The organism is Chitinophaga skermanii (genome assembly GCF_003259335.1).
Classification (GTDB): Bacteria; Bacteroidota; Bacteroidia; order Chitinophagales; family Chitinophagaceae; genus Chitinophaga; species Chitinophaga skermanii.
On record NZ_QLLL01000005.1, the window covers coordinates 1 to 57,671 of the forward strand.

Annotated in this window: 52 protein-coding genes (1 of these 52 running past the window's edge); 30 read left to right on the forward strand and 22 right to left on the reverse strand. The window is 41.4% G+C overall.

Features of this window, described 5'->3' with window-relative positions; all coding sequences use genetic code 11:
- Positions 1-52 precede the first annotated feature (52 nt).
- A complete protein-coding gene (locus LX64_RS13280; protein WP_111598167.1) occupies positions 53-394 on the forward strand; it encodes a transposase in 342 nt (113 codons plus the stop codon).
- Positions 391-1,266: an IS3 family transposase gene (locus LX64_RS13285; protein ID WP_111598168.1), complete on the forward strand. Its 876-nt coding sequence runs from the start codon at positions 391-393 to the stop codon at positions 1,264-1,266. The genes LX64_RS13280 and LX64_RS13285 overlap by 4 nt, the downstream gene beginning before the upstream one ends.
- Before the next feature lie 417 nt (positions 1,267-1,683).
- Here LX64_RS13285 and LX64_RS13290 read toward each other — a convergent pair whose 3' ends face one another.
- The 4 genes from LX64_RS13290 to kbl all read right to left on the reverse strand — a co-directional run bounded on the left by LX64_RS13290 (position 1,684) and on the right by kbl (position 5,900).
- Positions 1,684-2,502, reverse strand: a complete 819-nt coding sequence (locus tag LX64_RS13290) for a tetratricopeptide repeat protein (protein ID WP_211324815.1) — start codon at positions 2,500-2,502, stop codon at positions 1,684-1,686.
- Positions 2,499-3,524 (reverse strand): VWA domain-containing protein, encoded by a 1,026-nt coding sequence (locus LX64_RS13295; RefSeq protein ID WP_245952651.1) that lies wholly within the window; start codon positions 3,522-3,524, stop codon positions 2,499-2,501. Before LX64_RS13295 ends, LX64_RS13290 begins: the two co-directional genes overlap by 4 nt.
- A 180-nt stretch (positions 3,525-3,704) precedes the next feature.
- Complete coding sequence (gene blaOXA, locus LX64_RS13300) at positions 3,705-4,508, reverse strand: class D beta-lactamase (RefSeq protein ID WP_111598170.1); 804 nt, start codon at positions 4,506-4,508, stop codon at positions 3,705-3,707.
- 201 nt (positions 4,509-4,709) lie between these two features.
- A complete protein-coding gene (gene kbl, locus LX64_RS13305; protein ID WP_111598618.1) occupies positions 4,710-5,900 on the reverse strand; it encodes a glycine C-acetyltransferase in 1,191 nt (396 codons plus the stop codon).
- Between the two features lie 156 nt (positions 5,901-6,056).
- Here kbl and LX64_RS13310 point away from each other — a divergent pair, with 156 nt between their 5' ends.
- The 8 genes from LX64_RS13310 to LX64_RS13345 all read left to right on the forward strand — a co-directional run bounded on the left by LX64_RS13310 (position 6,057) and on the right by LX64_RS13345 (position 13,878).
- Positions 6,057-6,266, forward strand: coding sequence for a hypothetical protein (locus tag LX64_RS13310; protein WP_111598171.1), 210 nt, complete (start codon positions 6,057-6,059; stop codon positions 6,264-6,266).
- Between the two features lie 124 nt (positions 6,267-6,390).
- Positions 6,391-6,876 carry an RNA polymerase sigma factor gene (locus LX64_RS13315; RefSeq protein ID WP_111598172.1) on the forward strand — a complete coding sequence of 162 codons (486 nt, stop codon included), beginning with the start codon at positions 6,391-6,393 and terminating at the stop codon, positions 6,874-6,876.
- A 54-nt stretch (positions 6,877-6,930) separates the two neighbouring features.
- Positions 6,931-8,022: an anti-sigma factor family protein gene (locus LX64_RS13320; RefSeq protein ID WP_111598173.1), complete on the forward strand. Its 1,092-nt coding sequence runs from the start codon at positions 6,931-6,933 to the stop codon at positions 8,020-8,022.
- 41 nt (positions 8,023-8,063) lie between these two features.
- Entirely contained in the window at positions 8,064-8,993 is a 930-nt protein-coding gene (locus LX64_RS13325) for an outer membrane beta-barrel protein (protein ID WP_111598174.1), read from the forward strand.
- A 105-nt stretch (positions 8,994-9,098) separates the two neighbouring features.
- Positions 9,099-9,458: a hypothetical protein gene (locus LX64_RS13330; protein ID WP_148707312.1), complete on the forward strand. Its 360-nt coding sequence runs from the start codon at positions 9,099-9,101 to the stop codon at positions 9,456-9,458.
- Between the two features lie 150 nt (positions 9,459-9,608).
- Positions 9,609-12,542: a M16 family metallopeptidase gene (locus tag LX64_RS13335; RefSeq protein WP_111598176.1), complete on the forward strand. Its 2,934-nt coding sequence runs from the start codon at positions 9,609-9,611 to the stop codon at positions 12,540-12,542.
- Positions 12,543-12,674: 132 nt separating this feature from the next.
- Entirely contained in the window at positions 12,675-13,235 is a 561-nt protein-coding gene (locus LX64_RS13340; RefSeq protein WP_111598177.1) for a L,D-transpeptidase family protein, read from the forward strand.
- Positions 13,236-13,398: 163 nt separating this feature from the next.
- Complete coding sequence (locus tag LX64_RS13345) at positions 13,399-13,878, forward strand: hypothetical protein (RefSeq protein ID WP_111598178.1); 480 nt, start codon at positions 13,399-13,401, stop codon at positions 13,876-13,878.
- Between the two features lie 140 nt (positions 13,879-14,018).
- Here LX64_RS13345 and acs read toward each other — a convergent pair whose 3' ends face one another.
- The 5 genes from acs to LX64_RS13370 all read right to left on the reverse strand — a co-directional run bounded on the left by acs (position 14,019) and on the right by LX64_RS13370 (position 20,500).
- Positions 14,019-15,932, reverse strand: coding sequence for an acetate--CoA ligase (gene acs / locus LX64_RS13350; RefSeq protein ID WP_111598179.1), 1,914 nt, complete (start codon positions 15,930-15,932; stop codon positions 14,019-14,021).
- A 160-nt stretch (positions 15,933-16,092) separates the two neighbouring features.
- Entirely contained in the window at positions 16,093-17,253 is a 1,161-nt protein-coding gene (locus LX64_RS13355; RefSeq protein WP_111598180.1) for a tetratricopeptide repeat protein, read from the reverse strand.
- Positions 17,254-17,333: 80 nt separating this feature from the next.
- Positions 17,334-19,802 carry a mechanosensitive ion channel family protein gene (locus tag LX64_RS13360; RefSeq protein WP_111598181.1) on the reverse strand — a complete coding sequence of 823 codons (2,469 nt, stop codon included), beginning with the start codon at positions 19,800-19,802 and terminating at the stop codon, positions 17,334-17,336.
- Between the two features lie 130 nt (positions 19,803-19,932).
- Positions 19,933-20,193 (reverse strand): hypothetical protein, encoded by a 261-nt coding sequence (locus tag LX64_RS13365; protein ID WP_111598182.1) that lies wholly within the window; start codon positions 20,191-20,193, stop codon positions 19,933-19,935.
- Between the two features lie 64 nt (positions 20,194-20,257).
- On the reverse strand, positions 20,258-20,500 hold the full coding sequence (locus LX64_RS13370; protein ID WP_111598183.1) for a hypothetical protein: 243 nt from the start codon (positions 20,498-20,500) through the stop codon (positions 20,258-20,260).
- A gap of 125 nt (positions 20,501-20,625) precedes the next feature.
- Between LX64_RS13370 and LX64_RS13375 the strand changes: the two genes are divergently transcribed.
- The 3 genes from LX64_RS13375 to carB all read left to right on the forward strand — a co-directional run bounded on the left by LX64_RS13375 (position 20,626) and on the right by carB (position 24,941).
- A complete protein-coding gene (locus tag LX64_RS13375; protein ID WP_111598184.1) occupies positions 20,626-21,201 on the forward strand; it encodes a helix-turn-helix transcriptional regulator in 576 nt (191 codons plus the stop codon).
- A gap of 130 nt (positions 21,202-21,331) precedes the next feature.
- Positions 21,332-21,787: a hypothetical protein gene (locus LX64_RS13380; protein WP_148707315.1), complete on the forward strand. Its 456-nt coding sequence runs from the start codon at positions 21,332-21,334 to the stop codon at positions 21,785-21,787.
- Positions 21,788-22,124: 337 nt separating this feature from the next.
- Positions 22,125-24,941, forward strand: coding sequence for a carbamoyl-phosphate synthase large subunit (carB, locus tag LX64_RS13385; RefSeq protein ID WP_111598186.1), 2,817 nt, complete (start codon positions 22,125-22,127; stop codon positions 24,939-24,941).
- 55 nt (positions 24,942-24,996) lie between these two features.
- Here the strand turns inward: carB and LX64_RS13390 are convergent, their stop codons facing one another.
- Positions 24,997-25,413 carry a hypothetical protein gene (locus LX64_RS13390; RefSeq protein ID WP_148707316.1) on the reverse strand — a complete coding sequence of 139 codons (417 nt, stop codon included), beginning with the start codon at positions 25,411-25,413 and terminating at the stop codon, positions 24,997-24,999.
- Positions 25,414-25,618: 205 nt separating this feature from the next.
- Here LX64_RS13390 and LX64_RS13395 point away from each other — a divergent pair, with 205 nt between their 5' ends.
- From LX64_RS13395 to LX64_RS13410, 4 genes are all read left to right on the forward strand, one after another.
- The gene (locus tag LX64_RS13395) at positions 25,619-27,580 is read left to right on the forward strand and encodes a ComEC/Rec2 family competence protein (protein ID WP_245952700.1); all 1,962 of its coding nucleotides are present in this window, start codon (positions 25,619-25,621) and stop codon (positions 27,578-27,580) included.
- A gap of 14 nt (positions 27,581-27,594) precedes the next feature.
- On the forward strand, positions 27,595-29,112 hold the full coding sequence (gene purH / locus LX64_RS13400; RefSeq protein ID WP_111598189.1) for a bifunctional phosphoribosylaminoimidazolecarboxamide formyltransferase/IMP cyclohydrolase: 1,518 nt from the start codon (positions 27,595-27,597) through the stop codon (positions 29,110-29,112).
- A 135-nt stretch (positions 29,113-29,247) separates the two neighbouring features.
- On the forward strand, positions 29,248-29,832 hold the full coding sequence (locus tag LX64_RS13405) for an RNA polymerase sigma factor (protein WP_111598190.1): 585 nt from the start codon (positions 29,248-29,250) through the stop codon (positions 29,830-29,832).
- On the forward strand, positions 29,819-31,474 hold the full coding sequence (locus tag LX64_RS13410) for a hypothetical protein (protein WP_111598191.1): 1,656 nt from the start codon (positions 29,819-29,821) through the stop codon (positions 31,472-31,474). Before LX64_RS13405 ends, LX64_RS13410 begins: the two co-directional genes overlap by 14 nt.
- Before the next feature lie 33 nt (positions 31,475-31,507).
- Here the strand turns inward: LX64_RS13410 and LX64_RS13415 are convergent, their stop codons facing one another.
- From LX64_RS13415 to mutY, 6 genes are all read right to left on the reverse strand, one after another.
- A complete protein-coding gene (locus LX64_RS13415; RefSeq protein ID WP_111598192.1) occupies positions 31,508-32,884 on the reverse strand; it encodes a LutB/LldF family L-lactate oxidation iron-sulfur protein in 1,377 nt (458 codons plus the stop codon).
- Between the two features lie 182 nt (positions 32,885-33,066).
- Positions 33,067-33,642, reverse strand: coding sequence for a DUF3109 family protein (locus LX64_RS13420; RefSeq protein WP_111598193.1), 576 nt, complete (start codon positions 33,640-33,642; stop codon positions 33,067-33,069).
- Between the two features lie 66 nt (positions 33,643-33,708).
- A complete protein-coding gene (gene gldD, locus LX64_RS13425; protein ID WP_245952653.1) occupies positions 33,709-34,305 on the reverse strand; it encodes a gliding motility lipoprotein GldD in 597 nt (198 codons plus the stop codon).
- A 6-nt stretch (positions 34,306-34,311) separates the two neighbouring features.
- Positions 34,312-35,619 carry a gliding motility-associated protein GldE gene (gldE, locus tag LX64_RS13430; protein ID WP_245952655.1) on the reverse strand — a complete coding sequence of 436 codons (1,308 nt, stop codon included), beginning with the start codon at positions 35,617-35,619 and terminating at the stop codon, positions 34,312-34,314.
- Positions 35,620-35,826: 207 nt separating this feature from the next.
- Positions 35,827-36,288 (reverse strand): single-stranded DNA-binding protein, encoded by a 462-nt coding sequence (locus tag LX64_RS13435; protein WP_111598195.1) that lies wholly within the window; start codon positions 36,286-36,288, stop codon positions 35,827-35,829.
- A gap of 203 nt (positions 36,289-36,491) precedes the next feature.
- Positions 36,492-37,562 carry an A/G-specific adenine glycosylase gene (gene mutY, locus LX64_RS13440; protein WP_111598196.1) on the reverse strand — a complete coding sequence of 357 codons (1,071 nt, stop codon included), beginning with the start codon at positions 37,560-37,562 and terminating at the stop codon, positions 36,492-36,494.
- 222 nt (positions 37,563-37,784) lie between these two features.
- Between mutY and LX64_RS13445 the strand changes: the two genes are divergently transcribed.
- The 4 genes from LX64_RS13445 to LX64_RS13460 all read left to right on the forward strand — a co-directional run bounded on the left by LX64_RS13445 (position 37,785) and on the right by LX64_RS13460 (position 42,791).
- Positions 37,785-38,072, forward strand: a complete 288-nt coding sequence (locus LX64_RS13445; protein ID WP_029464490.1) for an HU family DNA-binding protein — start codon at positions 37,785-37,787, stop codon at positions 38,070-38,072.
- 24 nt (positions 38,073-38,096) lie between these two features.
- On the forward strand, positions 38,097-38,948 hold the full coding sequence (locus LX64_RS13450; protein ID WP_111598197.1) for a tetratricopeptide repeat protein: 852 nt from the start codon (positions 38,097-38,099) through the stop codon (positions 38,946-38,948).
- Between the two features lie 447 nt (positions 38,949-39,395).
- Positions 39,396-40,946, forward strand: a complete 1,551-nt coding sequence (locus LX64_RS13455; RefSeq protein ID WP_111598198.1) for an Rne/Rng family ribonuclease — start codon at positions 39,396-39,398, stop codon at positions 40,944-40,946.
- 174 nt (positions 40,947-41,120) lie between these two features.
- Complete coding sequence (locus LX64_RS13460; protein WP_111598199.1) at positions 41,121-42,791, forward strand: L,D-transpeptidase family protein; 1,671 nt, start codon at positions 41,121-41,123, stop codon at positions 42,789-42,791.
- Here LX64_RS13460 and LX64_RS13465 read toward each other — a convergent pair.
- Positions 42,781-43,599, reverse strand: coding sequence for a CPBP family intramembrane glutamic endopeptidase (locus LX64_RS13465; RefSeq protein WP_158538616.1), 819 nt, complete (start codon positions 43,597-43,599; stop codon positions 42,781-42,783). The two genes, LX64_RS13460 and LX64_RS13465, sit on opposite strands and share 11 nt — an antisense overlap.
- A gap of 178 nt (positions 43,600-43,777) precedes the next feature.
- Here LX64_RS13465 and LX64_RS13470 point away from each other — a divergent pair, with 178 nt between their 5' ends.
- From LX64_RS13470 to LX64_RS13500, 7 genes are all read left to right on the forward strand, one after another.
- Positions 43,778-44,158 carry a RidA family protein gene (locus LX64_RS13470; RefSeq protein WP_111598201.1) on the forward strand — a complete coding sequence of 127 codons (381 nt, stop codon included), beginning with the start codon at positions 43,778-43,780 and terminating at the stop codon, positions 44,156-44,158.
- A gap of 64 nt (positions 44,159-44,222) precedes the next feature.
- Positions 44,223-44,897: a 3-hydroxyacyl-CoA dehydrogenase family protein gene (locus tag LX64_RS13475; protein ID WP_111598202.1), complete on the forward strand. Its 675-nt coding sequence runs from the start codon at positions 44,223-44,225 to the stop codon at positions 44,895-44,897.
- Between the two features lie 4 nt (positions 44,898-44,901).
- On the forward strand, positions 44,902-45,582 hold the full coding sequence (gene tsaB / locus LX64_RS13480) for a tRNA (adenosine(37)-N6)-threonylcarbamoyltransferase complex dimerization subunit type 1 TsaB (RefSeq protein WP_158538617.1): 681 nt from the start codon (positions 44,902-44,904) through the stop codon (positions 45,580-45,582).
- A gap of 267 nt (positions 45,583-45,849) precedes the next feature.
- Entirely contained in the window at positions 45,850-46,209 is a 360-nt protein-coding gene (locus tag LX64_RS13485; protein WP_098193203.1) for an ArsR/SmtB family transcription factor, read from the forward strand.
- A gap of 160 nt (positions 46,210-46,369) precedes the next feature.
- A complete protein-coding gene (locus LX64_RS13490; RefSeq protein ID WP_111598204.1) occupies positions 46,370-47,773 on the forward strand; it encodes an MBL fold metallo-hydrolase in 1,404 nt (467 codons plus the stop codon).
- A 234-nt stretch (positions 47,774-48,007) separates the two neighbouring features.
- Positions 48,008-48,508: a BON domain-containing protein gene (locus tag LX64_RS13495; RefSeq protein WP_111598205.1), complete on the forward strand. Its 501-nt coding sequence runs from the start codon at positions 48,008-48,010 to the stop codon at positions 48,506-48,508.
- A 64-nt stretch (positions 48,509-48,572) separates the two neighbouring features.
- Positions 48,573-48,956 carry a LysM peptidoglycan-binding domain-containing protein gene (locus LX64_RS13500; RefSeq protein ID WP_111598206.1) on the forward strand — a complete coding sequence of 128 codons (384 nt, stop codon included), beginning with the start codon at positions 48,573-48,575 and terminating at the stop codon, positions 48,954-48,956.
- Positions 48,957-48,996: 40 nt separating this feature from the next.
- Here LX64_RS13500 and LX64_RS13505 read toward each other — a convergent pair whose 3' ends face one another.
- From LX64_RS13505 to LX64_RS13525, 5 genes are all read right to left on the reverse strand, one after another.
- A complete protein-coding gene (locus LX64_RS13505; RefSeq protein WP_111598207.1) occupies positions 48,997-49,884 on the reverse strand; it encodes a lysophospholipid acyltransferase family protein in 888 nt (295 codons plus the stop codon).
- Positions 49,885-49,914: 30 nt separating this feature from the next.
- Positions 49,915-51,513 (reverse strand): L-aspartate oxidase, encoded by a 1,599-nt coding sequence (nadB, locus tag LX64_RS13510; RefSeq protein WP_111598208.1) that lies wholly within the window; start codon positions 51,511-51,513, stop codon positions 49,915-49,917.
- A gap of 794 nt (positions 51,514-52,307) precedes the next feature.
- A complete protein-coding gene (locus tag LX64_RS13515) occupies positions 52,308-52,991 on the reverse strand; it encodes a lysoplasmalogenase (protein ID WP_148707317.1) in 684 nt (227 codons plus the stop codon).
- A gap of 39 nt (positions 52,992-53,030) precedes the next feature.
- Positions 53,031-54,368 carry a sensor histidine kinase gene (locus LX64_RS13520; protein ID WP_111598210.1) on the reverse strand — a complete coding sequence of 446 codons (1,338 nt, stop codon included), beginning with the start codon at positions 54,366-54,368 and terminating at the stop codon, positions 53,031-53,033.
- Between the two features lie 21 nt (positions 54,369-54,389).
- Positions 54,390-55,751, reverse strand: coding sequence for a sigma-54-dependent transcriptional regulator (locus LX64_RS13525; RefSeq protein WP_111598211.1), 1,362 nt, complete (start codon positions 55,749-55,751; stop codon positions 54,390-54,392).
- A gap of 289 nt (positions 55,752-56,040) precedes the next feature.
- Between LX64_RS13525 and LX64_RS13530 the strand changes: the two genes are divergently transcribed.
- On the forward strand, positions 56,041-57,288 hold the full coding sequence (locus LX64_RS13530) for an efflux RND transporter periplasmic adaptor subunit (protein WP_111598212.1): 1,248 nt from the start codon (positions 56,041-56,043) through the stop codon (positions 57,286-57,288).
- 71 nt (positions 57,289-57,359) lie between these two features.
- Positions 57,360-57,671, forward strand: partial view of an ABC transporter ATP-binding protein gene (locus LX64_RS13535; protein ID WP_111598213.1) — the 5' end (the start) only. The gene runs 378 nt beyond the window's last position; 312 of the gene's 690 nt are visible here — the first part of the coding sequence; the start codon lies at positions 57,360-57,362; its stop codon lies beyond the right edge, outside the window.

Here is a 57,671-nt window from a genome sequence, read left to right on the forward strand (position 1 = left end):
TGTCGGTTCCTAAAACGACTTTACATATAGTTAGCCTAAATTTGAGATAATTATGAAAAAGAAACATGGTCGTAGCGCCTTCCTTTACGAGGAGTCCTTCAAAATTATGATCGCCCGTGAGTACCTCACAGGTTCACTGAGTATGTCCGAACTAGCTAGGAAGCATGGTTTAAAAAGTGCATCTGTTGTGCAAACGATGGTAGAATGGTTTAGAAAGAATGAAGCTTCTACATCATCTAGTGTTCAGGCTTCTACCGCTAATAGTGAAGTGGAAGAGCAATTGAAGGATGCCCAACTTCGTATTACAGCCTTAGAAATGTTGATCAAAAATGCAGAAAAGGAGCTGGGCGTTGATATCGTAAAAAAGCTTGGCATCAAACAGCCACCCAAATGAAAGCGATAATGCGGGAAGTCCCCTTGTCAAAAATCTGTGGTTTGTTTGGTAAAACAAGGCAAGCATGGTATGATATTAAACAACGTGATAGCAGTAGTAGTTGGCAAAAAGCAGTCGTATTAGACTTGGTGCAAGCCGTCAAGAAAATGGTTCCAAAAAGTGGTACTATTAAGCTTTACAAGGAGCTAAAGCCCACCTTTGTGTCTCAAAACATAAAACTAGGAAGGGATGGTCTACACGCATTATTGGCCGATCACGGGTTATTGGTAAAACGTCACAAAAAGAGGGTATATACGACGCAGTCTAGTCATCATTACCGTAAATGGCCTAGCTTAATCCAAGGAATGGTACCTAGTCGACCAGAACAGTTATGGGTAAGTGATATTACTTACTTGTCTACTAAAAATGGTTTTATACACTTGTCATTAATAACAGACGCTTATTCAAGGAAAATTGTGGGTTACGAGTTAAGCCCCAATTTAAAAGCTGACGGCTGTATTGCAGCCTTAAAAAGGGCCTTAAAGGCAAGGGCTTTACCTGCCGAATCCCTCATTCATCATTCTGATCGCGGTGTGCAATATTGCTGTAACGATTACGTAAGCGTGCTGCAAAAAAACGGTGTTAAAATCAGCATGACCCAGACGGGGAGCCCATATGAAAATGCATTAGCCGAACGTGTAAATGGTATTTTGAAACAGGAATTTGAACTAAACCAACAATTTCCTTCTTTCCAAGCAGCCGTAAAGCAGGTAAATAGCGCCATTTACCGCTACAACCAGTATAGACGGCACTTTGGATGCGATTTACAAACACCAGCTACGAAGCATAATGCTGGTATTCAAGCTGTTTGTCAAGTAAAATCAGTAATTTGACAAACCCTGTCAAGTTCATTTAGTAATATCGCTAGCTAAGTGTCAAGTTATTTTAGTACAAGACAAAGTAAACCCTATGTAACCTCCAAGTACTTTCCATGTAAATCCCATGTAAATCCATGTAAGTTAGTCGTAGTTCATCGCATTCTCACCAGTGTTTTCCTATAGCGCCCCTATCTTCTCCCTAGTAAAAGCCTATCCTTACCCTATCCTAAGCCTATCTCGACCCTATCCCAAGCCTATCTTAAGCCTATCCCAGGCCAATTTCCACTATTGTATATCAATATGTTAGCTCTATATTTCGTTTATCCGCTATTCATTAGTTATTTATTATCAAAGCCCCCAGCGATTTTGGACCTAAAATGAAAAAGGACGCCCCAGGTGAAGCGTCCTTTTTAAAAAGTAAGAATATGTTGATTACCAATCTTTTTCAACAGCTACCGGCCTACCTTTCACTTTTTTCATTTTGTCCTGCAGTTTCTTTTCCTCTTGGGCTAAAGCTTGTAGCAATTGCTGGGCTTCTTTCTCGTTTAGCTTGCTAGGCTGCGGTTCTGGTTTCTGTTGATCTTGTTGGTCTTTATCTTTGTCTTGTTTGTCTTTGTTTTGATCCTTGTTCTGATCTTTCTTGTCTTTGTTATCCTTGTCTTTATTGTCCTTGTTGTCCTTGTCTTTATTGTCCTTGTTGTCTTTGTCCTTATCCTTGTCTTTGTCTTTTTGATCTTTGTTTTGATCCTTATCCTGGTCTTTTTTGTCTTTATCCTTGTCTTTGTTCTGTTGTTGTTGCTGTTGCTTCAATTTCTCTTGTGCGTAAGCCAGGTTGTAGCGGGCTTCTTCGTCTTTGGGGTTCTTCTTCAAAGCGTCTTTATAGGCTTTGATGCTTTCTTCCCATTTCTGGTCACTCATGAAGGTATTACCAATGTTGTAATTGGCATTCGCCTGTACGCCTTTATTATTGCTGAGCTTTGCTACGTTGGTATATTGATTACGTGCATCTTCGAAGCGCTTTTGCTCGTACATACTGTTGCCTAGGTTGAAAGTCGCAGTAGGGCTGCGGGCATCTTTATCCAAGGCTTTTTTATAGCTGGCTTCGGCATCGGCAAACTGTTGTTGTTTGTATTGCTTATTTCCTTCGCGGATGAATTTACTGGTTGTTTGAGCGGATGCGATGCCGGCGCCACCCAACAACCAACAGGCTACTAATAAGCCCTTTTTCAGGTTGAATGTTGTAGTCGTCATGCTGTTGTTGTTTGTTTACGTGGGAACAGTTTGAAGTTCTTCACGTTGGGTACAAAAAATTCAATCAAGATCAATAATAAACAAATACCAATGAAGTACTGGAAGTAGCTGTTGTAATCGGAGAACATGCTGTCGCCGAATTCTTTCTGCTCCATACTGTCGATGCGGTTAGATAATGCATTCACGATCTCGTCGGTGTTGTTTTCTAAATGCAAGTACACGCCTTTACCGGTGTTAGCGATTTTTTGGAGTGCTTCTTCATTCAACTTGGAAATCACCACGTTACCTTTCGCATCTTTCTTATTACCACCATTTTCATCGGGTAGGGGCGAACCTGTTACGGAACCGATACCTACAGTATTGATCATTACACCTTGATCTAAGGCATTTTTAGCTTGCGCCATTGCGCCTTCATCATGATCTTCACCATCACTAATGATAATGAGTGCTTTATGTTTCCTTTCTTTTTTATTGAAAGCGTCGTTACTTACTTTAATGGCTTCGCCGATAGCGGTACCCTGTGTAGGTATCATATCGGGCGTAACCGTACCGAGGTACATGCGTGCCGCAGAATAATCCACAGTTAGTGGCATTTGTAAATAGGCATTCCCAGCGAAAACAACGAAACCTACACGGTCGTTATCTAGCTTTTCCATCAATTTTGTAATCAATTGCTTGGCACGGGTTAACCTATCGGGTGCTACGTCGGTGGCTAGCATACTCTTACTTACGTCGAGGGCAATCACCACATCAACGCCTTTTCTAGTAATTTTTTCTTTGCGGGTACCTTTCTGGATATTCGCCAACCCAATTACGCCAATGGCAAAGGCCAAGGCTAACAACACAAATTTGATGTTGAAAAAGCGGCGGGAATAGTTGGTAAACATCCTCGTAACGGTAACAGGATCGCCCATTTTGCGGATAGAACGGCGTTTCCACCATAATGCCGAAATAAATGCGCCTACAATAAAAATGAGCAATACCAATGCCCATAAGTATTCTATATGTTGAAATCGTAGCATGATATAATCGCAGAGCCAGCCTTTTTAACAAGACATGGTTAGTTTCAAAAATAATTTTTTTACGACGGAATTCAAGTGTTGCACCGCTTTATTTATGAGTTTTTTAACGAATAAGTGCAAAAAAAAGTCGGCCTTCATCCAAGAAGACCGACTTTCTCAATTATTTTATGCTGCAATAGCTTACATCTTTCCTTCAAAATACCCCTCTTGCTTCAAAATATCACGGGTAATTTTCTGGCGGATATTTATCATATCGAAGTTAGGATCTTCCGATTCCAAGTTCAATACAAAGAAAGTAGGGCGGTTATTCTCTTCAATCCAGCCTACCATCCAGCCAATATTACGTTTACCTACGATGCCCCACCCGGTTTTATAGCTCAGTTTATATTTATGGTTGCTTTCCATCAACATCACATCACGCACATACTGCATAGATGTTTTGTGAAAGGGCAATTGGTCGAAATACAATTTCTTCATAAAACCCAGTTGCTCATCAGGCGAAATCTGTAACGAATTATCCAACCAGAAAGAATCTACTTTGCTGATTTTCTTATTGCCATAACCTACAGAATCAATCCAAAACTGCATAGTATCCTTGCCAATTCTGCGCGCTACTTCTTGGAAATAAGGCACTGCCGATACTCTAAATGCTTGGCGCATCGATAAATCCTGGTTCCATTCTGGGTTCGTATGGGTAACACCATCCCATTTAATTACCATGCCCGTATCGGTAATCGCACCCGTTTGCATGCCTACCAACGAGTTGAAAATCTTAAAAGTAGAGGCCGGTAAGAAACGTTCTTTGGCGCGTTCTATATTATACACTTTAAAAGAACCCTGGGCATTGTCGAAAAGCATAAAACAACCTTCAGCTTTCGCTTCGGCGAAGTATTTTTCCCAACTCGGCTCATTTTTCACATTGTTTGGCGAGCAAGCGCTCATTACCAACCCAGCTAACAAGAATATCCAACCAAATCGTTTCATCGGCAATTTTTTTTAAGATGATCCGCAAAAATAAGGCATCAACGATGCATTTGTAGCCCTGGATAAAAGTTTGACAATCACCTGGGCGTGATTTTATACGTGAACCCTTACTCGTGGCGGCTTCATTCGTATAAAAAAAGACAGCCGCCCCTAGCAAGTAGGGACGGCTGCTTGTTATGCGATCCGTAAAACGGATGATAATTATCCTTTTATAACACCCAACTCTTTACCCACTTTAATAAATGCGTTGATCGCTTTATCTAAGTGTTCTTGTTCATGGGCGGCGCTCAATTGTACACGGATACGCGCTTGACCTTTCGGTACTACTGGGAAGAAGAACCCAATCACGTAAATACCTTCTTGTAACAATTTATCTGCAAACTGTTGGCTCAACACAGCGTCATATAACATAACCGGTACAATCGGGTGATCGCCAGGTTTGATGTCGAAGCCGGCTTCCGTCATTTTTGAACGGAAATATTTCGTGTTGTATTCCAATTTATCGCGTAAAGCCGTTGTTTCGCTCAACATATCCAATACCGCGATAGAAGCACCTACGATGCTTGGCGCTACGGAGTTAGAGAATAAGTATGGGCGGCTACGTTGACGTAAAATATCGATCACCTCTTTCGGGCCAGATGTGAAACCACCAGAAGCACCACCAAGGGCTTTACCAAGTGTGCCCGTAATAATGTCGATACGACCCATTACGTTCCTGTATTCGTGTGTACCACGACCGGTTTTACCCAAGAAGCCAGTAGAATGGCTTTCGTCGATCATCACAATCGCGTCGTATTTATCGGCTAAATCGCAGATTTTATCGAGTTGCGCGATAGTACCGTCCATACTGAATGAGCCATCGGTAACTATAATGCGGCTGCGGAGGTGTTGAGATTCTTTCAGCTTCGCTTCGAGATCTTCCATATTGTTGTGTTCGTAGCGGTAGCGCTGTGCTTTACAGAGGCGAACACCGTCGATAATAGAAGCGTGGTTTAAAGCATCGGAGATAATAGCATCTTGTTCGTTGAACAACGGTTCGAAAACGCCGCCGTTAGCATCGAAAGCTGCTACATAGAGAATTGTATCTTCTGTACCGAGGAATTTAGAGATTTTTTGTTCTAGTTCGCGGTGAATATCTTGGGTACCGCAAATGAAACGAACGGAACTCATACCATAACCATGGGTATCGATTGCGTGTTTAGCGGCGTCGATTACTTTTGGGCTGGAAGAAAGACCTAAGTAGTTATTAGCACAGAAATTGATAACGGTGTTACCGTTCACTTGGATTTCGGCGCCTTGTTCGGAAGTGATAATGCGTTCTTTCTTAAATAAGCCGGCCTCTTGGATTTCGGCAACTTCTTGTTGTAAACGATCGGTGAATTTCTTATTCATGTGAGCATAAATTTTAATGCTTGTAGATATACCAGTGCAAAAGTAAGCAGTTAAAAGTACAGCAGAATTCGATGTGGACATTTTAAGGTCCTATAATCGAAAAAACTTTTGACTTGGGTGTAACATTCCCCACATGCTGTACGTCATATTATTATCATGCAAAAGCAGGCAATGAACCAGCGCGGGAGCAATTTTACCCGCTTAATCCTGTTCCTAGCGATACTTTCTGTGCTAGGAATGGTGTGGTTCTGCCTCATCATCAGTCGATTAGCACCTCTTCAAGAGAGCAAATCAGAAAAGAATACACGCCATGTTATGGAAAAGTTGCAATGGACGAGGATTTTGTTCTATGTAGAAGGTATATAACGGGCACAGCGGACCTTAGCCGCTCTATGAGTATCTCTTATATATGAGAAAATGTGAGATAGGAGTGTGTGGTGAGAATTAGAAATTATGTCGGAACTTTAGCACTTTAAAAGCCGCTGCCCGGATGACGGAAAAGGAGTATAACAAGTGTGTGGATTTGTATGCAGATAGTCTCTTCCGCTTTATCGTGAAAAACTTAGAGCATAGTGAAGACGCGAGAGATGTGGTACAGAACGCATTTGAAATATTATGGAAACATTGTGATGATGTGCCTTCTGAGAAGGCTAAGTCATACCTATTCACTGTTGCGTACCATAACATGATTGATCATGTACGTAAAGTGAAGCGGATTTCCTTGGTAGACGAGTTTAAAGATGATGCTAAAATATCGGATCAGCGCGTGCACAATGCCAAGCAAGTACTAGAATCGGCGATGACCCGCCTTTCGGATGTACAACGCTCCCTGGTAATGCTGAAAGATTACGAAGGCTATAGCTATGAAGAAATCGGGGAAATCATGCATTTGTCTCCCTCCCAAGTAAAGGTATACTTGCACCGTGCTAGAACACATTTGAAAGAATACCTGGGTAAAATGGATAACGTTATTTAATCATTTGTATTTTTAAAGCCGATCATATTCCCATAAGGGATTAAAATATATAACATGTCAGTAGACATTAACATATCAAACTACGAGCAGTACTTACTCTGCTATATCGACGGGGAATTGAACCCCGAAGAAATAGCCGCGTTGGAGCTTTTCTTGGAAAAGTACCCCGACTTGCGTCAAGAACTGGCACAGCTGGAAGCCGTTAAGTTGCTGCCGGAAGAGGAGATCGTGTTTGACAATAAGGCAATGCTCTACCGTGGTGCCCAAGGCGTTCATCAACACAATTACCAATCGTACATGCTAAGCAAGGTGGATGGGGAGTTGTCGAAAGCAGGGGAAGCCGAGTTAGCAGCATTTTTACAAAACAACCCGGCTTACCAAGGTGAAATGGCGGCCTTCATGGCTACAAAGTTGCAACCCGATACTAGTATTGGGTTTGGAGATAAGTCGGTATTATATAAACACCGCCAAAAAGTGCAGCCGATTTGGTTGCGTAGAACGGCGTGGTATGCTGCTGCGGCAGTAATAGCCGGTATTATGGTGTGGCAATTGCCCGGGATGATGGAGGATAGAAGTGTTACACCGGCACAAACAACAACTACTACAGCTACAAACGAGCAAAATACAACGAACGCGGAAACCGTGGAGCCAAGTAATACGCCCGCCGTTAGCCCTCAAAGCAATGATATAGCCATTGCATCGAATGATGCCATGAACACTACAACACAACAAGCAAGCATGGCAAACCATGCAGCACATGTGCAAGTCGACAACACAACATCAGCAGCGTCTGAACAAACAGTGGCCGCGAAAGCAGCATTTATTGAACCGGTAAATGTTAGCACTTCATCAGCGCCAACAACAGTGAACAGTAACATAGCGGCGGTGAATAATACCATCGCCTTACATAAAGAAGAAACGGCAACAAGTACGGCGAAAATCGACCCTGAAATTGCCATCGCTTCCAGTCAAACAGGGCAGGAAAACGAAGCAAGTAGGTTTGGAGCGACAACAGCAACAATGGCCACACCGCCACCGCCACCACCAGGTGAATTGATCATGTCGATCAGTTCCAGTGGCGAAGGGAAGCTGTTGGACAAAGTAACCAACGTAGCACGTTTCTTCGGTAAAAAGAAAAGAAACTAGGGTGGGCACCCCTGTAATAAAATTAAACAGGACGAAATTTTATGAAGTGTAAAATTTTACTCGTGTTGTTAGGCTTGATGTTATCGTACGTGGCGGAAGCCCAAGTAACATCGGATACTATACAGATTCGGAGTTTAATCATCGTAAGAAACAAGGATACGCGTAATAGGAATACATTTAAGATGTATAACGATACGGCGTATATGAGAAATAAACTCAAGAAAAATCTACATACACGCTTTTTCGTATTCGATATCGGTTTCAATAACTACATCGATCGCAGCCAATACGGTAGCGCGATGGTAGCTGCTCGTTACCCATATAATAATTATGGCTTACAAGGAAGTATTGCTACAACTAACGATCAAACGTACTACAAATACGATTATACCGGGGTAGGCTTGAACACTTTCGCACCAAGAGCAGGCAGCGAACCGCTGACGCCAAGCGAATTCAAGTTAATTACAGGGAAATCGATAAATGTGAATGTGTGGTTGATGATGCAGCGATTGAACCTGCGCAAGCATAAATTGAACTTGATTTATGCATTGGGTTTGGAGATGAATAATTACCGCTACGCAAGAAACATCAGCTACAAACCAGGTTATCCAACACAAATCGTACGCGATACAATCGATTTCAGTAAAAATAAATTGTACACAGGCTACCTTTCAGTGCCGTTAATGTTGAACTATAATTCGAACCCAGCTAGGCCATCCCGCGCATTTGAAGCGAGTTTCGGCGTAATGGGCGGTTACTTGGTAAAGGCTCGTACCAAGCAAGTAAGCGAAGAATATGGGAAAGTGAAACAGAACGATGAGTTCAATTTAAATAAGTGGCGTTTAGCGTTAACGAGTGAAATTGGATATGGACCGGTGAAATTATATGGTAATTTCTCGCTAACACCGCTACACGACTACGGATTAGAGCAATATCCATTCTCGATAGGGTTTAGGTTTAACGGTTTCTAATCCTATGTAAAATTATAATACCTTATTTTTGTGTCGCTTTTTATGGAGAATTGATGAATTAGGCATCCTTCTTGTCCATAAGAACGAAACCAAATAACAATATCCATGAAATCACTATTCGCTTTATTAGCCGTATCCTGTTTAATCGCTGTGATGCATGCCAACAAGGACAAAATCATCGGTATTCAAGCGTCTGATCCAATGACGAAGTTGGCGCCTTATAAATCGAATAATACAACATTACCTTCTCCATCAACAGAAGAAGAAATGGTAATGGTACCGGATAGTGTTTACCAAGCAAGCCGCTTAGACCCCGCTAGGTATACTGGACATTACCATGTACTGTATGTACAAACGGCAAAAAATCCGAATACTTTAACACGTTCACAAGTATTTCAATTAAAACGTGAAGAGAAATTGGCTTCTATTACAGAACCAGGGAAGGATTTGAGCCAAAGAAATTAATACGAATCAGCTTTCTTTTTGTAAATGCCCGCATCGTGGGCTTTTGCCGTTTATCCCTAATTCAAGCGATTTTTTCCTCTCCGTTTCCTGAAAATTGAGGCCTTCAAGTTATATTTGGAAAATTCTATTTTCAAAAAACCAACAAGAAGTATGAGAGTCCTCAAACTATTCTTACTCCTCGTAGTGGCCGGGAATGCGACTTTCGCACAAAGCAAATACGAATGGAAGGAAGGAAATGCCGGTGGTTATACGTATAAGTATGTAACCAACGACCCAATGCAGGCCCGCTTTTACACATTGAAAAATGGCCTGACGGTTATTTTAAGTGTCAACAAGAAAGAGCCCCGAATTCAAACCCTCATCGGCGTAAGAGCCGGTAGCACTAGCGATCCTGCTGATCACACTGGTTTAGCTCACTACCTAGAGCACCTTTTATTCAAAGGCACCGATAAATACGGCTCACTCGATTGGGCAAAGGAAAAACCTTACCTCGATCAAATCGAAGGCTTGTACGATGTGTACAACCAAACTACCGATGTGGCTAAAAGAAAAGCTATCTACCGTCAAATCGATAGCGTATCTGGTATCGCTGCGAAGTATGCAATCGCAAACGAATACGATAAAATGATGACGGCAATGGGTGCGCAAGGAACAAATGCGCATACCTCGAATGAAGAAACAGTGTACGAAGAAGATATTCCTTCTAACGCGGTAGATAAGTTCCTAACTTTACAAGCAGAACGCTTCCGCAACCCACAATTCCGTATTTTCCATACAGAACTTGAAGCGGTATACGAAGAAAAAAACCGTGGCCTAGATAATGATAACAACAAAATGTACGAAACCCTTTTCGCCGCTTTGTTCCCTACACATAACTACGGTCAACAAACTACTATCGGTACGATCGAACACCTTAAAAATCCTTCCCTCAAAGCTATCCGCAAATTCTACGATACATACTATGTACCTAATAATATGTCGATCGTAATGGCAGGTGACTTCGACCCGGATTATGTTATTAAAAAGATCGATGAGAAATTCAGCTACATGCAACCTAAACCTGTAACTGAATATACTGCTGCTCCAGAAAAAGCCATCACAGCTCCTATCGTAAAAGAAGTGATTGGTCCAGACGCAGAAAGTGTAAATATCGCTTTCCGTTTACCGGGTGCAGAAGATACTAAAACCCGCTTACTCATCGCTGCTTTGGCACAAGTATTAACCAATGGTAGCGCCGGTTTGATGGACTTAAACTTGAACAAACAACAGAAGTTGCTGAGCGCTAGCGCAGGCGATTACGGTTTGAAAGATTATACTGTATTGTTCCTTGCTGGTAAAGCAAAAGAAGGTCAAACCCTCGAAGATGTCCGCGATTTGTTATTGGGCCAGTTAGAGATCTTGAAAAAAGGTCAGTTCGACGAAACCCTTATCAAAGCCATCGTAAACAACTACAAACTCGCCGAAATCCAAGGATTGGAAAGCAATAACAACCGTGCTACTTCTATCATGGATAACTACATCAAAAGTGCCGGTAAAACTTGGGCAGCAGATGTAGCGTATATCGACGACCTTAGCAAAATCTCGAAACAACAAATTGTTGACTTTGCTAACAAAAACTTGAATAACAACTACGTAATTGTTTACAAACGTAAAGGTGAAGATAAGAGCACAGAGAAAGTAGAGAAACCACCCATTACACCTGTAGAAGTAAACCGTGATGCACAATCAGCCTTCTTGAAATCTATTTTTGAAATGCCGGCAACACCTGTGAAGCCACAGTGGTTGGATTTCAACAAGGATATTCAAAAAGGTAAAGTAGGTGCAGCCGATGTATTGTACGTACAGAATAAAGAAAATGGCTTGTTCCGTTTGTACTACAAATTCGATATGGGTTCTTGGAACAATAAATTGTTGCCATTAGCTGCTACATATTTGAGTTTCTTAGGTACAGATAAAATGTCTGCTGAAGAAATCACGAAACAATTCTACAACATCGCTTGTAGCTTTAAAGTGTCTGCAGGTTCTGATGAATCATCGATCGTTATTTCGGGCTTGAACGAAAACTTCGATCAAGCAGTGAAATTATTCGAAGATTTAATCCGCAACTGTAAAGTAGATGAGAATGCATTCGCAGCATTGAAAAGCAGGATCAACAAATCTCGTACTGATGCTAAGTTGAACAAAGGTCAAATCATGAACGCACTTACTTACTACGGTATGTACGGTGCAAAAAATCCTTTCAATAACACCTTATCTAAAGCTGATTTAGAGAGCTTGAAAGCACAAACATTGGTAGATCTTTTACATAGCTTACCGAACTTCAAACCAACCATCATCTACTACGGTCCGAAACCATTAGCAACTTTAACGGCTGATGTAAAACGCTTGCACCCAATGCCGGCTACTTTTGCAACGCCACCTGCTGCTACTAAATTCGAACAAGTACACAATACAAAAGGAAATGTATTGTTCACAGATTATAACATGGTACAATCAGAAGTTAGATGGGTATATAACGATACGAAGTATGATCCAAAAGAAACAGCTATCGTAGAATTGTTCAACGCATACTTCGGCGGTGGTATGGGATCGATCGTATTCCAAACTATTCGTGAATCGAAAGCATTGGCTTATTCAACTTACGCGTACTACAGCTCTCCAAACAAAAAAGAATTGTCGTACACCACCATGGCATACGTAGGTAGCCAAGCAGATAAAATGAACGAAGCCATTGCTGGTATGAATGAATTGTTAACAGACATTCCTCGTTCCGACAAAGCTTTAATCACTGCGAAAGCAAGCATGAAGCAAGATATTGAAACGCAAAGAGTAACGCAAGATGGTATTATCGCGAACTACTTGAATGCGAAAAAATTGGGATTGGATTACGACTTGCGTAAAGACGTATATAATGCCATAGATAATATGAACTTCGAACAAGTGAAAGCATTCCACGCTAAACACATCGCCGGTAAGCCATACACTTATTGTGTATTAGCATCTGATAAACGTGTTAGTGAAGAAGACTTGAAAAAATACGGTGACGTGAAAAAATTATCACTCGAAGAATTATTCGGGTACTAATATTTTTTTCAATACATATAAAAACATCCCGCTTCTGCAAGATAGAGGCGGGATGTTTCTTTTTAGAAGAAACGATATATTTGCATGCAATAAAACCTTATACCCTAACGTTAATATCCTATTGAAATTCCTATGAAGCAGTGGTTACATTATTGTTGGCTACTTCTATTATTACCATTATGTAGCTTTATTTCCGAAGAAGACTTATACCGCGTAAAACTAAATCCCGCTAATATCGATGCCGACAAGGTTTTCCTGTTGATCGATAAAAGCGATTATCGAATGTATGTATATGAAGACGTTACGTTGATTAAGATTTACAAGGTTGTATTTGGTAATGATGATATGGGCGACAAGCGCATAGAAGGCGACCGGAAAACACCGGAAGGTACTTTCCGTATTTTATCTAAACGGTATGATAATCGTTGGAACAGATTTTTGTTGTTAGATTATCCGAATGAAAGTTCGTACAGCAAATTTCAAAACAGGCAAGCCCGTGGAGAAATTTCGCAAGCCGCTACTATCGGGAATGGCATTGGTATTCATGGTGTAGAAAAAACATCTGGTATAACAGATGTGTATGTTGAAAAACGGATTAATTGGACACTTGGATGTATCAGCATGAAAACAGAAGATGTGAATGAATTATACGAAGTTTTAAAAGTTGGTACGCCAGTTGTTATAAGATATTAAACTGCATAACCTATGCACGTGTCATAAATGCCCAAGGCCTTCATAGCCTGGGCATTTATATTTTTAGGTAGAAAAGAAATCCAATTCTTCGTTTACCACGTACATGAAATTATAATCTCATAGCATGCACATGCGCTTTTACCATTGGTTGTTCCTTTTGTGCATGGCAGTAGTATTAGGATGTAATAAGGTGGAAGATGAGGAAATAGCCTTGCGAAGTGAAACCTTCAATTACACTTTTAATAACGGCGCCATGGGGAGCGGTACTGCGTATAACGGCACACACGATAGAAGCTTATCGGCTCAAATAAAAATAGAAGAACTACAAGACGGGCGAACGAGTTTTTCGGCCATATTAAATGGAACAATACCAGGCGCAGTATACAAAGTACATATACACGATTATCAATCACCGGTAGCACCAAGTTTTTTACCGTATAAAACAACTCCAAATATTTCAATACTAGCTACCGACGTGGTAGGGAATGGAGCTACGGCTGTATCCGGTGGTATATCAACCATGGGTTATGATCAATTTATCAATGCCTACAAAGGAATATTAATTGTGCACGACCCGGCTGTTTTCAGTGTAACTAGTATGTCTACTTTCTTGGTATTTGGAAAGATTGGGATGAAGTACTAATGTTTTCTCATAGCATATGATTGATCCGTATAGGTTAATATGGTTTGATAAAATAAGATACGTGGTCAATCAAACTCCTGTTTTCAACGAAAAAAGGTGCCGAGATAATCGGCACCTTTTGTTTTTTATGATAAGTAATATTACAATCTTCCACGCTTGATTTCATCTACAACACCCGGGTCGAGTAAAGTAGATGTATCTCCTAGGTTGTCCATTTCGTTTTCCGCTATTTTGCGGAGGATACGGCGCATAATTTTGCCGGAACGTGTTTTTGGTAAGCCGCTCACGAATTGAATCCTATCGGGCTTCGCAATCGGACCAATAATCCTCGATACCGTTTGCATAATGTCTTTACGCGTTAACTCAGGATCTTTCGATAAGTTCTCTAAAATCACGTACGCATAAATACCTTGACCTTTAATATCGTGCGGGTATCCCACAACAGCGCTTTCTACAACACCTGCGTGCATATTGATGGCGTTTTCAACCTCGGCTGTTCCAATACGGTGACCACTTACGTTCAATACATCATCTACACGGCCGGTAATGCGATAGAAACCTTCTTCATCCCGCAAACAACCGTCGCCCGTGAAGTATAAGTTTTCATACGTAGCAAAGTAGTTCGTGCGGCAGCGTTCATGATCGCCGTATGTTGTGCGCAACATACCTGGCCAAGGGAACTTGATACACAAGTTGCCACTTACTCCATTACCCTCGATTTCCTTACCTTGTTCATCGACCAAAACAGGTTGAATACCTGGCATAGGAAGGGTTGCATAACCTGGTTTTTCCGGCGTTACACCTGCTAGGGTAGTAATCATAATACCGCCCGTTTCTGTTTGCCACCAGGTATCGGCAATCGGTGCACGCCCTTTACCGATATTATCTTTATACCAATGCCATGCTTCTTCGTTGATGGGTTCACCTACAGAACCCAATTTAGTTAAAGAAGAAAGGTCTTTATGATTTACAGGACCTAAGCCGAAGCCCATTAAGCTACGAATAGCTGTAGGAGCAGTGTATAGTGTATTTACACGGTATTTATCTACGATATCCCAGAAACGACCAGCATCTGGATAAGTAGGTACACCTTCGAACATAAGGGTAGTAGCGCCAGCACTCAAAGGGCCGTAAACGATGTAGCTGTGACCGGTAATCCAACCGATGTCGGCAGTACAGAAGAATACTTCGCCTTGTTTGTATTGGAATGTATTAACGAACGTATAGTTAGCATATACCATGTAACCGCCACAGGTGTGTACCACACCTTTAGGTTTGCCGGTTGAGCCGGATGTATACAGAATGAATAATTCGTCTTCGGCGTCCATCTCTTCTGCAGGGCAAGGCGGGTTGCCTTGTGTTTCTACAGCCTTGATTTCATCTTCCCACCATACATCTCTGCCTTTTAGCATACTAACTGGCGTACGAGTACGTGTGCAAACGATTACTTTTTTCACCGTAGGGCAGGCCATTAAAGCATCGTCAATCACTGCTTTTAATGGAATATCTTTTGCACCACGGAATGCGCCGTCGCAAGTGATCACCAAGCTGCATTGAGCATCTTGTATACGATCTGCAATCGATTGGGCACTAAAACCGCCGAATACCACTGAGTGAATAGCGCCAATTCTCGCACATGCTAATACGGCGATCGCTAACTCTGGAATCATACCCATGTAAATACATACACGGTCGCCCTTTTTAACGCCATTGTTTTTTAATACGTTCGCGAATTGACATACTTTATTGTACAAATCGCGGTATGTAATAACACGGTGACGTTCTTCCGGATCGTTAGGTTCCCAGATAATAGCAGGCTGATTCCCCAAAGTGCCGAGGTGCCTATCTAAACAGTTTTCTGTAATGTTCACTTTAGCTCCTAGGAACCACTTCACACTAGGATCTTTAAAATTCCATTCTAAAACGCGGTCCCATTTACGGCGCCAGTAAAAATGATCTGCTACGTTAGCCCAAAAACCTTCTGGATCGGTTACGCTATGCTGCCAGGCTTGTTTATATTCTTCGTAGCTCTTGAGTTGGTATGGATAAGACATGACTCTTCCCGTTGTTTAATAAATTTTGTGATTTTGTATCAGTTAACGTTGTGACACTAAATTTAATAAACATTCTGCAAGAATTTTAGCAAGAAATGTTAAATAAAAAGCATGTCCCACGGGGGAACATGCCTTTTGGATTGAACTGTTTGTTTGTTTTCTAGTTGATTTGTTTCAGTCTTTCTTTGACATACGCTTCAACAGCAGCATCTTTATTTCCGTTGTTTTCAGCTTCCTTTAAATACTTTGTGTAGAAGCGTTTTGCCGTTTGCGGCTGGCTCAATTTTGCATCGTAAATCGTTGCAATTTGGTACATCGGAACGGGACTTCTTACTAAGTAATAGGCAGTGTCGAATTGCTGGATCGCTGTTTTGAATTTTTTCATCGCGTTGAAATTGTCGCCCATGGCAGCGTAATAGTCGCTAAGAGCCGAGTTTTTCGTTAGCTCGATACATTTCGCCAGCAACTCGTTGCTGTTATCAAATTCCTTTTTAGCAGAATAAGATAGCGCAGCGTAGTACATGACGGTCGGAGAGGCAGCATTAAAAGCGTTTAAAAATTCATATGTTCTGATGGCAGAATTGTAGTCTTTTTTGATGTAGTAAGCCACAGTAACGTAAGTCATTGAGTTGGCTGATACAATGTGGCTGCGAACGAGCAATTCTCCGAGGGCGATTACTTTATCGTAGTTATTTTGATTATAAGCGCTACGGATGCTAGGATTGATAATGCTCAACTGGGAAGAATCGCGTAACAAGTATTTGTCGAGAATGCTATCAGCAGAAGAGTAGTTCTTTTGTTCGAGGTAAATTTCTGCCAAGCGGGCTACCACCTTCACATCGTTTGGGTTTAGGCCATATGAAATTTGTAAGTATTTAAAGGCAGAATCTGACTTTTGTGCGTTTGTACAAGCAAAGCTAAGATTCCTGTAATAGGTGGCGTTATTGGGTACCAGGTCGATCAGCTGTAAATAATACTCAATTGCCTTAGGATACAACTCTTTCGCTGATTGGATAGAAGCTAGGTATTGTAGAGCAGTGATATTTTTTGGATCGATGGTAAGGATTTCGCGGTAATGTTGTTCGGCCTCGAGTGTTTGGCCGTTTAGGTAATAGGCGTAGGCAAGAAGTCCCAGCTCTTTGGGATCGTTGCGTTGGGCACGTTCATTTAAGTATGCAATGGCTTGGTCGTACTGTTGTAATTGTAAGTACTCCATCACAATTGTTTTGTCGATTGCTGATGAAGATTGTGCTGTAGCGGGTTTCCAAGCAAAACACAACATGGCAACCATAACGAAATAGATCTTGGTAACAGGTTTCATAACACATATTTATAGCTTAAAACTAAATAATTAGTTTTAGAAAGAAAAATTTAGTTGATGTATGAAATGTTAAAAAAATCCTATTGAAGTTCGTTGTTGTTTTGGGGTGAAGTGTTGCTATTGGATGTGGGCTGATTGGGTTGATCTTTTATATGTATGTCAGATTGCGGGAAGGGGATTTCGATATTGTTAGCGTTGAAGTTGTCGTAAATCTTAATCAATACTTCACTTTTCACACTTCCCATCACATCAATATCTGTCCAGTAATACACTTTAAAATTGATGCTACTGTCGGCCAATTCATTCACCATAATAAAAGGAGCTGGGTTGGCAATAATGCCTTTTTCTTGGGCGATGATATCCTTTAAAATTTGATTCGCTTGCCTTAGATCGGTACCGTAACCAACCCCAATTAGCAGCTCAGTTCTACGAATATGGTCACTTAAAGTCCAGTTAATCAATTGTTGCGACAATAAATCCCCATTCGGCACAATGATCTCAGAGCCTTCGTAGGTCGCAATTTTGCTGGCCCGTAAACCGATTTCTTTCACAGTGCCACTTCTTGTTCCTAAATCTATTACATCACCAATTTGTATTGGCTTTTCAAATGCCAAGATAACGCCAGATACCAGGTTATTCACAATATTCTGTAAACCAAACCCAATACCAACACCCAACGCACCAATAATAATGGTAATCTTATCCATCGGGATGCCCGATGCCGCAAATGCTAATAAAATGCCCAATCCCAATACCGCAATGCGTACCAGTAAAACAGCGTTGCCCCAACGGTTCTTTTGTCCTGATGGATGTTTGCTGCTTCCTCCAAACATATACATCATTAACCTCGACAAAAACACCGACAACCAAATCACCACGAAGAATATGAGAATACTACTGAAAGTGAATGAACTGTTGCCCAGTTTTCGTTCTTGCTGTAAAAAGTTGAGCACCCAATGCTTGAAGAGATTATAGATATTGAGGTTCGTTGTTAAAATAATAAACCAACATACGCCTGCTGCAAAGTATAACAAGGACGTGAGGCCTTCACGAATCCTGTGAAAGTCGAAAAATGCCACCACCCGGCTATTATCTTTATTCGCTTCCACATTCACATAAAACGCTTCTAACAAAATCGACACCACCACAACAAGTGCCTGCCCGGAAATCAAACTGAAGATAGCACCTACGGCCAATAGTTTTGAGAGTAATACGCGCCCAAAAATGTTCGCTCCCAAACTAACGATCATTAATACAATAAAGAGTAAAATCACGTAACGGATGTATTTAATCTCGCTCTCGTACGGTTCTTCGCGTTGTTTTTTGAAGTAATAAAAGCCAATGAATAAGCTGCAAATTTGTATGAATAATTGTGCCCATCGTTCTGCAAACGTTGATTGTAATAGTAAATTTAAGGTGGCTACCGCAATGTATAAAACAATCAATACCAGCCAGCTTTTACGTACCCAATGCGGCATAAATGGCCAACAAAGCGCGGTAACTGTTATCCCTTGAATTGTCCACATCAGTTCCAAATAAAGGATGGGTGGGTTTACATATAAAAAAGGACCTAGTGTGAATACAGTCAATAGCGTAGATAATATGGTACTACGTTTTAAAAAGCGTGTATTTCCCATAATGCCTGCTTGGTCGGTGCTTTTCTTCTTGATTTTCTGAATGTTGTAAGTAACCCAGCAGAAGAAGGCAACTGCTAGTATAGCATTCAACAATTGTATATCCCAATTATAGTAATAATAGTATGCAAACACCCGCCGGTTGGCCGTGATGGAGCCTTCCATGATTTCATCGAACGAGTATTTATAATCTTTCGGACGAATGGACCAGATATTTTTTTCTTCCCTATTCCAAATTTCCTTTTGAGCAAGCCGGATGCGGTAATCAGTTTCGTCGAGCAGATCGGTTATATTAATAAAATTGGTGGAAACGCGGTTTTGTAGAAGCCCGATACGTACAAGAATATTGCTATTGGCGGTATCGGCTTGTTTCCATTTTTTATCGAGGGTAGATACTTGCGCGAAATAGAGTTGTTTAAGCACGGGGTCTTGTGGCAAGGTGAATAGCACACTGTCGGTGAGGATACTTTTAATTTGGGCGCTCATAGTGGCCATTTGCTTACTATAATCGCCCAAAGAGGATTGCCATTTTTCGTGTACCTCTTTCATTTCAAGGAGGATCACTTGAAGGGAGTGCATACTTCGCATGTTCAATGCTTGGCGGCTATTCATGCTTTTGGAAATTACACTTACTAGGTGCTCGGCTTGGGGCAGATCTTCGGCAATAGCCGTGGTATCGAAACCTCTACGCATGATATTATTCACGCGGTTGAGCATGTGCGTAATATTTTCGATGTTGGATAGAAGGGTTGAAAGAGAAGTATCTGGAGTGGCAGCCGGTTTCGCGCGTTTTTCTTCGATTTGTTTTTTCTCGATAGTATCGCTCAAGCTTTGTGCATAGCTGATGTTAGCGAATAGCATAAGGCAGAGTATACCTAAAACTGGGCGAATAAACATGTAAGGCCATCTTAGCATAGAGTGAAATATTGTTCGGGTCTTTGCAGTGTATAACAGCCTATATCGCTGATTGTTGATAAAAGGAAACCCGCCGCGGTATAAGCGAGGCGGGTTTCCTTAAACACATTGCTGGGGCAAACGCAGCAGGCTATGCAATGGTAATTACTGTAACGAAATGTGCGATGGGAGCTTTCACAAGCATCTCGTGGTATTGAATCACGCCCGCATTACTAGCTGCATTCTTGATGCTGATGGCGTGCTTGGGATGATGGTCACTGAAATCATTGCCGGCTTGAAGAGTGATCGACACATGTGTGAAGATGTCGTTACCTAGTAAATGTATGTTGTGCAAGAATTCTGTGACCAAATTCTCCAATTCTTCCCCTGCGATTGTTGGTTTTTCATTCATGTTGTGGGAGAATTTGAATGAACAATGGCTTACAAATGTGTAGCTTACTTTACAAAAATGTGCATCATATTTTGAATTTTTTTTGTTGAAGCAACATGCTTTTCCGTAGAATTTGGTTCATGACGGAGATGATTTTTTCTCGTTCTGCATTACTAAACCCGTTTTTACTTTTTGCTCTTCTATAGAAGGTGGCTTCACTCCACCCACATTCTTCGCAAACTCTATCTCTAAAAGACTTTGGGATGCCTAACACAAAGTTGTGAGCATCCTGCAAAATGTTTTTAGTTCCTGCTTTTTCTATCTCCATAGGCGAAATTTTAGGTGAAAGATTGGATTGCATTACTGCGCGTGCGCATTAAATCCTTATATTAATATTTTGACTGTCAATTTTTTATTTGATAATATTTACAATTATAATAAAAATATTTTATAGTGAGCGCTGACGAAAAAAATATAATCCACGAAGGTGCACGGCTAAAGAAAATCATAAAAGACAAGGGCATGAAGCTGTTGGAATTTGCGAGATTAGCTGGCTTTACCAACCAAGTGGCGCATTACTATTTCCGAGAGGAGAATATTAAGCGCGAAACATTAAAAGAGTTTTGTGTCAAATTACATATTAGCTTACCGGAATTTTATGATTGGACAGGCGTTCCTAAGCCTATTGGAACACCGTTTCATGCAGGGAAAAGGTTAAATGAATTAATCAGCGAAAAGAACTTCAAAGTGGTAAAATTTGCTGAGAAAATGGGTATTAGCAGGAGAGCATTATATAATATGTTCGAGCGCAGTAATTTTGATAGCGAACTAGTACAAAGGGTAAGTGATGCCCTAGGCATTACACCAGATGAATTCTTACAAACCAACCCACAAAACCAAGTAAGCGAGGATGGCGAACCCCATTTGATTGATTGGCGTGAAAAATATTACGAACTCCTCGAAATTCACACTAAAATACTTCGCGAGTACGCAGACTACAAGAAATCCCAGGAAAGCAAAGGCTTATAACCAATTTATTATATCCCAATTTCAGCTCATAAGCGAACTTTTTATTATTCATATGCAAATAATATTGCATGTTTAGGAAATAATCATTAATTTGTAGTAAATTAGACTATATCCCTATAAAATGCCAGCTATGAAGAAATTACTCCTGCTTTTAGGCTTGTGCCTTTATGTTTTTAATGGTTTTGCCCAATCGAATGCTGCTAACCAGTCGAAAGACTTCGACCAATTTTGGAAGAAATGGCATACTGCTATTATGAAAAAGGATTATAACGCAGTTAGTCAATTTATTGAGTTTCCACTCGTTATTAAACGCGGAGAAGGTGCCAATGCCATTCAAACCGTTGCTAAAAACGATTTCGCTACTTTTTTTAAGTCATTTTTAGATGAACCTATGCACGACGACCAAAGTCGTTTTACGGTATTAAGGGGCATGAAAGACTTAAACGAGGAGGATAAAATGTTGGTAGACGGGGATTCGGCTACTATTAATGATATGGAATTTGAGAAAGTGGATGGTACTTGGAAGTTAGTTTACATCTACCAGGAGTCGCAAAAGGCATTTGCCGGTACGAAAGCGAAGAATTAAAAAAAATATTCAGATTATAAGATTGATGGGTTTGCCAGGGTAAAATATCCGGGCGAGCCCATATTTTTTTATTTTTTATAGGAAGTCGTTCAGTCTCTCTTTCCTATAGATTGTTATCCCCATTAAGTGCCAACCATGGCCGATCTACAATTTTATCGTTGCCCTGCTGTGCCGAGCCGCAGGATCGCCGCAGTGTAAACTTTCTGTCATTGAAGCCCTTCTATTCAAAATTTATGCTTCGAAAAATATTTTTATCACGTAATTTTGCACGATTTTTTTTGTCCCACCGGACGGGGAAATTGGACTAGGTTTTTCATTTTTCAATATAAAACTAAAAATGCCCAAAGACAATTCTATTAAATCTGTTCTCATCATTGGATCTGGACCAATTATCATTGGCCAGGCCTGCGAATTCGACTATTCCGGTTCCCAAGCGGCGCGCTCGTTAAGGGAAGAAGGTATTAAAGTGATTTTGATCAACTCGAATCCTGCTACGATCATGACCGACCCTATGATGGCGGACAGGGTTTACTTGTTGCCGTTAACCGTGGAAAGTATAGAACAGATACTGGAAGAAAACCAGGTAGATGCTGTTTTACCGACCATGGGTGGTCAAACTGCCCTTAACCTCTGTAAAGAGGCGGAAGAGTTAGGTATTTGGGAAAAATTCAACGTAAGGTTGATCGGTGTTGATGTAAAAGCCATCGACAAAGCTGAAGATCGCGAGTTATTCCGCCAGTGGATGATCAGAATGGGTATCCAGGTTGCGCCTGCGAAAACTGCTAACTCCTTCTTAGAAGGTAAAGAGTTCGCCCAGGAAATCGGTTTCCCATTGGTAATTCGTCCTTCATTCACCTTAGGTGGTACAGGTGGAGGTTTCGTACATAGTAAAGAAGACTTGGACGAAGCATTGAACCGTGGTTTACAAGCGTCCCCGATCCACGAAGTACTCGTAGAAAAAGCGGTATTGGGATGGAAAGAGTACGAATTGGAACTTTTACGTGATGCGAACGACAACGTAGTAATTATCTGTACTGTAGAGAACTTTGACCCAATGGGTGTTCACACAGGCGATTCTATCACTGTTGCACCGGCGATGACATTGAGCGATACTGCCTTCCAAGATATGCGTAACAAAGCCATCGCAATGATGCGTGACTTGGGTAACTTCGCAGGTGGTTGTAACGTTCAGTTCGCCATGAACCCTGAAAACGAGGAGTTGATTGCGATTGAAATCAACCCACGCGTAAGCCGTTCTTCTGCATTGGCATCTAAAGCAACAGGTTATCCTATCGCGAAGATCGCTGCTAAACTCGCTATCGGTTATACACTCGACGAGTTGCAAAACCAAATTACAAAAACAACTTCTGCATACTTCGAGCCAGCACTCGACTACGTGATCGTGAAAATGCCACGTTGGAACTTCGATAAGTTCAAAGGCGCTGATGCTACACTAGGCTTGCAGATGAAATCGGTGGGTGAAGTAATGGCGATTGGTCGTACTTTCCCTGAAGCTTTACAGAAAGCTTGCCAATCACTCGAAAACGATGCTATCGGTTTGGGTAACTACGGTAAGTCTCACATGAAAGGTGAAGAACTCATCGAAAAGATAAAAACGCCTACTTGGGATCGTATCTTCAGAATTAAAGATGCCCTTATGGAAGGTGTGTCGGTTAAAACAATTCACCAAAGCACGCATATCGACCGTTGGTTCTTACACCAAATCAACGATATCGTGAATATGGAGAAAGAATTGGAAAAACACGACCTCGAATCAGTGCCAGTTAATTTGTTGAAAGATGCTAAAAAATTAGGTTTCTCTGATTTACAATTAGCGCATTTCTTCGGTAACTGTGAAGAAGACGAAGTATTCGAAAAACGTAAAGCACTCAACATTCTCCGTACCTACAAAATGGTAGATACTTGTTCTGCTGAGTTCGAAGCGAAAACACCATACTTCTACTCTGCATTCGATCAAGAGAACGAAAGCAAAGTATCTGATAGAAAGAAAATCATCGTGTTAGGCTCTGGTCCAAACCGTATCGGTCAAGGTATCGAGTTTGATTATTGCTGTACACACGGTTTACAAGCCATTCAAGAAAGCGGTTACGAAGCCATCATGGTGAACTGTAACCCGGAAACGGTATCAACCGATTTCGATATGGCTGATAAATTATACTTCGAACCAGTATTCTGGGAGAACCTTTGGGAAATCATCGAATTAGAGAAACCTGAAGGTGTTATCGTACAATTGGGTGGCCAAACCGCTCTTAAATTGGCGAAAAGACTCGAAGAAAAAGGTATCCGCATCATCGGTACATCTTTCGATAACATGGATATTGCCGAAGATCGCGGCCGTTTCTCCGATATGTTGAAAGATTTGGGTATTCCTTATCCTAAATACGGCACCGCTTACACTACAGATGAAGCGATTGAAGTAGCGAAAGAAGTAGGTTACCCAGTATTGGTTCGTCCTTCATATGTATTGGGCGGTCAAAGAATGCGTATCGTTATCAACGAAGAAGAATTGGAAGCATCCGTTTTAAGCTTGTTAAAACACTTACCAGGCAACAAAATCTTGATCGACCACTTCTTAGATCGTTGTCAAGAAGCCGAAGTAGATGCGATTTTCGACGGTGAAAATTTCCACGTAATGGGTGTGATGGAACACATCGAGCCTGCAGGTATCCACAGTGGCGATAGTAACGCGGTATTGCCGGCGTTCAACTTGAGTGCATTAACGGTTACAACGATGGAGTACTACTCAGAAAAAATCGCGCGTGCCTTGAACATCAAAGGTTTGATTAACATACAATTCGCTATCAAAGATGGTAACGTATTTGTGATCGAAGCAAACCCCCGTGCATCAAGAACAACGCCATTCATCGCGAAAGCTTACCAAGTACCTTACTTGAACATCGCAACGAAAATTATGATCGGTGCAAATAAATTAACTGACTTTACGATCGAGAAAAAATTAGATGGTTTCGCGATCAAAGAACCGGTGTTCTCTTTCAACAAATTCCCAGGTGTGAATAAAGAACTCGGTCCTGAAATGAAGTCAACAGGTGAAGCGATCCGTTTCATCAAAGACTTGCGCGATCCTTACTTCAGAACTTTGTACAAAGAGAAATCAATGTATCTCAGTAAATAATCTTTACAGTAAGATAAATGAACAAAGGCCCGCTTCTTCCGAGAAGCGGGTTTTTTTATGCGTTGGATTGAATGAGGCGAGCTAATTTTTCCTTTTGTTGGGCGCGGTTGAGCGATGTTGTGTGAGCAGTTGCTTCTTTTTGAAGAATGAAATTGAAAAGTACGTTGGCATTAGCAAGCATCCGTTGTATATCAACTTGTAATCCCAATTCTTCTTTTATTTCAATTTCTAGCAGTAGCAAGTCAAGTAACGCATCTAATGTATCTACATCGAAACGTGATTGTTGTAAATGCAGCAAGGTGTCTTCTGCAGAAAGCAACGAAAAGCTGTTCATATTTTTAAATGGTGTACCACTGTAAGCCACTTGGATTTCTTCCAATGCTTTCCGTGGATTATCACGTTTTCGCATAATAACAGCACGTATAGCTTGACCTAATTCGGTCACCATGCGCATAAGATAATCGTGTTGCATTATTCAAAATTTAAAAATTCTTTCTTGACTGGTGCTACCTTTCGGCCGATCAATTAAAATACTAAGTGAAATACCCTTCGAATATAAATAATAGTTCTAGCTTGATGAAATGAATAAGTTTGTTAACCCATGGAAACGGGCGCCTATGTTGCGTTTGTTGGTTCCGTATTGCATAGGTATTGCAGTGCACCTCTTATTGCCGGGCATGTTGTGGTGTTTCTTTTTTATTGCATTGTTGGTGATATGTGGATTTGTAGTGTTTCGTTTTATTCCTTTACGGTGGCGGTTTGTAGGGTATGGCTTTTGGGGGTATGGATTGATATTGGTTTTGATGAGTGTTGGGTGTTGGATGAGTTATGGTGAAGATATTCGATTGAAGCCCCAATATTACGGGCATTTCCAAGCAACAGCATATATACTAGACATTGCAGAACCACCAATTGAGCGCAAACATGTGTTCCGTGCAATCGCTAATATTAAAAGCATTTTAGTAAACAATAATTGGATACCTGCTACGGGTAAAGTCATGGTTTTTTGCCGCAAGGATTCTCTTCCAAACCAATTAAATCACGGAGATAGGATAATTATTACTAAAAGTCTGCAGCCCATCGCTGCCAGTGGTAACCCAGGGAATTTCGATTACCAGGCGTATGCTGCCAGGCAGCAATTATTCCACCAGGTTTTCTTGCAGCGTAACGAGTTACGTATATTAAAGTCCAATACTCATAGTCGCCTCGATTATTGGCTGATGCGCACACGGGCGAAATGCTTGCAAATAATGAAAACATATATCCCGGATCCCTTAGCAGTTGGGGTAGCCGAGGCATTGCTTATTGGGTACCGGTTTGAGCTAGATGACCAAATTATCCAAACATATACGAATACCGGGGTGATTCACATTATTGCCATTTCGGGCTTGCACTTAGGTTTATTATACATATCATTAGTGGGATTATTGAAATACTTGCCGAATGGGCGTTGTTTCGATTGGGCGCGTGCTTGCATGCTCATTGGGTTGTTGTGGTTGTTTTCCTTACTAACTGGTGCATCCGCTTCTGTATTACGGTCGGCAGTAATGTTCACGTGTATGGCGGTGGGGCAATATGTTCTACGAAGGCCTGCAAATATTTATAATACTTTAGCCGGTTCGGCAATGCTACTATTATGGTATCGACCGTCGCTGTTGCTAGACGTGGGATTTCAACTGTCTTATTTGGCGGTAATTGGGATTGTAGTAGGTAGTAAAAAATTGGTGGGTGTTTGGATTCCACCATATAAATGGATGATGATTATATGGCAAATGTTGGCAGTAACCTTGTCGGCGCAAGTATTTACAACACCGATTTGCCTTTATTATTTCCATCAATTCCCCAATTATTTTTTACTGGCAAACTTACTGGCAGTACCTATTTCAACGGTGATATTGTATGCGGAAATCGTGTTATTATTCTGCTCGAGTTGGGGGGTGGTAGCAAGCTTCATTGGGAAAGTAATTGGTTGGGCGATAGCTTGTATGAACGCTATTATTGCTTGGATTTCCGATTTACCAGGGGCTTTATGGATTGGCATTCATGTTTCAGCTGTGCAAACAGCGCTAAGTTATCTCGTTATTGTACTTATAGTTGCTGTGTTGCTATTACAATGGAGGCGAGGGTGGTGGCTAGTTGGGTTAACAGTATGGGGGATGGTATGCCGGCATGTTTGGGAGCAATATCAATTTAACCATCAACGGAAACTAATTATTTATAATTTGAAAGGTACGGCAGCGCTTGACTGTATCGTTGGTAGAACTGCTTACTATTGGCAAGATACTACTAACCACAAACGTGAGGTTATGGCTAGCCGGGATTATTTCCGTGTTGAAAAACTCCTAGCATTAGGCAGGGTAGGTAATATTGCTTGCATGAAAGGGATGCGTATTGCTTGGATTGACCACGATTTCAAACCGTTCCAAGTAAAGAAAAAGCTACAAGTCGATTACATCGTTTTAACAGGGAATCCGCGTATTTCCATACAGGAAATCATATCGATTTATACATGTAAAATGATAATATTTGATGCTAGTAACAATTTACGTCATGTCCAGGGGTGGAAAAATGATTGTAACAAACTACCTTTGCGCTGCATTTCGGTCCTTTCTGAAGGAGCCTTAGTTGTAAACTTCTAATAATATCTGTTCTAATGCAAAAGCAAATAAAGTCTGCTCTCATCTCCGTGTTCTATAAAGACAATTTGGAGAATATCGTTAAAAAATTAGGTGAACAAGGTGTGACTATCTACTCTACAGGTGGTACACAAGCTTTCATTGAAGCACAAGGTGTTAAATGTGTAGCGGTTGAAGATATCACTGCATACCCATCTATCTTAGGCGGTCGTGTTAAAACGCTTCACCCTAAAGTGTTCGGCGGTATTTTGGCGCGCAGGGAAAATCCTCAAGATCTTGAGCAATTGAAGCAATACGAGATTCCTGAAATCGACTTAGTGATTGTAGATCTTTATCCTTTTGAAGAAACAGTTAAAAACACGGCAGAAGAACAAGCTATTATCGAGAAAATTGATATTGGTGGTGTTTCTTTGATTCGTGCTGCTGGTAAAAATTATAAAGATGTTGTGATTGTTGCTTCGAAAGATCAGTATGCTGATTTAGAAAAAGTATTAGTTGAAAACAACGGTGCTTCTACATTACAAGATCGTCGCAATTTCGCTGCCAAAGCTTTTGAAGTATGTGCTCATTATGATGTGGCTATCGCTGGTTACTTCTTGAAAGATGAACCAACAACAGCTAACTTCCAAGTGTCTGCTCCATTAGGCCAGGTTTGCCGTTACGGTGAAAACCCTCACCAACAAGGTACTTTCTATGGTAATTTAGAAGATACTTTCAGCAAATTACACGGTAAAGAATTATCATATAATAACTTGGTAGACGTAGACGCGGCTTGCCAATTGATTAACGAATTCACCGAAACTACGTTTGCAGTTATTAAACACACGAACGTTTGCGGTATTGCAACTCGCCCAACTTTGAAAGAAGCCTGGGAAGCTGCTTTAGCAGGTGATAAAGAAAGTGCTTTCGGTGGTGTTTTAGTTTGTAATGCTGTTATTGATGCAGCTACTGCCGCTTCTGTAAATGAAATCTTCTTTGAAATTCTTATCGCGCCAGGCTTCGACCTTGCTGCTTTGGAAATCTTGCAAACGAAGAAAAACCGCATCTTGTTGCACCAAAAACAAGCGGTGAACCCTAAAGCAATGTTCAAAAATATCCTGGGCGGCGTTTTAGTACAAGATAATGACGAAGGTAACTTCAAAGAATGGAACGAAGTAGGTGCACAAGAAGCAACTGCTGCGCAGAAAGATGACCTTGTTTTCGCTAATATCGTTTGTAAACACTTGAAATCTAATGCTATCGCTTTAGTAAAAGACAAGCAATTAATTGGTAAAGGTTGCGGTCAAACATCTCGTATCGATGCGCTTCGTCATGCAATTGAAAAAGCCGGTCAATTCAAATTCGATCTAAATGGGGCTGTTATGGCTTCTGATGCATTCTTCCCATTCAATGATTGTGTAAGTATCGCGCATGAAGCTGGTATCACTGCTGTTATCCAACCAGGTGGTTCTATCCGCGATAACGATTCAATCGACTTCGCTAAACAAAATGGTATGGCAATGGTTGTGACTGGTATGCGTCACTTTAGACATTAATAGCTATTTAAATATAATTGAGTAAACGTCCCGGTCATTTGACCGGGACGTTTCTTTTTCGTGTAGTCGCCTCCGTTATCAAATTGGCGGGTGATTCGAAAAAATTAACTACTTTGGATAAGTGTTCCCATTCAAATGAAGTTTATACAAGAAAATATAATGCAGGAGGCCGCCGATGAGCTGTTAATCAGTCGATTTAAATCGACGGGAGATTTACAATATTTGGCAGCTATTTACCAACGTTATATGGGACTTGTATATGGTGTTTGTTTGAAGTATTTTGATGAGGAAACTAGTAAGGATGCGGTGATGCAGATCTTCGAAGAGTTAATAGTAAAACTACAACAGCATGAGGTTCAGAACTTTAAGAGCTGGTTGCATGTGTTAACGAAGAATTTCTGTCTAATGAAGATCCGCTCTTCTAAGAACAAAGAGGGTTTGGTGGTGTCTGTTCCTGAATTTCCACTTATGGAATCGGGACAAAATAATCATCATGACAATGGAATTTCCATGGAGGACAACCTCCAGGTGATGGAGAAATGCATGGAAACCTTGCCCAAAGAGCAAAAGGAGAGTGTGGATTTATTCTACTTAAAAGAGAAAAGTTACCGTGAAGTGGCCGAAATCACGGGATTCGATATGAACAAAGTGAAGAGCTATATTCAAAACGGCAAACGAAATCTTAAAAACTGCATGGAAAAGCACAATGCAAGGCAATAATAACCATATCGTTCCAAGCCCAGAATACATTCAGTTATACCTCGAGGGTAAGTTGAGTGACCGGGAAATGCATGCCCTTGAAAAAATGGCGCTGGACGACCCGTTCTTAGCCGAAGCCTTGGAAGGGTATGGTGGCAAAAATACGCAGCAAGCCCCACACTTGAACGACCTGCAAGCTAGGTTACAAGCTCGCCTAGTTCAACCCCGTGAGCAGCCAGCATCCGAAGAAGAAGCCATTATTGTACCTATCACTAAAAAGCGCCGTGTCGATTACCGTTGGGCTGCAGCTGCCGTGATATTGATCATTCTTTCGGTGAGCACGCTCATTCTCCGCGATTATCAAGGCCAAGAAAAGAACACCTCGATTACTGTAGCGGAAGATATTAAATCAACAACTGCCCAACCCGATCAGCCAGCAGATCCAACACCTGTTCCTGCTGCACCAAACGCTGAAATTACTGCGGATAGCCTCACCTTTTTATCACCTTCTAAAAATGTACCAGGTGTAGAAAAGACAGATGTGACTCCTGGATCATTTGCTGATGGTTATATAAAAGCTGAGCATGCCCAAGAGAAGAAGGGGGCTCGCGTAGCTCAAGCCCCTGCACCACCAGCTGAAATTGCAGCGGATCAGCAAAATAATGAGATATCAATGGATGTAGCGCGACCCAAAATGAAAGCAGCGAGAGTAACCGATTCGAAGCCCTTGGAAAGTTCATTGAATAACCGCGCTGCTGGCATCGCGTTAGAAGATACTTGGTCGACTAACATGCGTAGCCGCTTAAACGTAAACCTCGACTCTTCAAAAAGAACAGCTACCTATAAGTATTCGTATGAAACTATGAAAGGTTTCATGCGCGACTTAGCAAACAATGAAGATAAATACTTCTTTGCGCCTGGTAATATGCAGGTCGATACAATAAAAATTGCTCGCCGTAATGCTATTGTTGTAGATACTTTGTTTGCCACGGAAGGCCGATTAAGAGGCTTTGAAGCACCAGAAACGGCTTTGTATGGTAAATACTTTAGAAATGGTGTATTAGTTGATGATAATACGCATGCCTTGGAGATCATTAATAGTAAATATCGTTCGAAATCAATGTATTATGGGCGAGATACTAGTATAATAATGGATGCTAAGAAATCACAGTTTAGCATTGCTTCACAAACAAATAAAACAGATGCCGGTAAGTTTAATATGTTAAACCCAGCGGCTGATAAATATGGTTATAATGCTAATAATGTATCGAATAATGTAGTATCTAACCTAAATAAAGGCAACGTTAAAAAATATTCGAATGCAAATAATGCATTAACTTCTAATGCTTCACCATTCAAACAGGCCAGCCCTTTAATGGGCTTCCAAGCATATGATGCATATATTATGAAAACGGTGAATGACCCGGCTGCAGTTCGTGATAATGTAAATGGGGAAGTAGAACTCAGCTTTTCAGTGATGCCGGTAACAGGAGAACTCACTAATTTCATCATTAATAAAGCACTTACACCTAAAAACGACTTATTAGCAGTAGAAACGATCAAAAGAGGTCCTAAATGGCTACCTTCTAGTGATTCAAAACCCACGGTAATAAGAATATTAGTGGTATTCGTAAAACTAGATGAACCTAAAAACACGCAATAAAAAAGGCCCGCACAGCGAGCCTTTTTGCTATTATTAAGATCTTCTTTCTTTCCATAGTTGATTGAACGACTTTGGCGCAAAAACCGGTAAATCACGGTCATCTCCCCAAGCTTTGTTAAAGAACTTCTGCATAAAGAAATTCTTCGTGTTTCCGCTCACCAAGTTCATCATTCTTCTACTTAAACTTGCTTGTTTCCAACCAAACCAAGAAATCTTTTCCATTCCCGAAGTATGGTTTTCTTCTACAGCTTTATGACGGTTGTGTAATAACAATTCATGTAAGTTAATACGCATCGGGCACACCTCCGTACAGTTCCCACAAAGCGAAGAAGCATAGCTTAAGTGCATATACTCGTCCATGCCTTGTAAATGTGGCGTAATAACTGCTCCAATAGGACCACTGTAAGTGGTTTTATATGTATGCCCACCAATGTTTTTATACACTGGGCAAGCGTTTAAGCACGAGCCACAGCGAATACAGTACAAGCTTTCACGAGCAACAACATCGGCTAAAATGTTAGTTCTGCCATTGTCGATCAAGATCACGTACATTTCTTCAGGGCCATCTATTTCACCTTCCTGGCGTGGACCACTGATAATTGTATTATAAGATGTGATTTGCTGCCCAGTACCATATGTTGCTAACAACGGCCAAAACATCGCCAAATCGCTCATTGAAGGAATCACTTTTTCAATACCAACCAGCGCGATATGTGTTTTAGGGAATGAAGTAGTGAGCCTGCCATTCCCTTCATTTTCGGTAATAGCAATACCTCCAATGTCGGCTATAATAAAGTTGGCTCCAGTAATACCTACTTCTGCGTCTAAGTATTTTTGACGTAGTTTATCACGGGCAACAAGTGTTAATTGTTCTGGTGTTAAACTTGGATCTGTACCTAGTTTTTCGCTAAAAAGTTGCGCTACGTCTTCCTTGCTTTTGTGCATAGCAGGCGTAACAATATGATAAGGAGGTTCGTCGTCGAGTTGTTGAATATATTCACCCAAATCGGTTTCCACACTTTCAATGCCGTTCGCTTCAAGGAATGGGTTAAGATGAATTTCTTCTGTCGCCATAGATTTAGACTTAACGACAGTTTTGCAATTTTTGGCTTTGCAAATATTCAAGATTTCTTGGCGTGCTTGCTCAGCGTTTTCCGCCCAAATTACTTTACCGCCACGGCGTGTAAGGTGCATCTCAAAATCTTCTAACAATTTATCTAAATGTTCAATAGCTCTCCACTTAGTATTTTTCGCACGTTCACGGGCAGTAGTAAGCTCGGCAAATTGTTGCTTACCATTTTTAACGGCAGCATTGTATTTACCTATATTGAAGTTGATAGTATTACGATGATTTAAGTCCTTTGCTTTCAACTCGCTCGCATCGAGAAAGTCGTTTGCTAATTTGCTCATAAGCCGAATTGGTAATGAATGTTAGTATGATAAAGATAGAGAACTTTAGCCTTTGCTGTTTGATACCTAATTCACCAATGTTGACAGGTATTTCGCCAATTTATGCAAATACAACATTGATGGCAATTAAATGTTGCAAAATGCAGGCCATAAAGCAATGAACTCTTGAGGTTATATAGTGATTAATGCTCTTTGTGTTGCTTCGTCGCAATTTTATCGAGTACTTCGTAGAATTCTTCGCCGTATTTACGAATAAGAGCGTTTTTTAAGAATTTGTATATAGGTACCTGTAGCTTGTTCCCGTTTTTACATGCTGCTTTACAAATATCCCAGCGGTCGTAATTTAACGCTTCGAATGTTGGGTATTTCGTGATGCGGATAGGGTATAAATGACAAGAAATAGGCTTTTTATAATCAATCACCCCGTCATTAAATGCATTCTCCATGGCACAACCCACAACGCCGTTAGCATCAATGGCCGCATAAGCACAAATGCCATTGTTTACCACGGGTGTTACATAGCCATGTTCCGGGTCGATGGTATGAAACCCAGTTTTCTCAATTTCCTTGATACCTTCTGGACGTAAGTATGGCTTCAATTTTTCATAGATGCGAGGCAAAATCGGCAATTCGTCTTCATTCAAAGGCGCGCCGCAATCGCCTGCTACGCAACAAGCGCCCTTACAAGCGGTTAAATTACATACGAAGTTCTTTTCAATTACTTCGTCGCTTATATACTTATCATCTATTACTATCATGATGCACAATTAACTATCAATACGATTTGTGAAGCCGAGCTACACAATGCAAAGGTAAGACGTAATTTATTTCCATTGTAGGGTTTCTACAAGGTGCACCATGTCATCTTGAAGGAAATTGATCACCGGCTTCAAAGAATCGGCATTTGGAGGAGCATAAAAGTATAAAGCACCCCGCAGAAAATGTTTCGTGGAATCTGTGGCATAGAACTGTTTCGCCGATGCAGCATTTCCACCTACGTCGTAGAACAGGCCTGAAACACGGCCAGGCAATTCAAATGGCCTTTCATCGATATATTCAGCTTTATAAGTATGTTTATAAGTCAGTTTGAAAGCATCTTCTACCAATTTATCGAAGGTATTTTTCGCGCTAGCGCCCACCACTTTGTAGCTCATATATAATTTCCCATTCAAGCCGGGGAACTCAATATTAATCCAATATGGGTTTTCGGGGGCTGCATCGAAGAAAACAGTGTCTTTTACGATATTGGCGTAAGAAGGATACTCAAATGTATAAGGGTAGCCCGGGTCATTAAAAGTTTTGTATTCTTTTTTAGGTAGATCGATTTGGAAATACCCAGTAGGCTTAGGTGTGTATTGTTGTTGACAAGCTACAAAAAAGGAACATGCCGCCAACAGGAGTACAAAGAAATTGGCTTTCACAAGTAATTATTCTAATTCAGTAATGCCCGGTTTTACGCTTACCTGGATCTTTTGGATGCGCATTTTCGTTACTTCCAAAATGGTAAAATCGAAATCTCCGTAGCTAATAACACTATTTTCTTCAGGAAATTTACCCGATAATTCCAATATTAACCCGCCCAGCGAATCACTTTCGCCTTTTACGGTTTCAAAGGTATCGGGAGGGATATTCATAATACGACAAACATCATTCAGCATAGTTTTACCTTCGAAAACGTAGGTATTGTCGTCTACTTTGTTATAATTGAACTCATCTTCATCAAACTCGTCTTTGATATCACCTATAACTTCTTCAATAATATCTTCTAACGTAACAATTCCTGATGTGCCGCCAAATTCGTCAACTACCACTGCAAAGTGCATGTGGCGCTCTTGGAATTCGTTTAGTAAATCTTCAATTAATTTATGTTCGTGAACGAAGAAAGGTTGACGCATCACTTGGTGCCAGTCGAAACTATCGCCTTTATCCAAATGTGGTAACATGTCTTTTGTATGAATAACGCCTACGATTGTGTCCAAATTGCCTTTAAATACAGGAAGGCGTGAATAATGTAGGTCGGCTACTTGTTTTATTACTTCTGAGAATGAAAGGTCATATTCTAAACCATTCACATCCAAACGAGTACGCATAATTTGCTTCACAGCAATGTTGCCGAATTTCAAAATCCCGCGAACAATATTTTTCTCTTCTTGTGATGCATTCGGGTCTACGCTCATTTCAATTACCTCGTCGATTTCCTGGTAATTCACCGGTTTAAGGTTGCGGTGAAAGAGTTTGCCTTCGATGCCTTCGCTAATATTAACAAAGAAATCAGAGATAGGCTCCATCGTGGCGTGAATAATGTGCACAAACCAAGCGAAGTAGGTGGCAAAGCGGATATTATTTTGCGCAGCCCAAGTTCTCGGTAAAATTTGACCGAAGAAAAGAAGTACAAAAGTGATAATAGCCATACGCACTACAGCGGAAACAACCAGAAGTTCCTGCAGGGCCTCCATTTGATTGATGAGATAATTGGTCACCAAAATGAAAGCTATGCTGAGTAGGATTTGTGCGATTTGTAAGGAAGCAAGGAGTGATTTGGGTTTTTCTAAGAGCTTCGTAATAAGTTTACCGGAATTATTCTGCCTCGACTTCAAAACATTCAAATCTTTATACGTTAAAGAAAAGAACGCCACTTCTGCCCCGGAAACGATGAACGAAAGGAGCAATAATACTAAGATAACAAGTAGAAATACCACAACATTCGGAGATGGCGAGGCGGTAACTTGAAGCAAAGATATGTCGAAGGGTATAGTACCAGCCGGATAGTGAACCAAGATTTTATGCTTTGATCAGTAATAATGTTCCGTTCCAAAAAAAAAGGAAAGAAAATCCAAGAAATCGTGGAGTTACTTTCCCAGTATATGCAAATATAAGCAATGTCCCCATTTGCGGTGGGGAACATTGAAATATTAAGAATGCCATAAAACTATAGGCTATACTTAGAATGGGAGATCGTCGGCTGGTTCACTCAGCGGTGGAATTTCCAGTCCGCCAAAGCTTTCGCTACTTCCAGTAGATAAACCACTGCCACCTTGTGAAGGTAACGGGTGGTCGCCGCTGTGGCCATCTAAGCGTTTGTCGAGCATTACAAGATTATCACCCACAACTTCAGTGGCGAATTTCTTGTTGCCTTCTTTGTCTTCCCAGCTACGGGTACGTAGCCTTCCTTCTATGTATACGAGGCTACCTTTATGTAAATATTTTTGCGCTAACTCGGCCAAACCTCTCCACAATACAACTGTGTGCCATTCTGTTTGCGAAATTAATTTACCAGCCCTGTCTTTGAAAGTTTCTGTAGTGGCCAAGGAGAATTTTGCTACGGCGATATTGCCTTCCAAAAATTGAACATCGGGGTCTCTTCCTAAATTGCCAATCAGAATTACTTTATTAACACCTCTCATGGTTGTAGGTTTTAATAATCTATTGATGAAAAGTTCTTCTCAAGTATTAATTTATCGTCCTTACTAAAGTTAATGTATTTTTTAAATCATTGTTCAAATTTTTAAACACTGAATATCTGTTACAGCTAAGTATTCGCCGTTTTAAAGATGCATAACAATCCTTTAGTTGAATGGTTTGAATTAATACAAAGAAGCTGCCAATTTTATAATAATTGTAATTGTTGGCTTTTTAGGTAATCGAGTATGATTTTTGGGAAAGCAAAATCATCGAGTGCATTCCATGGAACCAATTGATAACCTGGTGGAATAGTAGGTTGATGGCTACATTTGATCTGCACAAACTGTGCATGAATAGTTTGATGGGTGAGCTGTTGTTTGAAAATAGGGGAGATTGCCACGGTTTCAAAATCAGTTTGTAGCATAAATTCCCCGGTTTTTTGTGTAACTTGTTGAATATCCGTTAGCCCATCGGCTTCTACTAGTAAAAAATCGTGTAGATTTTCCCAGATATCTTTAGCTGGGCGTTTACGAATAATGACCTGATTTTTATAAAGTGCTAAGAAATAATAGAAATACCGCTTTTTTATTTGTAATTTTTTGCTTTTGATTGGTAGTTGGGATACAGAATTTGTGTTAAACGCAGCACAGTTGGGTGCTAGAGGGCAAATGGAGCATTGGGCTTGTTGGGGTTTACACACCACCGCTCCAAAATCCATTATACTTTGATTGTACTCGCTAGCGTTATCTATAGGAAGCAATTTTTGCGCTAACTCATTGAAAATCTTTTTCCCCGCAGTAGTGTCGATGGGGGTATCAATGCCGAAATATCGGCTTAATACACGGTAAACGTTACCATCGAGCACGGCATGGGGTAAATTATATGCAAAGGAAGCAATAGCGGCGGCGGTGTATGAACCGATGCCTTTGAGCGTGTTAATTTCGTTGTATGTTTTTGGGAATTTTCCCCCAAAATCCGACACGATGGTCCGGGCAGCTGCAAGCATGTTTTTGCAGCGGGCATAGTAGCCCAAGCCTTGCCATAATCGAAAAACATCTTCATCGGCGGCTTCAGCTAAATCGGCCACAGTGGGGTATTTAGAGGTGAAGGCCTCGTAATATTTCCAGCCTTGCTCTACCCTGGTTTGTTGTAAAATGACCTCCGATAACCAAATTTTATAGGGGTCTTTTATGCCTTTCCAGGGCATGGAACGAGAATTTTGACTGCGATTCCATTGCAATAAAGTGTTAGAAAAAAAGTTGCCGGCACTATTCATTTACACAAATTGTTTATATATGTTTATGTTTTTTTATATATTCGTGTACCAAAAAGTACGATTCAGAAAGTATTTGCCTGGTTAAACCCTAATAAATGCCTCACAAAGAAACGTAATTAATAGGTACGTATTTATAAGAAAAAATACTAAAACTTAGTTGCTTAAAATTCAGCAATTAATTATTTTTTAATAACTTTACTATAAGTAATCCTCCGCTTCATTATGAGAAAAGCTGATTTGATTAATAACATCGCTGAAAAAACCGGCATTCCCAAAGTAGATGTGTTAGTAACACTCGAGGCCATGTTTAAGGAGGTGAAAGAAGCTTTGGCAAATGGCGAACATATTTACATCAGGGGTTTTGGCAGTTTTATCACGAAAAAACGCGCCGCGAAGATCGGCCGCAACATTAAGAAAAATGTTGCCGTGGAAATCCCAGAGCATTACATTCCAGCATTTAAGCCATCTAAAGAATTTGTAGCAGAAGTAAAGAAGCTGAAAAGTTCTTAAATTCGCATCCTAAAGATATTTAGGGTGCAGAAGAAACAACTACTACTATTAGGTGCTGCCGTAATAATGCTGGTAGCTTTGTATGCCTTTGGACGAACAGTTCCATCGCATAAGGGTCATGATCATGCGCATGCGCCTGCTGCTAACGCGGCAGGGGACGGGCAAGCTATTGCCGAAGCCAACTTTGACGATCTTCTTAAGAAGGCGAAAAGCCGTATTCCTGCTGATAAGATAACCCTCGTAGAAGGTTTAGAACATGCTGTGGTGCGTGGTGATGTACATCACCAGCAGATTGTCGTATACAAACAACTTGCGGCAGTTTGGGACACACTGCGTGAACAACCGATCTCCACATATTACCTCGGCGAAGCTGCTAAGTTGGAAAATTCCGAAAAAAGCCTCACCTTTGCGGCCACTTCATTTTTAAACCATATGGATCATGTTCAAGATCCTACGGTAGCGAAATGGATGATGAACAATGCTACGGAATTATTAAAACAAGCTAACAAGCTCAATCCTGCTAACAACGAGGTAAAACTCCAATTAGCACAATTACTAGTAAGTTCATCCACGCCAATGGAAGGAATTTCCATGCTATTACAAATGGCAGAAGAAGATCCTAACAATATGGACGTGCAAATGATGCTGGGTAATTTCGCTATTACTTCAGGCCAATTCGACAAAGCGATCGAACGCATGAACAAAGTATTGGAGAAACAACCAGACAATCCAAAAGCTTTATTCTTATTAGCCGAAGCTTATAAAAATAAAGGCGATATCGAGAAGGCAAAGCAAACTTTAATTGCTTGTAGGAAACTGATTAAAGATCCTGCATTAGCAGCCGAAATCGATGAGTATATTAAAGAGATACATTAACATTTTTCTATAATCATTTTAAATTTTTTGAGTATGCCTTGCGGTAAGAAAAGAAAAAGACATAAAATTGCCACCCACAAAAGGAAAAAAAGGCTGAGAAAGAATCGTCATAAAAAAGGTAAGAAATAATTTTTCTCCCGTTTCCCGCCATTTATACAAACAGGCAACATGTTATGGCGCTACCGGATAAATTTTTATAAATCCTGCATGGTTTTAGCAAATTCAGTAAATTGCTAAAGTCATGCAGGTCTTTTTCGTCGGTCTGCTGCCGAATAATTCCAAGCATCGCCCTGTATATATCACTAAACCCTTAAGCAAATCCATCAAACACGTACGTGAAAAAGCAGGGATTCTTGTGCCCATGCTATTTTCGCTATGGTATGCTGTGCATTGTATTTTTACAACGCCAGTTTAAAGTGAAGTATTAATGGTTAAAATTTTGGACGCTTGAATAAGGAACTCATTATAAATGCGGCACCATCCGGTGTGGAAATTGCATTGTTGGAGGATAAGAAATTGGTGGAGCTGCATCACGAAAGTGGCAATCCTAATTTTGCAGTAGGTGATCTTTACTTGGGGAAAGTTAAAAAATTAATTCCTGGTTTAAATGCCGCATTCGTTGATGTTGGCTTTGAAAAAGACGCATTCCTGCACTATACGGATCTTAGCCCATACGTACGCTCTATCCTGAAGTTTACCCAACTGGCTATGGTCGATAAAGGGCCCGACGGTTTCAATTTCTCTACGTTCAAAAACGAAGCTGAAATTATTAAAACCGGCAAAATTACCGAGGTACTTGGTGGTAAACCAAATATCCTCGTTCAAATTTTAAAAGAACCCATCTCGTCTAAAGGCCCTCGCCTCAGCTGTGAAATCTCACTCCCCGGTAGGTTTATCGTTCTAACCCCATTCAACGATATTGTTGCAGTATCGAAAAAAATTCATTCTTCCGAAGAAAGAAAAAGACTGCAAAAAATTGTTGAATCCATTAAGCCACCAAATTTCGGCATCATCGTTAGAACCGCCGCTGAAGGAAAAAACACAGCCGAACTGCACGACGATGTGCTCACGCTCACCAACACCTGGAAAAATATCCAGCAAAATTTACGTGGCGCCCAAGCTCCACAAAAAATACTGAGCGAACAAACAAAAACCACCAGCATCCTGCGCGATCTGCTGAATGAAAGCTTCAACCGTATCGTTATTAACGATAAAAATATCTATGCCGATACCAAAAGCTACATCCAGAAAATTGCACCGGAAAAACAAGATATTGTTACACATTACCATAATGGCGCTCCAATTTTCGACCATTACGGTGTAACGCGTCAAGTAAAAGCATCGTTTGGTAAAACCGTAAACCTCGATAGCGGCGTATACCTAGTTATCGAAGCCACGGAAGCTTTACATGTAATCGACGTAAACAGCGGTTACAAAAGCTCCAGCAATAACCAAGAACAAAATGCACTCGCCTCTAACCTAGAAGCTGCTGCAGAAATCGCCCGCCAATTAAGGCTCCGCGATCTTGGTGGTATCATCATTATCGATTTTATCGATATGAAGCTGCCAGAAAATAAGAAAACAGTGTTCGAAGCGATGGAGAAATTCATGGCACTCGATCGTGCAAAACATACCATCCTGCCAATTTCTAAATTCGGCTTGATGCAAATCACACGTCAACGTGTGAAACCGGAAGTAACAATCTCCGTCGCAGAAGATTGCCCAGCCTGCAAAGGAACCGGTAAAATCGGCGCTTCCATGTTGATCGTTGATGAAATTGAAAAGAACCTTCATTACCTCATCAACCACCAACACAAAGGACTCTCCATCAGCGTACACCCCATTTTGTATGCATACCTCACCAAAGGCTTCCTTACATCGAAGCAATGGAAATGGTATTTCAAATTCAAAAAATGGATCAAACTCAAAGCGGATTCTAATAATCACCTCACCGAGTTTCATTTTATCGATGCTAATGATGAAGAGATTAAATTGTAATGCACGCCGAAAAGATATTAACAAAGGGGCCCAAAAGCCCCTTTCGTTTTTTATAAAATCCACCCCACCCCCAAACCTAATCCTTTTCTAATCAACTTAATCCCGCATTCCTTGTTAATGGCATTGAAATTGTTTTGAGGAACCGGGAACCTATTTTTCACAAATTTTTCGTTTATGCGTTACCGTTTTTTACTATCTATTTGCCTGGTGATCGCTGCTACCTACTGGATCGCCTGTAATAACCAAAGCAAACCCAAAACGAGCAAAGCCAAAGCTCGCGACGAAGCTCACTACTCGAAGGAAGAATATATTTCCATTAAACTCGATAGCAATGCCGTAAATAGTTTCATCGCCAAACACCCCGAATACGTGTCGTATACCGACCTGGTCAAAGATTTTTATAGCAAAAGAAACTATCACTACGCTTGGATTACAGATAGCGGTATGACCGAACAAGCTGCCAGTTTCATGAACCTCATGCGTACCGATGCCAATTACATCGGCCAAGATAGCAGCCTCGTTAACCACGTACTGCAAGCGCAATTTGATACCCTTACCACGCGCGAACAATGGCGTGCAAACGATACCCTCGTACCTTCTACCGAGCTTATGCTTACCGCCCAATTCTTTGCTTACGGCAATAAAGTATGGGGTGGCATGACGGCCGATTCCGCCAAAGACCTCGAATGGTACATTCCAAGAAAGAAAATGGAAATCGGTAGCCTGTTAGAATCTGTGATCGACCACAAAGGGAAAGATTTCGCTGGCGAAGCGCCTGTTCACAAACAGTATAATATGCTGAGAAAGGAACTGGAACGCATCTCGAATATGAGCAAAGATTTACCACAAGACTCACTCATCCTAGATAAAAAAGTCTACAAAAAGGGTGATTCTGCAGCCGTCATCGTTGCCGTAAAACAACGCTTACACGCTTGGGGAGACCTTGCCGTAGCCGACACCTCCAATAAATACACCCCAGCACTAGATAGCGCGGTTAGACGATTCCAAGATAGAATGGGTTTAAAGGTTGATGGCCAACTACAAGCCGCCACTATCACAGCCTTAAACGTTCCATTATCAAAACGCATCGAACAAATTTTGATCAACATGGAACGCTTGCGCTGGGTGCCAACCGAACAAACCGGCGATTATATACTCGTAAATATCCCGGAATTCAAAATGCACGTGTACGATCACGACTCCCTTGCTTGGAGCTGTAACGTGGTAGTTGGTAAACCTGGTGCCAGCACGGTTGTATTTAGCCGCGAGATGAAATACATCGTATTTGCACCCTATTGGAATGTGCCGCCTGGTATTCTAGCAAATGAAGTATTACCGGGCATTAAACGCAATAGCGGTTATTTAGCTCGCCATAATATGGAAGTAGTAGGAGCTAGTGGAAAAGTAATTGCCCCTTCAAGCATCAGTTGGGGAAAATATACCGGTAGAAACTTCCCATATATTGTACGACAAAAACCCGGTGGTGCCAACTCGCTCGGTAAAGTGAAGTTCCTCTTCCCGAACGAATATAACATCTACTTACACGACACCCCGTCTAAAGGCCTCTTCAACGAAACAAATAGAACCTTTAGCCACGGCTGTATCCGGGTAGCTGAACCGAAAAGATTAGCAGAATATTTGCTTCGTAACGATACCTACTGGACAGAGAAACGTATCGATGAAGCAATGAATGCCGGCAAAGAAAAATACGTGACGCTTAAAACACAGGTGCCTGTGTTTATCGGCTACTTCACCACTTGGGTGAATAGTAAAGGTGAATTAAATTTTAGGAACGATGTATATGGCCACGATGCCCAATTAGCAAAACAACTTTTTACTCACTAAACACCCGTGGGTCTACCATAGATGCAGCAACTTGCTTCGGCATTTGCTGCATTTTTGCTTTATGGAAGTGTGCATATTTGCGAATATTCAAATACCCCAAAACAAGCACTAAAGCAGCAGCAGCTAATATTGTGTAAAGTAATAGGGGCGATAATTGCCAATTGTTGGAAGCGGCGGGTAATGCGGTTGCTTGGGCTATATTAAACAACAAGTGCGCAAAGATACTCATGCACAAGTCGCGCAATTTTTGATAGAGAAATCCTGTCAATAACCCCAACAAAAACATCGGTAAAAGTTGTACGGGGTCGAGGTGTGCAACGCTAAAAATAATAGCCGATAATACCACGGAAAAAGTAGGCGTATAGCGCTTTTGTAACCCTTCTAGGATAATACCTCTGAATAGAAATTCTTCTGCAAATACTAACAAGAAAACACCTGCAATAATGTTATAAGTCGTGTCAATTTTTACCTCTGCAAATTGTAAAAACTCGTTCGAAGGCAATGGCAACAAAACATGCCCCATATAACTCATACAAGCAATCGCTGCCGACATAAAAAATGTTGCGATTAATAACCGTGCATTTACCCGGAACCGGGGAACAAATTCAAAGCCCATGGCTGGTTGCACTACACTAAAAATCACGATCCCGAAGCAGCTAAGAATATAGGCAGATTGTTGTATTGTAAAGAAATCGAATGCTGGTGAATAATAGGCGAAAACACTCGCCAGTGCAGTAAATCCTAGTATGATAAATATAATCAGCCAGGCACGGGGTAAGGTAAGACCTTTAAAGGTTTGGATAAACATACAAATATGGTTGAAAATTTTAATAATAAGTAGGCGCAATGTGTTGCTAGGATTGAGGTTAATATTGCTGCCAACTTCCATCAAATTACAAAAAATTACGTTAAAAAGACGCTTGAAAGGGCCTTAAGTGGAAATAATTCATCAATTAAATCTGCCAGTGCGTTATTTTTGTATACATATGGAAAAACAGGTGATTAATACCAACAATGCACCGGCTCCGATCGGTCCTTATAACCAAGCAATCTTGGCCGGCAATACGTTATATATTTCAGGTCAGATTCCTTTGAACGCTGCAACGAATGAATTGGTGATGGATAATATTCAAGCACAAACACACCAAGTAATGAAGAATTTGCGTTATATATTGACCGAGGCAGGGATGAACTTCGGGCATGTTGTAAAAACATCAATTTTCATAACGGATATGAACGATTTTGCGCAGATCAATGCTGTGTACGGTGAATACTTTACAAGTGATTTCCCGGCACGTGAAACAGTGCAAGTAGCAGCTTTACCCAAAGCGGTGAACGTAGAGATTTCGATGATCGCGGTAAAATAAATTAAACAGGGAACGATTACGTTTCGTTCCCAAATTTTAGCATTGTTAACTGCAACAATAAGGCATGAAGATTCTTGTAATCGGTGATGAAAAACGTTGGGAAATGCTTAACCAGAAAGGTTTCGGAGAACACGAAGCTGAGTGGCACAACGATATACATACTGTACAAGGCTGGGAACGGTTCGATTGGGTGATCGATTTGGTGTTGGATGATCATTACCAGCATTTATCCACCTACATTCTGTACCCGGAACTGCCCGTATTGGGTTGCACAGTAAAAATGAGTTTGGACGATGTATGGCCTCTACTAGGAAAGGCGCGTGAAAAGAATGTTTTCGGTGCGAATTTCTTACCGGGTTTTATAGATCGTAACAGCTTAGAAGTAAGTGCAGCTGCAGGTGGGTCGACAGAAAAATTAGACAAGTTCCTGTCGTCATTACAATGGCCATATGAAGTAGTAAAAGATGAGGTAGGCATGGTGGCAGCGCGGGTGGTGTGTATGATTATTAACGAAGCATACAATACAGCAGGCGAGGGCACCGCGAGTAGAGAGGATATAGATATATCGATGAAGTTGGGTACCAATTACCCGTACGGACCATTTGAATGGGCTGAAAAAATTGGAATTAAAAATGTGTACGAATTGCTGTCTGCTGTGCACCAGCGCACAGGCAATGAACGGTACGCAATTAGCGAGTATTTGCAGCAAGCATATGAAGCTGCGGTAAAAGTTGGATAGAACATTGGCATTACTTTTAAACATCGACACGGCCACAACGGTGGGATCTGTTTGCTTATCGAAAGACGGCGAAGTATTAGAAACCATCATTAACCAGCAACAACGAGATCATGCAGCAAGCATGGTGTTATTGGTGCAAACGATCATGAAAAACCATGGCATTACGCAGCATGAATTAGATGCTATTGCAGTTAGTGCCGGCCCAGGATCGTACACTGGTTTACGTGTTGGTGTAGCTACGGCAAAAGGGTTATGTTACACTTGGGATAAGCCTTTGGTGGCCATTTCCACCTTGCAAATGATGGCGCAAGGTATGTTGCTTCAACAACAAGATCAAACGGCATACTATGTGCCCATGATCGATGCACGCAGGATGGAAGTTTTTACAGCCGTATACGACGCAACTTTACAAGCTGTAGAAGCACCTTCGGCTCACATTTTAGAACCATCATCATACCAATCAGTAATAGCAGAAAAGGAGGTTTATTTTTTTGGTGATGGAGCCGCTAAATGGCAAACTTTATTAGGCGAAAATGTGCAACACGCACACTTTCCAGTGTACGAAATTTCAGCAGCCCACATGGTGCCTTTAGCTGAAAAAGCCTTTCAAAATCAATCATTTGCGAATCTCGCGTATTTCGGGCCAGATTACCTGAAAGCATTTTATCATCCTTCTAAAAAGTAAGCCCAATAAGGGTTTAAGCTAAATTTATGTAGAATATGCAATGCAAAAAATGCATTGGTACTAGGCTTATTTGTCACGATATTGTCAAATATGCCATATTCTCACATAATTGGGCTTATATATTAAAAAAGAAGGTATGAAAATTTTTTTAGTTGCGTCAAATATTATAATTTTGTATAATCAATATCCGTGATTGTTTTCTAACATTTGCGTTTTTACTGTCCGTTGATCCCTGTCATTTCATTATTTTTTAAAAACTATTTTGCGATGGAAAAAACATTATTAACCACCTCTTCCAATACCCTAATCATTTCAAGAGGTGCGAATGAAAAAGATCAGATCAAATTGGATTACATTGCCGTTAAAAAAGCCGCTGCTGTGTTGAGAGCGATCAACCATAAGCTGCGCCAACAAATGATTAAGTTGTTGGAAGATCACAAACGCATGACTGTAACGGAAATTTATGTGAAGTTGAGATTAGAACAGTCTGTAGCATCACAACACCTTGCAATCTTGCGTAGGGCTGGTATTGTAATTACCGAGAGAGATGGTAAGTTTATTCACTATACCATCAACAAACAAAGAATTGCTGAAGTAGCAAAATTTGTAGAAGAGTTAGTAGGATAATCTTTTTCATTTTTTACCCAGCACAATATTAGAGTAGCCGTACTGCATTCAGCACGGCTACTTTTTCTATTTTATACCCCCACCATTGTTTTACAACCCCATGATGCTGACCTGCTTCTACGTTCCAACTTATTCGTAAATTTGCCAAAATCAAAAACCTATGTTCATAAAGCAATTATATACTAATTGCCTTTCAGAAGCTGCCTATTTCATTGAATCAGAAGGGATTGCAGCCGTAATCGACCCATTACGTGATATCCAAGCTTATTTAGATTTGGCCAAAGAAAGGAACGCGACAATTAAATATATCTTCGAAACACATTTCCACGCCGACTTCGTCAGCGGGCACCTCGACCTAGCGAAGGCTACCGGCGCACAAATCGTGTACGGACCAGGTACTGAAACGAACTTCCCTGTGCACGTAGCACAAGACAGCGAAGTGTTCAATATCGGGAATATTAATATCAAAGCGCTACACACACCAGGACATACACTTGAGTCGACTTGCTACTTGTTGCTCGACGAACAAGGTGCTCCAAACTGCATATTCACCGGCGATACTTTATTCGTTGGTGACGTAGGTCGCCCCGATTTATTCAGCGGCAACCTTAGCAAAGAAGATCTCGCCGGCATGTTGTTCGATTCACTCAACAACAAAATCAAAACCTTGCCAGGTAACGTAATCGTTTACCCAGCGCACGGCCCAGGCTCTTCTTGCGGTAAAAACTTAGGTCCTAATACACATAGCACCATCGAAGAAGAAAGAAATAACAACTACGCCTTGCTGGCAACCGATAAAGCTGCTTTCATTAAAGAAGTGACCGACGGTTTAAGCACGCCGCCACAATATTTCCCTATCAACGCAAAAATTAACCGCGAAGGGTATGATGCTTTGGAAGCGGTGATGCAAAAAGGTTTACAACCACTCAGCATTGCGCAAGTGAAAGAAAACTTGAATAATGATGTCGTGTTATTAGATACCCGCAACGCAAACATCTTTACCGAAGGTTTCATCCCTGGTGCAATCAGCATTGGCTTAGAAGGCAGGTTTGCTGAATGGGCAGGTAGCTTATTGTCGTTCAAAGAACCAATGATGTTGGTGACCGATGCCGGCAAAGAGGAAGAAACCATCGTAAGGTTAGCACGTGTAGGATTCGAAAACGTAATTGGTTACGTAGAAGGTGGATACGAAGGCTGGAAAGCTGCCGGTGAAAACATCGATATGATTATCAATGTAGATGCCGACGAATTAGCAATGGATATCCCGCACGATAAAAATCTCGTGATTGTCGACGTTCGTAAGCCTACCGAGTACGCTAACGGGCACATCAAAGGCGCTGTGAATTACACTTTAAGTGAAATGACAGATCCAGGTTCTATGGCCGATTTCGATGAAGGCCAAAATTTATATGTTCACTGTCAAGGTGGATATAGAAGCGTAATTGCTTGTTCTATGTTAAAACGTGAAGGCATCCATAATTTACGCAATGTAAATGGTGGCTTTGCTGTGATGAAGAACGAGAAAGGCTTGCAAGTGGTGCAAGAAACAACCGCTCTAAACTAACAAAGTACGAAAGCTGAATAATAAAGTAAGGCCCACATCGCAAGATGTGGGCCTTACTTTTTATAACCCAAGCGCTTGATTATGAGCTGAGATAATTATTCAAAAACATACGACTTATAACTTATATTAACTAATTGACATTATATATCTAATTGCTTTACAATAATTTAAACGGCACATTTCTTGGTGCATAATAGTGAATGCTTTAAATTCCAATTATAAATTGTTTGAACCATGAAAAAAAATAGTTCCATTTTTATTGCGTGTATGGCATTGATGGGGATTTTACTTTATGCGTGTAAACCCAGCGATGCACAGTTACAAAAGGATGTAACCACCAAAGTATCTGCCGTTACTAGCGGTGTTGCTGTTGAAGTAGCCGGTGGCATTGCCACTCTGTCCGGTGAAGTGCCCGACGATGTATCCAAATCCATGGCTGAAGATGCAGCTAAAGGAGTAAAAGGCATCACAAGCGTCAACAACAACATTACCGTAGCCGCACCAATTGTTGCACCGGAACCTTCTGTACCGGTTAGCATCAACCCCGACGACATTCTACGCAACACCATCGATTCTTCATTCAAAGCAGCAGGTTACACAGGTATTACTGTAGCAGTTGCAAACGGTGAAGTAACCTTATCCGGTGAAGCGCCTAAAGCTGATCTGAAAAAAATTATGCAGGTAGCGAACGAAGCAAAACCCAAAAAAGTGAAAAACCAACTCACACTCAAATAACCCCGCTTCGAACTCCTCCTCATCTTGCACTCCATTTAGTTAAACACCTAAACAAAAACTTCTTATGGGCTTACAAGATAAATACAAGCAAATTATCGACACCGCCAACAGCGGCGGCGTAATTGGCCTTCAAGTGGCCGAAAAAGAAGGCGTGCTGTACGTTACAGGCACTGCTCCTTCTGCCGATGTAAAAGATAAACTCTGGAATATGTACGAACAAATCGACCCAGAAATGCGTGCCGGCGACATGGTACTCAATATCACCCTCGCCAATGGCGCCGGTGGGGCCGAACAAACATACGAAGTGAAATCCGGCGATAACCTTAGTAAAATCGCGAAGAACTATCCCGGCATTTCATGGCAAGATATTTTTGAAGCTAATAAAGACCAACTCAAGGATCCCAATATGATCCACCCCGGTCAAAAGCTGAAAATTCCTTCTCACTAAACAATAAAAAAGCGGGCTCCACTTGTAGAGCCCGCTTTTTTTAATGCTTTTCTTCTATACCATTCCCATACTCTGGTTTATATTGATGTTTCCACCTTCTATGGCTCCAAACCCAATCTTCCGGCTGTTCATTAATTTTCGTTTCTAAATAATCAACGAATGCCTGGGTAATGGCACCTTCCGGCTCTTGTTGCGGGAATTCGAATGCTAACTTCAATTCGGCATCATAATAACCACGTTTTCGCTTACGGATATTCACAAACACAACAGGGATATTATAACGACGAGCTTGCATTTCTGGTCCTTTATAAAATACGGTCATTTGGTTCAAAAACTTAAACCAATAACCCCTGCTAGCCTTACCTGGATTTTGATCGGCTACTAAAGCAATCAAGTATTGTTTTCCAATCCAGGGTGCCATCCCGTTTTTCATATCATTCGCAGGTATCAGTTTGCTACCGAATTTCTCGCGGAAGTGTGTAAACACGCGGTTCATCACTTTGCTGGTAAGTGGCATAAACACCACCAAGAAATCGTACGGCACGCCTTGCATGCAAAATAAATTGGCCCATTCCCAGTTGAAGTTATGGCCCAAGTGTAATTGGCAGCTTTTGCCTTTGGCATATAATTCTTGCAATACAGATAAGTCACAATTAAATCGTTTCATTAACGAGCTTTTACGCATCGTTAGCAACTTAATCGACTCTACCATCATATCCGTAAGATTCCTATAATATTTGCGGGCGATTGTTTGGATTTCTTTTTCTGACTTGTGGGGAAATGAATTCCGCAAATTCAATAACACCACCTTTTTCCGGTAACCGAACACATAGTACACCAACACAAATAAGAAATCACTTAGTAGGTATAACAACGGAAATGGTAGCAACGACACGAGATACAGCAACCCAAGTATTAAATAGTACATAACTGTTGTAAACGCTAAAAAATAAAAATATTAAAGAACGATATTCTGGATCAACTCGCATTTGTACGGGTAATCCGTATTGAAATGCAAGCCACGGCTTTCGCGGCGGAACGATGCTCCTTTTACGATCAAATACCCTACAGTAATCAAATTACGCAGCTCGCACAGTTGAGGCGATAACACCGTTTTTTCATACAGTGCTTCCGTTTCTTCATGGAGCATATCCAACCTACGCATCGCGCGTTCTAGGCGAACATTCGTGCGTACTATACCAACGTAATCGCTCATCACTTGTTTAAGTTCTTTCAAACTTTGTGTGATCAAGATCATTTCTTTTGGAGCCGTTGTGCTACGCGCATCCCAACCAGGTATATTTTCTTTGAAGGAAGTATGATCAATTTGCTCTACAGCATGCAAGAAACAACGGTGTGCAAATACCATGGCTTCCAACAACGAGTTAGAAGCAAGCCTATTGGCGCCATGCAAACCGGTGCTGGCACATTCGCCGCAAGCATAGAGGTTAATGATAGAAGTACGGCCCCATTCGTCTGTTTTAATACCACCACAGCTATAATGCGCGGCAGGGGCAACTGGTATCATGTCTTTAGCCACATCAATGCCCAACGATTTACACTTCTCGTAAATGTTCGGGAAATGATGAATGAACTTCTCCATGTCCATATGCCTACAATCCAAGTACACATGTTCTGTACCCGTAATCTTCATCTCGCTATCGATTGCGCGGGCCACGATATCACGTGGGGCTAACGACAAACGAGGGTCGTATTTATGCATGAAGTCTTCCCCATGTTTGTTCCTAAGAATACCACCATCGCCGCGTACAGCTTCTGTGATTAAGAACGAAGGGTTTTCGCCGGGTTGATACAGCGCGGTAGGGTGGAACTGGATGAACTCCATGTTCTCGATTCTACCTTTTGCACGGTATACCATGGCCACGCCATCGCCGGTAGCAATGGTAGGGTTCGTGGTAGTTCTATACACCTGCCCGTTGCCGCCGGTAGCGAAAAGGGTAATGCGGCTGAGGATTTTTTCGATGTTATTGGTTTTGAGGTTGAGGACGTATACCCCGAAGCACTCAATATCCAGTGTAGATTTTGTTACCAAGTATCCCAAGTGGTGCTGCGTAATCAAATCAATTACGTAACAATGGGAAATGATATGGATGTTCGGCCGTAATCGAATGGCTTCTAGTAATGCCCGTTCGATTTCTTTACCGGTTACATCTTTATGGTGGATAACGCGGAATTCCGAGTGGCCACCTTCACGACCATTCGCAAATTCACCCGTAGCATTCTTATCGAAATTCGCACCCCAATCAATGATTTCTTGCACACGTTCCGGCCCTTCTTTCACAACAATCTCCACCACTTTTTCATTGCACAAACCGTCGCCGGCAATCAATGTATCGTCAATGTGTTTCTCGAAACTATCGTTCTCCAAATCGTTTACCACTGCTACGCCACCTTGCGCATATTTGGTATTTGTTTCATCTTCCCTCGATTTGGTAATGATCGTTACCTGCTTTTCCGGGAACCTATCGGCCACTTTTAAGGCATAAGTAAGCCCAGCTATGCCAGATCCTACTACCAAAAAATCAGTTTGTTGCATAATGGCCAAAAATACGACATTCTCTCGGCCTTTGATACTAGAAATACAGGAAGTGATGCACGCATGATACAACTCGTTTACCCCGTTGTTGACATACTGTCTACCAAGCTAATATCGACCTTTTACCGGCTCTTCTCCGACTCTTGTCCGACTTTCACCGACTTTCACCGACACTCCACCGACACTTCACCGACATTTCACCGACAACCCCCCAGTGTTAGTAAGGGTTAAGTAAGCCTTTTGTCGACATTTTTCCGACATCACGTAAGCCTGTAGCGGGTTCTAGGAGGGCGATTTTTGAGTTTTTATTAGTGTTTTGTCGCAAATTGCCTGCAAAGGTAATTATGCGCATTGTGGCATAAACCGGCATAAACCGGCATAAACCGGCATAATCCGGCAAAAAGCGGTTAAAAGCGGCACAAAGCGGCACGGCATTTTTTTGTGAGAAAGGAAGGGGGTAAATTCAGGATGTAATTACTAGCAAGCAATATTGTAAGTTCTTTGACAAGTTGTTGAATTTGAAATATCATCCCTAGATGAATAGCGATGCACCTATCACCCCATTACTTGTAACATATAGGAAAATATAGTGGGCATATAGGTCGTATATTAGGGACATATATCTCCAATATATATTGACGCGGGTTTGACCATTGAAATAACATTAGAAGACCATTAGGAGATATTACTCGTTACCTTCTTTCCAATAGAAAACCCCATTCAGCGATAATTTACTATTAGCTGGTAGGCGTATGTTACGCGCAAAGAAGATCATATACCACCTAATGGCTTTATTACCAGGCGCGTTTCAAGTACTTCGTGGCACCTTCAACAATACACCATTGTGCTAATCCGTACGTGAGCATCACTAGTACGCCACCGCCCGGGAAGGCTTGGTAGAATTTGTTAATCGCTAATAATGAATCTGATATCACAAATAAGCTAGCGCCTACAATGAAGAAAGCGGAAAATCCCTCCTTGATATGTGCATACGAAAAGATGCTCATGGCCAGCATGGTTGCAATCGTGAGGGCATATATCATCACCGGGATCGTCATATCGCCCAAATGGGGCAATAAAAACGCTACGAGGGCGCCCGCATACAAAAGCACGATGGCTACCCATAAAAGGTTATTATGGCCAATAAAACTTTTCGGTAACCTGCTTTTGGCAAAGAAGAAGATGTACATCACGTGGGCTAGTAAAAAAGAGGCTAGTCCCAACATGAAATAAAGACCGGTTTTATCCTCCAACAATAACAACACATCGCCCCACCAGGAAAAAATAAGGGCGGCAAATACCAGGTTGCGAGAACGGTAGGCACTATGTCCCACCTGCATCCAATAGTAGATCGCCAGCACTATCATTAAGCCTGGCTTAGTAATGTAACGTATTTCGACAGGAAGATCGAAGGCAACGGCTAATAGATCGGCTAATAGCAATAAAAAGTAGAGTAAGCTCCAAAGCTGTTTTTGCATAACTAAGGTGGAATATAACTTGCTCAACTTACTTCACTTTTAGTTATTTAACAATACGTAAAAAGTTGTACCCTGTGCAGGTGGACTATCAACCTTCAATTGACCACCATGCATTTGAATAATCTGTTGTGATAAGCTTAGGCCAATACCAGAGCCTTTTTTCTTGGTGGTAAAGAAAGGTATGAAAATTTTCTCAATCGCCTCTTCTTCAATACCTGGACCATTGTCTTTGATTTCAATCACCACTTGCTGCATGGGTCCAAAGTAACCACGCACCGAAATTTTCGGCGATGGTGTTTGTTCCAAGGCATCCATAGCGTTTTTGATGAGGTTGATGAGTACCATTTGCAATTGGGCTTGGTCGCCATGAATATCGATCGATAGCGGATCTACATGCAATTGGTATTGTATACCCAACGTTTTCATATCGCTGTGTAACAGGTTGCTCACCGAGGTAAGCAGCTCGTTGAGGTTCAGCATTTGGAACACAGGTTTGGGCAGGGTTGTATAATCCCGGTAAGCGTTCACGAAATTCATGATGCCCTTACTACGGTTTTCAATGGTTTGCAAGGCTTCTTGTAAATCCTGTACGGCTTCTGTATCTGGTGGCACAGCGGGTACTAAATCCAGTTCTACGATTTCGCGCATGGTACCAATAAGTGATACAATAGGGGTTACGCTGTTCATGATTTCATGGCGAAGAATCTTCGTTAAGTTCTGCCATGCTTCCAATTCCTTTTTTTGTAACTCGCCGTGGATATTTTGAATAGAAATTAATTTCACCAATCTACCTTGTAAACGTACAGTAGTAGCGGTTATAGAAAGTTGCTGGCCATTCGGGGTAGGGTATAATATTTTGCTACCGGCCGGTAATTCGTTCAATAAATTCGGTAAATCGGGGAAGGTGCTTTTCAACTCCGATAAATACCGCAAACGGTAAATCCCCAGTAGCCTAAAAGCTGCCGGGTTAATGAGTTCTATCTTTCCTTCCACATCAAACGACAAAACGCCTACCGATACATGTTGAATAATTGTATCGATATACTTCAAGTTTGCTTCACGTTCTGCACGGGTTTGACGAAAGGCTTCCAATACTTCATTGAATTGCATATTCAACGCGCTAAAGCTTTTGCCAAGATTATTGTCGGCGCTAAAACGGATAGAAAAATCTTCGTAGCGAATAGCTTCCAAAAACAAGGTGAGCTTGCGGTTGGTGCGATTAATGAAGTAGTATAAGCTATAGATTTGTAAGCCAATTAAGGGCAGTAGAGCAATGGCCCCGAGCCTGTATTTACCTATCCAACAAACTATGCCAACCGCTATGGTAGCGGTTAGCACAAGTAAGCGTAATAATATATTCAGATTGAACTTGTTCACGTACCGGGTTTGTTAGGAAAACTAAATATTGTATTTCTCCAAGCGTCTGTACAACGCTGCACGGCTTAATCCCAGTTCCTTCGCAGCTTCTGTGATGTTGCCATTGTGTTTTTTCAGGGCTTGGTTGATCATGTTACGTTCCATTTCTTCCAAGTTGAAGCCGGTATCTAAAGCGCTGTCGTTGGAGCTGGCTGTTTTCACAAATACATCTTTTGGCATCAAGGTTTTGCCTTGGCTTAAAATTACCGCACGCTCAATTGCATGTTGTAATTCGCGCACGTTACCTGGCCACTCGTATTGTTCGAGTTGTGTAATAAGGGTTTCGTGTAAGAAGGCTACCGGCCTGTTGTATTTTTTACGGTAGATGCCGAGGAAGTATTCTGCCAACATCACGATATCTTCTTTACGCTCGCGTAATGGCGGCAAGTGAAGCTCGATGGTGTTGATCCTGTATAATAAATCCTGGCGGAAGAGGTATTGAGCAGCCATTTGACCGATATTACGGTTGGTGGCGCAGATTAAACGTACATCCAGCGGCACGGGTTTATTCGAGCCTACGCGGGTAACCGAGCGGTTTTGGAGTACGGTTAAAAGTTTTGCTTGGAATGGCAACGAAATATTCCCGATTTCATCTAAGAAGATGGTACCACCGTTGGCTTCTTCGAAGCGTCCGCTTCTATCTTCGCGGGCATCGGTGAAGGCACCTTTAACGTGGCCGAATAGTTCGCTTTCGAACAAGGTTTCGCTCAAGGCCCCTAGATCTACGCTTACGAATGGTTTTTCGGCGCGGTGGGAGAGTTGATGAATATGCCTTGCCAATAAATCTTTACCGGTACCGTTTTCCCCGAGAATGAGAATATTGGCATCTGTAGCCGCTACGCGCGCTACGGTGTCCATCAATTCTTTCATGGCCGGGCTATCGCCGATCATGGGGTTTTCGTTATTGGTAACGGGTTTATTGCTAAGTGTAGGGGTGGCAGATTGTTTGTTCTGGCGGTTTTCTACAGCTTTTTGTAGGGTAGCCAGCAGTTTCTCGTTTTCCCATGGCTTCAATACGAAATCCACAGCACCGGCCTTAATAGCGCGAACGGCCATTTCCACATCGCCATAAGCGGTGAAAAGAACCACGGAAGCGTCCGGTTTTATGTCGAGAATCTTATCCAGCCACTCGAAACCTTCCTTCCCGCTACTTAAATCGCGGGTGAAGTTCATGTCGAGTAGAATCACGTCGAAGTCGAAATTCGTAACGAGGTACGGGATTTTCTGGGGATTCTTTTCAAACTCCACCACCGCAAAATGTCGCTTCAATAGCAATCTTGCAGCTCTAAGTACATCCACATCGTCGTCGACTATTAAAATTTTTCCTGTTTGTATCGCGCTCATAGAGATAATATTCTTGGTTGATGGCATAGCAAACAATGTTCCTAATCAAGCTGCTACAATTTCTTAAATTGCCTGTAATGCACTGGTGTAGCAATATTAATCAAAGAATTTGTTGTTATCTTGATTTTTTTAAAACGGGCCAGTGACCTGCAAAACGTCCGATATCGGACATCGCGTGTTCGCTTAAGAACGTTTTCGAGAAAGCGAATTTTCATAAAACAGCCACCATGGCCAATTTGATGTTTTGGCATATGGATTGGAAAACGAACAGTGCTAACATTTAACTGCAATGGACAGAAAAATTGAAAAGAAATTTTGGAACAAAAAACGCATCACCTTCATCACGGGTGGTGGCATCGTTGCTCTCCTATTACTCTATAACCTAATTTTCGCCGATCACCGTTCAAAATTGAATGTTGAAAAGGACAAAATCACGATCTCTACAGTGAGCCAAGGCCCATTCGATGTTTACATTGCTGTTACGGCCGTTGTGCAACCACTTAAAACTATCCGCCTCGATGCGATCGAAGGTGGTTATGTAGCAGAAAAATTCGTGGAAGGTGGTACCATGGTGAAAGCCGGTGATTCCATCCTACGCTTAGAAAATCAGCGCCTATTGATGGATTTCGTTAACCGTGAAACGGAAATCTACCGTTTGATCAACGATTTACAGAATACCCGCTTGAAATTAAAGCAAGATAGGTTCGAAATGCAAAAAACCTTGTCGCTCGTAGATTACCAACTCGAGCAAGCCAAGGATTTGCACGAACGCAACGAAAAACTTTTCAAAGAGAAAGTTATTCCCCAGCAAGATTATATCAAAACAAAGCTCGATTACGAACGTTTGGTAAAACAACGCAAGATCGAAGTAGAATCACAATCCTTCCAAGAAGACAACGCCCGCCTACAAATCACCCAGCTAGAAGGTACCATTGCCCGTACGCAACGTAACCTAGCTATGATGAAGCATAACCTCGAAAACCTCGTGGTACATGCACCGGTAGATGGCCAGTTATCTTCTATCGACGTGGAAATCGGTACGAACATCAATGCCGGCCAGAATATTGGCCAGATCGATGACTTGAACGGTTTTAAAATGCGTGCCGAAATCGACGAACACTACATTTCTAAAGTATACGCAGGTTTGAAAGGTTCTTTCGAATTCAACGGTAAATCAAACGAATTACAAATCGTGAAAGTATATCCAGAGGTGAAAAACGGTCGTTTCGAAGTGGATTTAAACTTTACAGGGAAAGCACCGGAAGGCATCCGTCGTGGTCAATCTTCACCGATTCGCTTGGAATTGGGTAAATCTACCAAAGCCATTTTATTACCGATTGGTGGGTTCTTCTCCGATACGGGTGGTAACTGGGTGTATGTGTTAGATAAAGATGAAAAACGTGCAGTGAAACGCCAAATTAGCCTTGGTCAAAAAAATCCGCAATTCTTCGAAGTATTAGAAGGTTTGCAACCGGGTGAGAAAGTAATCACCTCATCGTACGAAAACTACGGTAACAAAGAAGTATTACAATTCTAATTAATTAAGAAACGTTTGCTATAAAATAGGCCGCCATTCTAATTTATATCACGTAAAAATCCGCTACCAAAATGATCAGAACAGTCAATTTACAAAAAGTATTCACTACCGAAGAAGTAGAAACCTCTGCACTGAATGGTATCAACATGGAAGTGCAAGAAGGTGAGTTTGTTGCCATCATGGGCCCATCGGGTTGTGGTAAATCAACCCTTCTCAACATCCTCGGTTTACTCGATAATCCTAATGGTGGCGAGTATCATTTCTGGGACCAAGAGGTGGCACGTATGAGCGAACGCCAACGCGCACAATTGCGCAAAGGTGCCATCGGGTTCGTATTCCAAAGCTTTAACTTGATCGACGAGTTAACCGTTTTCGAAAACGTA

Coding starts and splice junctions, on each gene's coding strand:
- LX64_RS13280 (WP_111598167.1), top strand. CDS start 53: ATGAAAAAGAAACATGGTCGTAGCGCCTTCCTTTACGAGGAGTCCTTC.
- LX64_RS13285 (WP_111598168.1), top strand. CDS start 391: ATGAAAGCGATAATGCGGGAAGTCCCCTTGTCAAAAATCTGTGGTTTG.
- LX64_RS13290 (WP_211324815.1), bottom strand. CDS start 2,502: ATGACGACTACAACATTCAACCTGAAAAAGGGCTTATTAGTAGCCTGT.
- LX64_RS13295 (WP_245952651.1), bottom strand. CDS start 3,524: ATGCTACGATTTCAACATATAGAATACTTATGGGCATTGGTATTGCTC.
- blaOXA (WP_111598170.1), bottom strand. CDS start 4,508: ATGAAACGATTTGGTTGGATATTCTTGTTAGCTGGGTTGGTAATGAGC.
- kbl (WP_111598618.1), bottom strand. CDS start 5,900: ATGAATAAGAAATTCACCGATCGTTTACAACAAGAAGTTGCCGAAATC.
- LX64_RS13310 (WP_111598171.1), top strand. CDS start 6,057: ATGCAAAAGCAGGCAATGAACCAGCGCGGGAGCAATTTTACCCGCTTA.
- LX64_RS13315 (WP_111598172.1), top strand. CDS start 6,391: ATGACGGAAAAGGAGTATAACAAGTGTGTGGATTTGTATGCAGATAGT.
- LX64_RS13320 (WP_111598173.1), top strand. CDS start 6,931: ATGTCAGTAGACATTAACATATCAAACTACGAGCAGTACTTACTCTGC.
- LX64_RS13325 (WP_111598174.1), top strand. CDS start 8,064: ATGAAGTGTAAAATTTTACTCGTGTTGTTAGGCTTGATGTTATCGTAC.
- LX64_RS13330 (WP_148707312.1), top strand. CDS start 9,099: ATGAAATCACTATTCGCTTTATTAGCCGTATCCTGTTTAATCGCTGTG.
- LX64_RS13335 (WP_111598176.1), top strand. CDS start 9,609: ATGAGAGTCCTCAAACTATTCTTACTCCTCGTAGTGGCCGGGAATGCG.
- LX64_RS13340 (WP_111598177.1), top strand. CDS start 12,675: ATGAAGCAGTGGTTACATTATTGTTGGCTACTTCTATTATTACCATTA.
- LX64_RS13345 (WP_111598178.1), top strand. CDS start 13,399: ATGGCAGTAGTATTAGGATGTAATAAGGTGGAAGATGAGGAAATAGCC.
- acs (WP_111598179.1), bottom strand. CDS start 15,932: ATGTCTTATCCATACCAACTCAAGAGCTACGAAGAATATAAACAAGCC.
- LX64_RS13355 (WP_111598180.1), bottom strand. CDS start 17,253: ATGAAACCTGTTACCAAGATCTATTTCGTTATGGTTGCCATGTTGTGT.
- LX64_RS13360 (WP_111598181.1), bottom strand. CDS start 19,802: ATGCTAAGATGGCCTTACATGTTTATTCGCCCAGTTTTAGGTATACTC.
- LX64_RS13365 (WP_111598182.1), bottom strand. CDS start 20,193: ATGAATGAAAAACCAACAATCGCAGGGGAAGAATTGGAGAATTTGGTC.
- LX64_RS13370 (WP_111598183.1), bottom strand. CDS start 20,500: ATGGAGATAGAAAAAGCAGGAACTAAAAACATTTTGCAGGATGCTCAC.
- LX64_RS13380 (WP_148707315.1), top strand. CDS start 21,332: ATGAAGAAATTACTCCTGCTTTTAGGCTTGTGCCTTTATGTTTTTAAT.
- carB (WP_111598186.1), top strand. CDS start 22,125: ATGCCCAAAGACAATTCTATTAAATCTGTTCTCATCATTGGATCTGGA.
- LX64_RS13390 (WP_148707316.1), bottom strand. CDS start 25,413: ATGCAACACGATTATCTTATGCGCATGGTGACCGAATTAGGTCAAGCT.
- LX64_RS13395 (WP_245952700.1), top strand. CDS start 25,619: ATGTTGTGGTGTTTCTTTTTTATTGCATTGTTGGTGATATGTGGATTT.
- purH (WP_111598189.1), top strand. CDS start 27,595: ATGCAAAAGCAAATAAAGTCTGCTCTCATCTCCGTGTTCTATAAAGAC.
- LX64_RS13405 (WP_111598190.1), top strand. CDS start 29,248: ATGAAGTTTATACAAGAAAATATAATGCAGGAGGCCGCCGATGAGCTG.
- LX64_RS13410 (WP_111598191.1), top strand. CDS start 29,819: ATGCAAGGCAATAATAACCATATCGTTCCAAGCCCAGAATACATTCAG.
- LX64_RS13415 (WP_111598192.1), bottom strand. CDS start 32,884: ATGAGCAAATTAGCAAACGACTTTCTCGATGCGAGCGAGTTGAAAGCA.
- LX64_RS13420 (WP_111598193.1), bottom strand. CDS start 33,642: ATGATAGTAATAGATGATAAGTATATAAGCGACGAAGTAATTGAAAAG.
- LX64_RS13435 (WP_111598195.1), bottom strand. CDS start 36,288: ATGAGAGGTGTTAATAAAGTAATTCTGATTGGCAATTTAGGAAGAGAC.
- mutY (WP_111598196.1), bottom strand. CDS start 37,562: ATGAATAGTGCCGGCAACTTTTTTTCTAACACTTTATTGCAATGGAAT.
- LX64_RS13445 (WP_029464490.1), top strand. CDS start 37,785: ATGAGAAAAGCTGATTTGATTAATAACATCGCTGAAAAAACCGGCATT.
- LX64_RS13460 (WP_111598199.1), top strand. CDS start 41,121: ATGCGTTACCGTTTTTTACTATCTATTTGCCTGGTGATCGCTGCTACC.
- LX64_RS13465 (WP_158538616.1), bottom strand. CDS start 43,599: ATGTTTATCCAAACCTTTAAAGGTCTTACCTTACCCCGTGCCTGGCTG.
- LX64_RS13470 (WP_111598201.1), top strand. CDS start 43,778: ATGGAAAAACAGGTGATTAATACCAACAATGCACCGGCTCCGATCGGT.
- LX64_RS13475 (WP_111598202.1), top strand. CDS start 44,223: ATGAAGATTCTTGTAATCGGTGATGAAAAACGTTGGGAAATGCTTAAC.
- LX64_RS13485 (WP_098193203.1), top strand. CDS start 45,850: ATGGAAAAAACATTATTAACCACCTCTTCCAATACCCTAATCATTTCA.
- LX64_RS13490 (WP_111598204.1), top strand. CDS start 46,370: ATGTTCATAAAGCAATTATATACTAATTGCCTTTCAGAAGCTGCCTAT.
- LX64_RS13495 (WP_111598205.1), top strand. CDS start 48,008: ATGAAAAAAAATAGTTCCATTTTTATTGCGTGTATGGCATTGATGGGG.
- LX64_RS13500 (WP_111598206.1), top strand. CDS start 48,573: ATGGGCTTACAAGATAAATACAAGCAAATTATCGACACCGCCAACAGC.
- LX64_RS13505 (WP_111598207.1), bottom strand. CDS start 49,884: ATGTACTATTTAATACTTGGGTTGCTGTATCTCGTGTCGTTGCTACCA.
- nadB (WP_111598208.1), bottom strand. CDS start 51,513: ATGCAACAAACTGATTTTTTGGTAGTAGGATCTGGCATAGCTGGGCTT.
- LX64_RS13515 (WP_148707317.1), bottom strand. CDS start 52,991: ATGCAAAAACAGCTTTGGAGCTTACTCTACTTTTTATTGCTATTAGCC.
- LX64_RS13525 (WP_111598211.1), bottom strand. CDS start 55,751: ATGAGCGCGATACAAACAGGAAAAATTTTAATAGTCGACGACGATGTG.
- LX64_RS13530 (WP_111598212.1), top strand. CDS start 56,041: ATGGACAGAAAAATTGAAAAGAAATTTTGGAACAAAAAACGCATCACC.